The 56,167-nt window shown below is 66.6% G+C and carries 52 protein-coding genes and 1 pseudogene (2 of these 53 cut by a window edge); 20 read left to right on the top strand and 33 right to left on the bottom strand.

Annotated elements, in window-relative coordinates; all coding sequences use genetic code 11:
- From IE191_RS01195 to IE191_RS01165, 7 genes are all read left to right on the top strand, one after another.
- A protein-coding gene (locus IE191_RS01195; protein WP_191322509.1) for an efflux RND transporter periplasmic adaptor subunit crosses the window boundary here: on the top strand, positions 1 to 996 show its 3' portion. The gene continues 186 nt to the left of window position 1, outside the view; only the last 996 of its 1,182 coding nucleotides appear in the window; its start codon lies off the left edge, out of view; it ends in the stop codon at positions 994 to 996.
- Positions 989 to 2,428, top strand: a complete 1,440-nt coding sequence (locus tag IE191_RS01190; RefSeq protein WP_191322508.1) for an efflux transporter outer membrane subunit — start codon at positions 989 to 991, stop codon at positions 2,426 to 2,428. The genes IE191_RS01195 and IE191_RS01190 overlap by 8 nt, the downstream gene beginning before the upstream one ends.
- Positions 2,429 to 2,485: 57 nt before the next feature.
- On the top strand, positions 2,486 to 3,772 hold the full coding sequence (locus IE191_RS01185) for a sensor histidine kinase (protein ID WP_191322507.1): 1,287 nt from the start codon (positions 2,486 to 2,488) through the stop codon (positions 3,770 to 3,772).
- The gene (locus IE191_RS01180) at positions 3,769 to 4,464 is read left to right on the top strand and encodes a response regulator transcription factor (RefSeq protein WP_229815014.1); all 696 of its coding nucleotides are present in this window, start codon (positions 3,769 to 3,771) and stop codon (positions 4,462 to 4,464) included. The genes IE191_RS01185 and IE191_RS01180 overlap by 4 nt, the downstream gene beginning before the upstream one ends.
- A gap of 71 nt (positions 4,465 to 4,535) precedes the next feature.
- Positions 4,536 to 6,983, top strand: a complete 2,448-nt coding sequence (locus IE191_RS01175; protein ID WP_229815013.1) for a TonB-dependent receptor — start codon at positions 4,536 to 4,538, stop codon at positions 6,981 to 6,983.
- A 159-nt stretch (positions 6,984 to 7,142) separates the two neighbouring features.
- Positions 7,143 to 8,963 (top strand): GGDEF domain-containing protein, encoded by a 1,821-nt coding sequence (locus IE191_RS01170; protein WP_229815012.1) that lies wholly within the window; start codon positions 7,143 to 7,145, stop codon positions 8,961 to 8,963.
- Between the two features lie 100 nt (positions 8,964 to 9,063).
- Positions 9,064 to 9,651, top strand: coding sequence for a TetR/AcrR family transcriptional regulator (locus IE191_RS01165; RefSeq protein ID WP_191322504.1), 588 nt, complete (start codon positions 9,064 to 9,066; stop codon positions 9,649 to 9,651).
- A gap of 82 nt (positions 9,652 to 9,733) precedes the next feature.
- On the opposite strand, the gene IE191_RS01160 is transcribed toward IE191_RS01165, so the two are convergent.
- The gene (locus IE191_RS01160) at positions 9,734 to 10,261 is read right to left on the bottom strand and encodes a DUF2141 domain-containing protein (protein ID WP_191322503.1); all 528 of its coding nucleotides are present in this window, start codon (positions 10,259 to 10,261) and stop codon (positions 9,734 to 9,736) included.
- Between the two features lie 92 nt (positions 10,262 to 10,353).
- Between IE191_RS01160 and IE191_RS01155 the strand changes: the two genes are divergently transcribed.
- Positions 10,354 to 11,550: a CDP-glycerol glycerophosphotransferase family protein gene (locus IE191_RS01155; RefSeq protein WP_191322502.1), complete on the top strand. Its 1,197-nt coding sequence runs from the start codon at positions 10,354 to 10,356 to the stop codon at positions 11,548 to 11,550.
- The gene (locus IE191_RS01150; RefSeq protein WP_191322501.1) at positions 11,547 to 12,866 is read left to right on the top strand and encodes a lipopolysaccharide biosynthesis protein; all 1,320 of its coding nucleotides are present in this window, start codon (positions 11,547 to 11,549) and stop codon (positions 12,864 to 12,866) included. Before IE191_RS01155 ends, IE191_RS01150 begins: the two co-directional genes overlap by 4 nt.
- Positions 12,867 to 12,873: 7 nt before the next feature.
- On the opposite strand, the gene IE191_RS01145 is transcribed toward IE191_RS01150, so the two are convergent.
- From IE191_RS01145 to IE191_RS01130, 4 genes are all read right to left on the bottom strand, one after another.
- A complete protein-coding gene (locus tag IE191_RS01145; RefSeq protein WP_191322500.1) occupies positions 12,874 to 13,635 on the bottom strand; it encodes a nucleotidyltransferase family protein in 762 nt (253 codons plus the stop codon).
- On the bottom strand, positions 13,632 to 14,525 hold the full coding sequence (locus IE191_RS01140; RefSeq protein ID WP_191322499.1) for a hypothetical protein: 894 nt from the start codon (positions 14,523 to 14,525) through the stop codon (positions 13,632 to 13,634). Before IE191_RS01140 ends, IE191_RS01145 begins: the two co-directional genes overlap by 4 nt.
- Positions 14,522 to 15,523 (bottom strand): diacylglycerol/lipid kinase family protein, encoded by a 1,002-nt coding sequence (locus IE191_RS01135; RefSeq protein WP_191322498.1) that lies wholly within the window; start codon positions 15,521 to 15,523, stop codon positions 14,522 to 14,524. The genes IE191_RS01140 and IE191_RS01135 overlap by 4 nt, the downstream gene beginning before the upstream one ends.
- Positions 15,524 to 15,695: 172 nt before the next feature.
- Positions 15,696 to 16,250, bottom strand: a complete 555-nt coding sequence (locus IE191_RS01130; RefSeq protein WP_191322497.1) for an SOS response-associated peptidase family protein — start codon at positions 16,248 to 16,250, stop codon at positions 15,696 to 15,698.
- A gap of 249 nt (positions 16,251 to 16,499) precedes the next feature.
- Between IE191_RS01130 and IE191_RS01125 the strand changes: the two genes are divergently transcribed.
- Positions 16,500 to 16,958 carry a GreA/GreB family elongation factor gene (locus IE191_RS01125; RefSeq protein ID WP_191322496.1) on the top strand — a complete coding sequence of 153 codons (459 nt, stop codon included), beginning with the start codon at positions 16,500 to 16,502 and terminating at the stop codon, positions 16,956 to 16,958.
- A gap of 34 nt (positions 16,959 to 16,992) precedes the next feature.
- On the opposite strand, the gene IE191_RS01120 is transcribed toward IE191_RS01125, so the two are convergent.
- Positions 16,993 to 17,250: a hypothetical protein gene (locus IE191_RS01120; RefSeq protein ID WP_191322495.1), complete on the bottom strand. Its 258-nt coding sequence runs from the start codon at positions 17,248 to 17,250 to the stop codon at positions 16,993 to 16,995.
- A 36-nt stretch (positions 17,251 to 17,286) separates the two neighbouring features.
- A pseudogene (locus IE191_RS01115) lies at positions 17,287 to 17,565 on the bottom strand (HU family DNA-binding protein); the annotation flags it as partial.
- Positions 17,566 to 18,290: 725 nt separating this feature from the next.
- Between IE191_RS01115 and IE191_RS01110 the strand changes: the two are divergent.
- Positions 18,291 to 19,052, top strand: a complete 762-nt coding sequence (locus tag IE191_RS01110) for a GntR family transcriptional regulator (protein ID WP_191322494.1) — start codon at positions 18,291 to 18,293, stop codon at positions 19,050 to 19,052.
- Here the strand turns inward: IE191_RS01110 and IE191_RS01105 are convergent, their stop codons facing one another.
- Together IE191_RS01105 and IE191_RS01100 are read right to left on the bottom strand one after the other, a co-directional pair.
- Positions 19,053 to 20,348, bottom strand: a complete 1,296-nt coding sequence (locus IE191_RS01105) for a sensor histidine kinase (RefSeq protein WP_191322493.1) — start codon at positions 20,346 to 20,348, stop codon at positions 19,053 to 19,055.
- Positions 20,345 to 21,085: a response regulator transcription factor gene (locus IE191_RS01100; protein WP_191322492.1), complete on the bottom strand. Its 741-nt coding sequence runs from the start codon at positions 21,083 to 21,085 to the stop codon at positions 20,345 to 20,347. Before IE191_RS01100 ends, IE191_RS01105 begins: the two co-directional genes overlap by 4 nt.
- 176 nt (positions 21,086 to 21,261) lie before the next feature.
- Between IE191_RS01100 and IE191_RS01095 the strand changes: the two genes are divergently transcribed.
- Positions 21,262 to 22,047 (top strand): EF-hand domain-containing protein, encoded by a 786-nt coding sequence (locus IE191_RS01095; RefSeq protein ID WP_191322491.1) that lies wholly within the window; start codon positions 21,262 to 21,264, stop codon positions 22,045 to 22,047.
- A gap of 36 nt (positions 22,048 to 22,083) precedes the next feature.
- Here the strand turns inward: IE191_RS01095 and IE191_RS01090 are convergent, their stop codons facing one another.
- From IE191_RS01090 to IE191_RS01025, 14 genes are all read right to left on the bottom strand, one after another.
- Positions 22,084 to 23,226 carry a GGDEF domain-containing protein gene (locus tag IE191_RS01090; protein ID WP_229815011.1) on the bottom strand — a complete coding sequence of 381 codons (1,143 nt, stop codon included), beginning with the start codon at positions 23,224 to 23,226 and terminating at the stop codon, positions 22,084 to 22,086.
- A gap of 113 nt (positions 23,227 to 23,339) precedes the next feature.
- Positions 23,340 to 23,762, bottom strand: a complete 423-nt coding sequence (locus IE191_RS01085; RefSeq protein ID WP_191322490.1) for a BLUF domain-containing protein — start codon at positions 23,760 to 23,762, stop codon at positions 23,340 to 23,342.
- Positions 23,752 to 24,591, bottom strand: a complete 840-nt coding sequence (locus IE191_RS01080; RefSeq protein WP_191322489.1) for a response regulator transcription factor — start codon at positions 24,589 to 24,591, stop codon at positions 23,752 to 23,754. Before IE191_RS01080 ends, IE191_RS01085 begins: the two co-directional genes overlap by 11 nt.
- Before the next feature lie 310 nt (positions 24,592 to 24,901).
- Positions 24,902 to 25,534, bottom strand: coding sequence for a TetR/AcrR family transcriptional regulator (locus IE191_RS01075; protein WP_191322488.1), 633 nt, complete (start codon positions 25,532 to 25,534; stop codon positions 24,902 to 24,904).
- 67 nt (positions 25,535 to 25,601) lie between these two features.
- Entirely contained in the window at positions 25,602 to 27,407 is a 1,806-nt protein-coding gene (locus IE191_RS01070) for a hypothetical protein (protein ID WP_191322487.1), read from the bottom strand.
- Between the two features lie 12 nt (positions 27,408 to 27,419).
- The gene (locus IE191_RS01065; RefSeq protein WP_191322486.1) at positions 27,420 to 28,529 is read right to left on the bottom strand and encodes a protein-glutamate methylesterase/protein-glutamine glutaminase; all 1,110 of its coding nucleotides are present in this window, start codon (positions 28,527 to 28,529) and stop codon (positions 27,420 to 27,422) included.
- A gap of 4 nt (positions 28,530 to 28,533) precedes the next feature.
- Positions 28,534 to 29,367: a CheR family methyltransferase gene (locus tag IE191_RS01060; protein ID WP_191322679.1), complete on the bottom strand. Its 834-nt coding sequence runs from the start codon at positions 29,365 to 29,367 to the stop codon at positions 28,534 to 28,536.
- 40 nt (positions 29,368 to 29,407) lie between these two features.
- The gene (locus IE191_RS01055) at positions 29,408 to 29,908 is read right to left on the bottom strand and encodes a chemotaxis protein CheW (RefSeq protein ID WP_191322485.1); all 501 of its coding nucleotides are present in this window, start codon (positions 29,906 to 29,908) and stop codon (positions 29,408 to 29,410) included.
- Positions 29,905 to 31,860 (bottom strand): methyl-accepting chemotaxis protein, encoded by a 1,956-nt coding sequence (locus tag IE191_RS01050; protein WP_191322484.1) that lies wholly within the window; start codon positions 31,858 to 31,860, stop codon positions 29,905 to 29,907. Before IE191_RS01050 ends, IE191_RS01055 begins: the two co-directional genes overlap by 4 nt.
- Before the next feature lie 94 nt (positions 31,861 to 31,954).
- On the bottom strand, positions 31,955 to 32,467 hold the full coding sequence (locus IE191_RS01045) for a chemotaxis protein CheW (RefSeq protein ID WP_191322483.1): 513 nt from the start codon (positions 32,465 to 32,467) through the stop codon (positions 31,955 to 31,957).
- 4 nt (positions 32,468 to 32,471) lie between these two features.
- Positions 32,472 to 34,487 carry a chemotaxis protein CheA gene (locus IE191_RS01040; RefSeq protein ID WP_191322482.1) on the bottom strand — a complete coding sequence of 672 codons (2,016 nt, stop codon included), beginning with the start codon at positions 34,485 to 34,487 and terminating at the stop codon, positions 32,472 to 32,474.
- Positions 34,484 to 34,852: a response regulator gene (locus IE191_RS01035; RefSeq protein ID WP_191322481.1), complete on the bottom strand. Its 369-nt coding sequence runs from the start codon at positions 34,850 to 34,852 to the stop codon at positions 34,484 to 34,486. The genes IE191_RS01040 and IE191_RS01035 overlap by 4 nt, the downstream gene beginning before the upstream one ends.
- Positions 34,849 to 35,160 carry an STAS domain-containing protein gene (locus IE191_RS01030; protein ID WP_191322480.1) on the bottom strand — a complete coding sequence of 104 codons (312 nt, stop codon included), beginning with the start codon at positions 35,158 to 35,160 and terminating at the stop codon, positions 34,849 to 34,851. Before IE191_RS01030 ends, IE191_RS01035 begins: the two co-directional genes overlap by 4 nt.
- A gap of 138 nt (positions 35,161 to 35,298) precedes the next feature.
- A complete protein-coding gene (locus IE191_RS01025; RefSeq protein WP_191322479.1) occupies positions 35,299 to 35,751 on the bottom strand; it encodes a hypothetical protein in 453 nt (150 codons plus the stop codon).
- A gap of 122 nt (positions 35,752 to 35,873) precedes the next feature.
- Here IE191_RS01025 and IE191_RS01020 point away from each other — a divergent pair, with 122 nt between their 5' ends.
- On the top strand, positions 35,874 to 36,803 hold the full coding sequence (locus tag IE191_RS01020; RefSeq protein ID WP_191322478.1) for a DMT family transporter: 930 nt from the start codon (positions 35,874 to 35,876) through the stop codon (positions 36,801 to 36,803).
- Here IE191_RS01020 and IE191_RS01015 read toward each other — a convergent pair.
- From IE191_RS01015 to IE191_RS01000, 4 genes are all read right to left on the bottom strand, one after another.
- Positions 36,800 to 37,201: a MerR family transcriptional regulator gene (locus tag IE191_RS01015; protein ID WP_191322678.1), complete on the bottom strand. Its 402-nt coding sequence runs from the start codon at positions 37,199 to 37,201 to the stop codon at positions 36,800 to 36,802. The two genes, IE191_RS01020 and IE191_RS01015, sit on opposite strands and share 4 nt — an antisense overlap.
- 127 nt (positions 37,202 to 37,328) lie before the next feature.
- The gene (locus IE191_RS01010; RefSeq protein WP_191322677.1) at positions 37,329 to 38,936 is read right to left on the bottom strand and encodes a long-chain-fatty-acid--CoA ligase; all 1,608 of its coding nucleotides are present in this window, start codon (positions 38,934 to 38,936) and stop codon (positions 37,329 to 37,331) included.
- Between the two features lie 158 nt (positions 38,937 to 39,094).
- Positions 39,095 to 40,396 (bottom strand): OmpP1/FadL family transporter, encoded by a 1,302-nt coding sequence (locus IE191_RS01005; protein ID WP_191322477.1) that lies wholly within the window; start codon positions 40,394 to 40,396, stop codon positions 39,095 to 39,097.
- 51 nt (positions 40,397 to 40,447) lie between these two features.
- Positions 40,448 to 40,864, bottom strand: a complete 417-nt coding sequence (locus IE191_RS01000; RefSeq protein WP_229815042.1) for a DUF2147 domain-containing protein — start codon at positions 40,862 to 40,864, stop codon at positions 40,448 to 40,450.
- Positions 40,865 to 41,143: 279 nt separating this feature from the next.
- Between IE191_RS01000 and IE191_RS00995 the strand changes: the two genes are divergently transcribed.
- From IE191_RS00995 to IE191_RS00985, 3 genes are read left to right on the top strand one after another with little or no spacing between them, the layout of a single operon-like run.
- Positions 41,144 to 42,277, top strand: a complete 1,134-nt coding sequence (locus IE191_RS00995) for a thiolase family protein (protein ID WP_191322475.1) — start codon at positions 41,144 to 41,146, stop codon at positions 42,275 to 42,277.
- Positions 42,277 to 44,595, top strand: coding sequence for a 3-hydroxyacyl-CoA dehydrogenase/enoyl-CoA hydratase family protein (locus IE191_RS00990; RefSeq protein ID WP_191322474.1), 2,319 nt, complete (start codon positions 42,277 to 42,279; stop codon positions 44,593 to 44,595). The genes IE191_RS00995 and IE191_RS00990 overlap by 1 nt, the downstream gene beginning before the upstream one ends.
- A gap of 15 nt (positions 44,596 to 44,610) precedes the next feature.
- The gene (locus IE191_RS00985; protein ID WP_191322473.1) at positions 44,611 to 46,401 is read left to right on the top strand and encodes an acyl-CoA dehydrogenase C-terminal domain-containing protein; all 1,791 of its coding nucleotides are present in this window, start codon (positions 44,611 to 44,613) and stop codon (positions 46,399 to 46,401) included.
- Positions 46,402 to 46,456: 55 nt separating this feature from the next.
- On the opposite strand, the gene IE191_RS00980 is transcribed toward IE191_RS00985, so the two are convergent.
- The gene (locus tag IE191_RS00980) at positions 46,457 to 46,906 is read right to left on the bottom strand and encodes a type II toxin-antitoxin system RatA family toxin (protein WP_191322472.1); all 450 of its coding nucleotides are present in this window, start codon (positions 46,904 to 46,906) and stop codon (positions 46,457 to 46,459) included.
- A 1-nt stretch (position 46,907) separates the two neighbouring features.
- On the bottom strand, positions 46,908 to 47,870 hold the full coding sequence (gene lipA / locus IE191_RS00975) for a lipoyl synthase (protein WP_191322471.1): 963 nt from the start codon (positions 47,868 to 47,870) through the stop codon (positions 46,908 to 46,910).
- A gap of 67 nt (positions 47,871 to 47,937) precedes the next feature.
- On the opposite strand from lipA, the gene IE191_RS00970 reads away from it, so the two are divergent.
- Entirely contained in the window at positions 47,938 to 48,591 is a 654-nt protein-coding gene (locus IE191_RS00970; protein ID WP_191322470.1) for a carbonic anhydrase, read from the top strand.
- A gap of 81 nt (positions 48,592 to 48,672) precedes the next feature.
- Here IE191_RS00970 and IE191_RS00965 read toward each other — a convergent pair whose 3' ends face one another.
- On the bottom strand, positions 48,673 to 50,013 hold the full coding sequence (locus IE191_RS00965) for a hypothetical protein (protein ID WP_191322469.1): 1,341 nt from the start codon (positions 50,011 to 50,013) through the stop codon (positions 48,673 to 48,675).
- 304 nt (positions 50,014 to 50,317) lie between these two features.
- On the opposite strand from IE191_RS00965, the gene gyrA reads away from it, so the two are divergent.
- The 3 genes from gyrA to trmFO are packed head-to-tail and all read left to right on the top strand — an operon-like array spanning position 50,318 to position 54,774.
- Positions 50,318 to 53,083: a DNA gyrase subunit A gene (gene gyrA / locus IE191_RS00960; protein WP_191322468.1), complete on the top strand. Its 2,766-nt coding sequence runs from the start codon at positions 50,318 to 50,320 to the stop codon at positions 53,081 to 53,083.
- On the top strand, positions 53,080 to 53,430 hold the full coding sequence (locus IE191_RS00955; RefSeq protein ID WP_191322467.1) for a DUF952 domain-containing protein: 351 nt from the start codon (positions 53,080 to 53,082) through the stop codon (positions 53,428 to 53,430). The genes gyrA and IE191_RS00955 overlap by 4 nt, the downstream gene beginning before the upstream one ends.
- Before the next feature lie 6 nt (positions 53,431 to 53,436).
- Positions 53,437 to 54,774, top strand: coding sequence for a methylenetetrahydrofolate--tRNA-(uracil(54)-C(5))-methyltransferase (FADH(2)-oxidizing) TrmFO (gene trmFO / locus IE191_RS00950; protein WP_191322466.1), 1,338 nt, complete (start codon positions 53,437 to 53,439; stop codon positions 54,772 to 54,774).
- 51 nt (positions 54,775 to 54,825) lie between these two features.
- Here the strand turns inward: trmFO and IE191_RS00945 are convergent, their stop codons facing one another.
- The 3 genes in view from IE191_RS00945 to IE191_RS00935 are tightly spaced (at most 18 nt apart) and all read right to left on the bottom strand, a layout consistent with a single transcriptional unit that may run on beyond the window.
- Positions 54,826 to 55,350 carry a CinA family protein gene (locus IE191_RS00945; RefSeq protein ID WP_191322465.1) on the bottom strand — a complete coding sequence of 175 codons (525 nt, stop codon included), beginning with the start codon at positions 55,348 to 55,350 and terminating at the stop codon, positions 54,826 to 54,828.
- An 18-nt stretch (positions 55,351 to 55,368) separates the two neighbouring features.
- Positions 55,369 to 55,926 carry a hypothetical protein gene (locus IE191_RS00940; protein ID WP_191322464.1) on the bottom strand — a complete coding sequence of 186 codons (558 nt, stop codon included), beginning with the start codon at positions 55,924 to 55,926 and terminating at the stop codon, positions 55,369 to 55,371.
- On the bottom strand, positions 55,923 to 56,167 hold the end of the coding sequence (locus IE191_RS00935; RefSeq protein ID WP_191322463.1) for a bifunctional 2-C-methyl-D-erythritol 4-phosphate cytidylyltransferase/2-C-methyl-D-erythritol 2,4-cyclodiphosphate synthase. The gene runs 946 nt beyond the window's last position; the window shows 245 of its 1,191 coding nt (coding positions 947-1,191); its start codon lies beyond the right edge, outside the window — the gene reads right to left on this strand; its stop codon occupies positions 55,923 to 55,925. The genes IE191_RS00940 and IE191_RS00935 overlap by 4 nt, the downstream gene beginning before the upstream one ends.

Genomic DNA, 56,167 nt, shown 5'->3' with positions numbered 1-56,167 from the left:
GTCCACCTGGTGGACGTGGCCCCGGCGGCGGCCAGCGGCGCACTCACCCTGCCGGGCACGATGGCGGCGTGGAACACCGCGCACATCTTTGCCCGCGTTCCCGGCTACATGCAGGCCTGGACCCGCGACATCGGTGCCACGGTCGGACAGGGCACGCCGCTCGCCACGATCGAGACGCCCGAACTGGACCAGCAGATCGTCGCCGCCCGCGCCGCGCTGGCCAAGGCGCGCGCCAGTGCCTCGCTGGCGCGCAGCACCGCCGCGCGCTGGAACGACCTGCTGACCGACCATTCGGTCTCGCAGCAGGAGGCGGATGAGCGCAACGGCAACCTGGCCGTGCAGGTTGCCACCGTGCGCGGGGCGGAAGCCGATCTCGCGCGGCTGCTGGCGATGAAGGGCTATGCTACCGTGCGCGCGCCCTTTGCCGGGGTGGTGACACAGCGCACTGCCGATATCGGCGATCTGGTGGGGCCGGGCGCCACCAACCAGCAGCCGATGTTCACCGTTGCCGATGTCGGCCGCATCCGCATCTACGTGGGCGTGCCACAGGCCTATGCCGCCGCGATGAAACCGGGGGTGGAAGCCACGCTGACCGTGCCGGACGAGCCGGGGCAGACGTTTGCCGCCAAGGTTGTCGGCACGTCTGACGCGATCAATCCGCAGAACGGCGCCTTGCAGGTGCAGTTGCTGGCCGACAATTCGGCCCATGCGCTGCGCGCGGGCGGCTATGCCCAGGTGTCGTTCAAGGTGCCCAGCAGCGGCGGGGCGGTGACGATCCCGTCGAGCGCGCTGCTGTTCCGTTCGGCCGGCACGCAAGTGGCCACGGTGGGCAGCGATGGTCGCGTGCGCCTGGTGCCGATCACGCTGGGCCGCGATCTGGGCAAGAGCGTGGAAGTGGTCTCCGGCCTGTCCGCCGGGGCCAAGGTGATCGACAATCCGCCCGATTCCATCGCCAATGGCGATGCCGTCCATGTCGATGGGGGGCACCATGGCTGAGCGCCGCGCCGCATGGCGCAAGGGGTTGGGCCTGGCTAGCGCCCTGGCTTTGGCCGGGTGTTCCAGCGCGCCCGCCTATCGTCCCCCACAGGTCAGCCTGCCGGCCAGCTTTGCCGGAAATGGCCCCTGGGTCCAGGTTGCCGACGCTACGGCCATGCCCCCGGTCGACTGGTGGACGGTGTTTGGCGATCCGGTGCTGAATGGGCTGGAGCAGCAGCTCAACGCCGGCAATCCCTCGCTGGCCGCCGCCGTGGCGCGGCATGACCGGGCCATGGCCCTGCTGCACCAGGCACGGGCCGATCTCTATCCCCAGCTTGGCGTGGGCGCCAGCGTGACGCAGAACCGCCAGTCGGCCGATCGCCCGCTGCGCGGCGCCAGTCAGCCCGATTACTATGGCGCGCAGACCGTGGGCGTGACGGGCGGCTATGAGGCAGACCTGTGGGGCCGGGTGAGGGCCAATGTCGCAGCGGGCCGTGCCGACGCGCAGGCCGCCGCCGATGACCTCGCCGATACCCGCCTTCAGCTTCAGGCGGAACTGGCGCAGGGCTATGCCGTGCTGCGTGGGCAGGACCGGATCATCGCCCTGCTCGATGCCACGGTGCAGACTTATGCCCAGGCCGACCACATGACGCGTCGCCGCTTTGAAGGCGGCATCGCCAACGCCATGGAAACCGGCCAATCGGCGACCCAGTTGGCCGAAGCGCAGGCGGCCCTGGCCGATGCGCGCAACGCCCGCGCGCTGGCCGAACATGCCCTTGCCACGCTGGTGGGCGTACCGGCTACCGGCTTTGCCGTGGCGCCATCGGACCAGGCCCTGACGCTGCCATCGGTGCCGGTGGGCGTGCCGTCCACGCTGTTGCAGCGCCGGCCCGATATCGCGGCGGCGGAACGGCGGATGTATGCCGCCAACCGTCGCATCGGCGTGGCGCGGGCGGCGTTCTTCCCTTCGCTGCTGCTGGGCGGGCAGGTCGGTTTGCAGGACACGGCGCTGGCCGACATCATTGCCGCGCCCAACACGTTCTGGTCGATCGGCCCCTCGGCCTTGCTCACCCTGTTCGATGGTGGACGCCGCCACGCCAAGGTGATGCAGGCCCGCGCCGATTGGGACGCCGCCACGGCAGACTATCGCGGCCGCGTGCTTTCCGCCGTTCAGGATGTGGAAGACGGTCTCTCGCGCCTGCATCACCTGGGCGACGAGGCGCAGTCGGAAACCCACGCGGCCGAGCAGGCCGGCAATGTCGAAGCGCTGGCCATGCGCCGCTACGAACGCGGGGCTGTCAGCTATCTCGACGTTGTCAACGCCCAGACCACGGCGTTGCGCACGCGGCAGAAGGCGATCGAGGTGGATACCCAGCGCCTGACCGCGGCCGTGCGATTGCTGCGCGCGGTCGGTGGCGGCTGGCAGGATGCGCCGACCACCAAGCGCGGCTGAGGCGTACCCAACTGGCGGGGGCTTGGCTTTTTGGCCTGCCCCCGCAATGATGGCACCATGGTTCATGATCCTGCCGCTGCTGTGGCCGATGGGCGGCTGGCCTGGGGCACGCGCCTGGCCGCCGTGCTCTTTGCAGTGCTCGTCGCGGCGCTGGCCGGGCTGGTGGTGGCCTTTGCGATCAGCGCGCGCGGCGCCAATCGCCAGTTCGTGCTGGCCAGCCTGTCGGAACGGCAAGCCGCGGCCGTATCCCGTATCGTTGCCCTGGCGGCGACGGGGCAGGGGCCGGCACTCGATGCCGCCCTCACAGATTACGAAGGCCTGGTCAGGCAGGAGGCAGGGCTCGCCCCGGCCGAAACGCAGCCTCATCGCGATCGCGAAGTAGCCCGCGCCGCTGCCTTGGCCAAGCTGGCGCGCACGCCCGGCGCGCAGGCCCGGCTGGAAGAGCTGGCCCGCGCCATCGATGGCCAGGAAAGTGGCGAGTTGCAGGCCGGACGCCTGGCGCTCGCCCGCGCCGGGCAGCGCAGCATGGTGTTGGCTGGCCTGCTGGCTGCCGTGGCGCTGGCCTGTGCCGGTTGCGGCGCCTGGCTGCTGTGGCGCAGCAACCGGGCGCTCGCTGCGATGGTGCAGGCCCGCACTGCGCGGATCGAGGCGGTCGATGCCTCGCGCCGCCTGTTCTTCGCCAAGGCCAGCCACGAATTGCGCACGCCCGTGACCGCCTTGCGCAGCGCGGCCGAAGTCGCGCTGGACCAGCCCGATCCCGACCCGCGCATCTTGCGTGAAACGCTGGGACACGTCGTGGCGCAGGCCGGCTTCCTGACCCACCGCATCGAGGAACTGCTGGGCCTGGCGAGCGCGGACGACGGCCGCCTGGTGCTGGCCGACGCGCCGTTCGATCTGGCGCAGGTGGTGGCAGAAGCCGTGGCGGCGGCGCAGGTCTATGCCGCCAGCGTGGACGTGGCGATCGCACTGGCCGTGCCCGATGGGCCGCTGCCCATGCAGGGGGACGCGCGCTGGCTGCGCCAGGCTCTGCTGGCCGTGATCGAGAATGGCCTGAAATTCGCGCCGATGGAGACTGTGCTTGCGGTTAGCGTGACAGTGGCCGACGGGTGCGCGGAGGTGGCCGTGCGCGATCAGGGGCCAGGGGTGATGGAGAGCGATCTGCCACGGATTTTCGATGCCTATTACCAGGCGCAGGAGGGCCGCCAGCGGGGCGGCAGCGGGCTGGGCCTGGCGCTGGCGCGCTGGGTGGTGGAACAGCATGGCGGCGCCGTGGCCGCTGCCAACCAGCCACAGGGCGGCTGCGTGATCCGCTTCTCCCTGCCTCTGCAAGGCGCCGTGGCATGAGCATGGTCCTGCTGGTTGAGGACGACGCCGGGATCGGCCGCTCGGTGGTGCAGGGGCTGGGCGGACGCGGCCTTGCCGTGCGTTGGCTGCGCCAGGGCGCCGGCGTGCTGGACCTGCTGGCGCAGGAGCAGGTGGCGACGGTGGTGCTCGATATCGGGCTCCCCGATGCCGACGGACTGGCCCTGTGCCGCGCCATTCGCGCCGCCGGCCATGGCATGCCGATCCTGATGCTCACGGCCCGCACCGCGCTCGACGATCGCCTCGAAGGCTTCCAAGCCGGCGCGGACGACTATCTGCCCAAGCCCTTTGCCTTTGCCGAACTGGCCGCGCGCGTGGGCGTGCTGGTGCGCCGCGCCGGGCAACTGGCGCCTCCACCGATCGCGTGGGGGGGGCTGGTGATCGATCGCGCCCAGGGAATGGCGGCCTGGCAAGGCGAGCCGCTGGCTCTGGAGCCGCGCAGCCTGGCGCTACTGGCCGAATTGGCCCTGGCGCGCGGGGCCGTGGTCGAACGCGCTGTTCTGGTCGACCGGGTATGGGGCGCCGACGCGGTGATCACCGACAACGCCGTGGACGTGGCCGTCAGCGCGCTGAGAAAGCGGCTATACCCATGCGCCTTGACGATCGCAGCGGTGCGCGGGCGCGGTTTCCGGCTCGTGCCGCCGGAATTACCCTCATACTTTGGGTCAGCCTGAGCCTCTGCTCAGGTTCTTTCTGTCTCCGCCTGTTACGGCTTCGTTCAGAACAGAACGGAGGGCGGGCAGTGGTGAGGAAACGGTTTTTGCTGGGTGCCGGGGCTTCAGTCCTTGGCCTTGTCGGCGCCGCTCACGCGCAGGAAGCGAGCGGTCCCGACATCATCGTGCGTGCCACTCCGCTTGCCGGAGAGGCGCCCGAGATCGGCAATGCCAAGGCCTTGCAAGTAACCCAGGCGGTGAGCGTGGCCGAACAGCTTGCTCGCACCGCCCCGGGCGTGACGATCAACGAGGTGCAGGGCAATCCGCTGCAACCCGATGTCAACTATCGCGGGATGACGGCCTCGCCCTTGCTGGGCACAGCACAGGGGCTGTCGGTCTATCTTGACGGCGTGCGCGTCAACCAGCCGTTCGGCGATGTTGTCAGTTGGGATCTGATCCCCACCGGCGCGATTGCCGATATCGATCTGGTCTCTGGCGCGGCACCGCAGTTTGGGCGCAATGCGCTGGGTGGCGCGCTGGTGTTGCGCACCAAGAGCGGCAAGACCGACCCCGGCGTTGGTCTGGAGGCCTCGGGCGGTTCGTTCGGCCGGGTGACCGGCAGTGTCGAGGCCGGTGGCGTACTGAATGGCGGGCTCGATTGGTTCGTGGCGGCGGACCATTTCCGCGAGGATGGCTGGCGCGAGATGTCTCCCTCGCGCGCCACGCGGGCGATGGCCAAGCTGGGATGGAGCGATGCGACGTCGTCGGCCTCGCTCACCGGCCATTTTGCCGATACGAATCTCAACGGCAATGGCCTTCAGGAAATGCGCCTGCTCGCCGCCGATCGTCGCAGTGTCTATACCGCGCCCGACAACACCCGCAACCGCATGGGCATGCTGGTGTTCAACGGCGAAACCAAATTCGATAGCGGTCTGGGCCTACGCGCCAATGCGTTCTGGCGCCACTTGCGCACCCAGACCTACAATGGCGACATCAACGATGATGCCTTGGGGGAAAACCTCTACCAGCCCAATGCAGAAGAACGCGCCGCATTGGCCGCTGCCGGATACACCGGATTTCCGGTGTCCGGCGAAACCCAGGCCAACACCCCGTTTCCCAAATGGCGTTGCATCGCGAACGTATTGCTCAACAGCGAGCCCAACGAGAAGTGCGACGGCCTGGTCAACCGGTCGCAGACCCGGCAGAGTGAATGGGGCGCCACGCTCGAAGCCTCAGCCAGCCTGGCCACCGGGGCGCTGCGGCATGACGTGACCCTGGGCGCGTCTTACATCGGAAGCAGCGCGCATTTCACACAGAGCACGCAGTTCGGCTATCTCCTGCCCGATCGCACTGTCGTGGCGGTGTCGGGGCCGGGCGCCTTTGCCGATGGCACGCAGGATTCCGAAAATGCGTTCGACGCGCGGGTAGACCTGCGCAGCCGTACCACGGCGCTTTCGGCCTATGCGCTCGATCATGTGGCCATGGGCCGGGGCATCAGCCTGGACCTTGCCGCGCGATACGATCGCGTTTCGGTGCGCAACCGCGATGGGATCACACCCGGCGGTGGCACCGGGTCGCTCGATTCCAGCCCGGTCTACCATCGACTCAACCCGGCGGTCACGCTGACCGGGGCGGTGGCGAAGGGGGCCAACCTGTCGCTGGCGTGGAGCCAGGCGAGCCGTGCGCCTTCGGCCATCGAGCTTGGCTGCTCCGATCCGGAAAGCCCCTGCCGCCTGCCCAATGCCTTGGCCGGCGATCCGCCGCTGCGCCAGGTGATTGCCCGTACCGTGGAAATGCGGTTCGATGCCGGCAATGCCTGGGGCCATGTGCATGCCGCGCTGTTTCGCACCGACAGCAGCGATGACATCCTGTTCGTGGCCAATGATGCGTCTGGCTATGGCTATTTCCGCAATTTCGGCAAGACGCGGCGCCAGGGCCTGGAACTGTCCGCCAAGGCCCGCGCCGGGCGCTTCACGCTGTCGGCGAGCTATACCCTGCTCGATGCCACCTATCGCTCTGGCGAGACGGTCAACGGATCGGGCAACAGCAGCAACGATGCGCCTGCACCGGGTTTCGAAGGCGCGATCGAAATACGGCCCGGAAATCGCATTCCGCTGCTGCCGCGCCACACCGCGAAGGCGGCCTTGGGCTGGGAAGCGGCGCCGTGGCTCAGCCTCGATCTGGACATGGTCGCGGTGTCCGGCGTCTATGCACGCGGCAACGAAAACAATGCCCATCAGCCTGACGGCACCTATTATCTCGGCCCCGGCAAGACCGATCCCTATGCAGTGTTCAACCTGGGCGGCGAAGTGCGTCCAGGCCCCGGCATCACGCTGTTCGCGATGGTGCGCAACCTGTTCGACAAGGCCTATGCCACGGCCGCGCAACTGGGGGCCACGGCGTTCGACGCGCAGGGCCAGGTAGTCTCGCGGCCCTTTGCCGGGCCAGTGATCGACGGCGAGCGTCCGCTGCTCAATTCCACGTTCTTTGCACCAGGTGCCCCGCGATCGATCCAGGTAGGCGCCCGCTTGCGCTTCTGAAGGCTGGCCCGGCCCACAGAAACAGTCCCCCCGACAACCGGCCATCCCCACTCCCCAGGCCAGTTGTTACCCCACCGGCCCGACGCCCTCCCCCCGGCGTCGGGCCGGATTTTTTCGGCGGTAAGCATTTCCATAAGGATTTGTGGTAAACGCCTGAGCATGAAGGGTTCGACAACAGGGATTGAACAGTTCACGGCGGGGATGGCGATGATCGCGGCGCGCGTACTGCTGGGCCTTTGCGCCTGGCTCGCGTTGGGCCTGGCGGCGCCTGCGTTCGCAGCCGTGCCGGACCACTGGATTACGCTGGAAAACGCCTGCCATGCCGTGGGTGTGACGCCGCCGGCGGGCCAGGACGGGCGCATGCCGGCGCAGTTTTCCTGCACGCCCGATCCGCGCGACTACCAGCACGGCAGCCTGTGGATCAAGGTTAACGCCGGCACCCTGGCGCAGGCCGGGGCCAACCCGGTGCTGATGGTCCACTCCTCGCGGTTCGACGCGCTGCGCGTCGGGTTTTTCTATGCCGATGGCAGCGTCGATTGGCAGGGCGTGGCGCGCGGCGACTATGGTGCGCGCTGGCGCCTGGGTGGCCAGATCGCCTTCATTCCGCCAGACCGCGATGCGCCGCTATCGGGCGTGGTCTTGCGCTTTGATCGTGTGTCGTCGGCGCCGATGTTGCGCATGCGCCTGATCGACGGGGGCCAGGCGCAGTTGCAGGCAACGGCCATGGCCAGCATGATCGGTGCGGCGTTGATGTTGCTGGCGCTGGGTGCGGTCTACAACTTTGGATTGGCGATCGCGGTGCGGCGGCAGTTCCCGGCGTGGCAGGGCGCCTGGGCCACCTGCATGGTCGCCTGGGGGGCAATGTGGTCGCAGTTCCATCTCTTTTTCCTGCCGGGCCTTGCTGGAGCCGTTTCCGCGCAGGCCTGCACCGCGCTTTCGTGCCTGGCGACCTTGCTGGCCACGTTCAGTCTGCTGACCGCGCTCGATCCCGTTCACGTGCCCAAGTGGCTCGGCCGCGTGACGCGGGCCGTGGCGATCACCTGCTGCGCGCTGGGCGTGCCGCTCAGCGTCATGCGCAGCGGGCCGATGGAATTCTGGGCCGGTCTGCTGGGTATTCTCGTGCTGCTGCTGCTGGTGCTGGCGGGCTCGTGCCTGATCGTTGCGTGGCGGCGGGGCAGTGCGCCGGCCAAGGCTTTCGTCGGGGCATGGGCCGTGCCGATGATCGTCATGGGCAGTTCCGGCATCATCGATGTCAGCCATGCGTTCTGGGGTGGCGGCTCGCAGATGATGGTGCTGGCTGCCTCATCATGGCAGACGGTCTGGCTGGCCGTGGCCGCCACTCGCCGCTTCATGGGCATGCGGATCGAGCGCGATCGCGCCCTGATGGCCGAGGCCGCCGCGCAGGAACAGGCGCGCCGCGATCCCTTGACCGGCCTGCGCAACCGTCGCGGCTTTCTGGAAGCCATTGCGCCTCTGCTCGATCGCGTGAACGAGACCGGCGGCCCGACGCTGGACGAGGGTGACACGGTGGCGCTGCTGCTGCTCGATGTCGATCGCTTCAAGATGATCAACGACAGCCATGGCCACGAAGCGGGTGATGCCGTGCTGGTCACCCTGGCCCGGCGCCTGGCGCGGTGGGACGGCGCACTGTGCATTTCCGCCCGCCTCGGGGGCGAGGAGTTTGCGCTGCTGACCAGCGGCATGGGGCGATTTGCCGCCCTGCAACTGGCCGAGAGCGTGCGGGCAGGCCTTGGCGCCTGCGACCACGGCGCGATCATGGGGCCGGGCGAAGTGACGGTGAGCATCGGCGTTGCCCTGGCCCGGCCGGGCGACGATTTCGCCGCGCTCTATCGCACCGCCGATGCCGCGCTCTACGCGGCCAAGCACCAGGGTCGCAACCGTGTGGTGATCGCGCCGGACGTGGTCTATGCCGAAAGCGAGCATGGCCTGGTCATGCCGCGTATCGCGTCGATAGACTGATTTTCTTCCCGCCTCTTGCGTCGGCTGCGGGGCCGCGGCTAATCCCGTGGGCCGAGGCAGCGGAACGACTGCCACCAGGAAGCCAAGGGAGAACACGCGGGTGGCGCGTCTCAAGCGGAGTGAAAGCCAGGCGCGCACCAGGGAGCGCCTGTTGCAGGCGGCCAGCGATCTCTTTCGCCGCGACGGCTATGCCATCACCTCGCTGGAACGGATCGCCGAGGCGGCCGGCTTTACGAAGGGCGCGGTCTATTCCAATTTCGACAGCAAGGAAGCGATCTACCTGGAAGTGCTGAGCGCCGAGGCGATCGGCAATCTGGGCCAGTTGCTGGCCGACCTTGATGGCGCGGCCGATCTGTCGGCCGTGGTCGATATGGTCGCGCAGTGGGCGCAGGAGCGTTCACGCCACGGTGGATGGTCCTTATCGGTGATGGAACTGGCGCGCACGCAGCCGGCCGGCGCGCCCTGTCTGGAGCGCTTGGAAGAGATCGTGCGCCGGGGCTGGCGCGGGCTGGGTGGCTATCTGCGCCAGCGCTTTCCCGGCGGCGCGGCCGAGCCTGAAGTGCTGGGTGCGCTCTTGTTCGAGATCGCCTATGCGCCTGCGCTCACGTTCCTGTCGACGCCCGATGCCGCCGATCTGGTCCGCCTGGTCCTGCCGGCCCAACTCGCGCCCGCGCCTTCATCGCTTTAAAGCATTTTCAAGGCAGGTGGAATCACCTGCCGACTCGGAAAATGCGGCAAATCAAAATGCTAGAGCGCCGGCTTTGACCCAGTCAAAGCCGATCGCGCTCTAGCGGGCCGATCACCAGGCCGCGCCGATACTGCATCACGACGGGCACGGTCACCGGGCGCTGCCCCACAGCCACGGCCGTTGCGGCGAACGCGGGTTTGAGCTTGAACACGGAGAGATGTGGATTGCGGGTGAAGCCACCCCCATCGTTCCAGTCGGACTTGCCGTTGGCATTGGCATCGTGGCGCACCGCCACGGCATAGTCACCCGGCTGCGTGATGGGAAAGCAGAAGCGCATCGGGCCTGGTCCCTGGCGCCGCTGCTCGATCCGCATGGCCCATTGCCCCTTGTCGAGGAAACGGGCGCCACCCGGCCCGTAGAGCTGCGCCCGCACGGTGCCGTTGTCGTTGACGAAACCGGAAACCTCCACCGTGAGCGAAGGCTGGCCGGGCAGGCAGGCTTGGTCCGGCGTGCGGATCTGCGGCTGCGCGGCCGCGCCCATGGGCGCAAGCAGGGTCACCAATAGTGGTGCGAGAGCCCAATGGCGGCGGTTGCGAGGGGGAAGGGGCATTGTCAGGTCTCCTGGGAAGCCGGTGTTCCCGCCGCACCCGGGCGCGGCGGGAAAAGGTTGCAATTTGCAAGGAATTGGGGAACCGCCAAGCCATGGCGGACGACATCCTGTTCTTGTTCAACCACGACGCACCGCATCAGGTGGCGCACATCGCGGGCATCACCCGCGCCCTGGTGGAAATGGGGGCGGATAGCCGCGCTGATGGCCGCACGATCACTTGTGCCACGGCCACGGCGGCCATCCGCGAGCGTGTGGAAAGCATCCTGGGTCCGGCGGCTGCGCATGTCGCGTGGTATGACCTGGCTCTGCCGGCCTGGCTGGAAGCGGCGCTGGCCCTGCCCAACACGGTCGCGCCAGTCCGCCGGGTCATGCGGTTGCGCCATCATGCGGCGCGGATCAACGCTGCGCGCGTGGTAGTCAGCGCCGAGCGCACCTGTCTGTCGATCCGCGAAGGCCATGGCAAGGCGCGCTTTGCCTATGTGCCCCACGGGGCGGGGGACCGCATGGTGTCCTATCACCCGGAAAAGGGCGGCTTCGACCGCATTCTGGTGAGCGGCCATAAGACCGCGCGTGAAATGGTGGCGCGGGGCGTGGCCCCGGCCGAACGCCTGCGCGTGATCGGCTATCCCAAGTTCGACACGATCGATCTTTCCCAGTACAAGAAACTGTTTGAAAACGATAATCCCGTCCTGGTCTACAATCCCCACTTCGATCCGCTGCTGTCGAGCTGGTATGATCACGGGCCGGCGCTGCTGGACTGGTTCGCCAGTGATGCAGGGCATGGCTACAACCTGATTTTTGCCCCGCATATCATGCTCTTCGCAAAGAAACTGCATATCTCGCTGGAATATCGCACGGCGCGGCTGCGGCCCGATATCGCGCCGCGCTGGAAAGCGGCGCCCAATATCCTGATCGACACCGGCAGCACCGCGCTGGTCGACATGACCTATACCCTGGCGGCGCATGCCTATATCGGCGATGTCTCCAGCCAGGTCTATGAATTCCTCGTGCGGCCCCGGCCTCTGCTGTTTCTCGATGCCTTTTCGCACGATCCCCGCTCGCGCGAGGGCGCCTATCCGGCATGGCAGGCCGGCGACGTGGCTCGTGATGCCGCCGGCCTTGCCGCACTGATTCCCGGCGCCTGGCAACGCCACGAAACCCATCGCCCGGTGCAGGAGGCGATCTTTGCCGATACCGTCTCGCATCAGCCGGGCCATCCCGCCGTGCAGCGCGCGGCCGAGGCGCTGCGTGAACTGGCCAGCGCCGATGCGGCGAGCCTGCCGGCGTGAGCACGGGGCGGTCGCGGTTGCGCGCGGTCCTGGCCAACCTGGGGTGGCTGCTGGCCAGCAACGCCCTGATGGCCGTGCTTTCGCTGGTCTATATCGGCATGGCCACGCGCACGCTGGGGCTGGCCGACTTCGGCCGCTTTGCGCTGATTACCGGTACGGCGCAGATGCTGGCCATGCTGGTCAGCTTCGAGACCTGGAAAGTCGTGGTGCAATATGGCCTTGAGCATGAGGCCAAGGGCGACCATCACGCTACCTGGCGCCTGGAACAGGCCGCCGCGCTGATCGAGGTGTGCAGTGCCGGGGCAGGCATCGGGCTGGTCATTGCGCTGTTTGCGCTGTGGCCGGCGCCGTTCGGCATGGATCCCGCGATCCGGCCCTATGCCATCGGTTATGCCGTGGTGCAGTTGATCACCTTGCGCTCCACCCCCACCGGCATCCTGCGCATGCGCGACCGCTTCCGCCTTGCGGCTCTGGCCGATAGCGTGCAACCGATCGGTCGCCTGATCGGTGCCACCCTGGCGCAGTCGCTGTGGCCCGATCTCGCCGGCTTTCTGCTGGCCTGGGCCGTGGCCGAACTGCTGACCCTGCTGGCCACGTGGGCGCTCGCGGCGCAGACCGGCGATGTGCGTGGCTTGATGGGCATGCCGCCCGATTGGCGCCGCGCGTGGGCCGAAAACCCCGGCATCGGCCGCGTGCTGGTCAGCACCAATGGCCAGTCCAGCCTGGGCCTGGCGGCGCGACAGGCGCCGCTGCTGCTCGTGGGTGGCTTTGCGGGGGCAGAGGCTGCCGGCGCGTTTCGCCTGGCCGCGCAACTTGCCAATGCGCTGTCCAAGATTTCCATCCTGTTGACCCGCGCCGCCTTTCCCGAAATCGTGCGGTCGATCCGCAGTGCCTCGCGCGCGCGGTTCCGCGTCGGTGTGCTCAGGGTCGGCCTTGCCTGCCTCTTGGCAGCAGGCGCGGTGATGGCGTTGGTGGCACTGGCGGGCCGCAACCTGCTGGTGCTGGTCGGCGGCCACGATTTCGGCGCCGGCTATGTCTATCTGCTGTGGCTGGCCGGGGCGGGCGCGATCGAACTTGCCGCTTCCGCGTTCGAGCCCATCCTGCTCTCCGTCCACCGCGCCCTGTCCGCCACCTTTGCTCGTGCCGCCGCCGGGGCATTGCAGATGGCGCTGATGCTTGCCCTGCTGCCGCGCGTTGGCGCACTGGGCGCGAGCATCAGCGTCTTCGCCGGCTCGGTTGCGGCGAGCGTGCTGCTGGGGGCGGTCCTGTGGCACTATGCGATGCGTCACGGTCTGGAAGAACCCGTTGCCGGGTGATGGCCCGTCAAGCCGGGCCTTGCTGCTCGACGATCCGCCGCACCAGCGCCAGATCAGCGGGCTTGTCCACGTCAACCGCCGCAAGGCCATGCGGGCTGGGGACAGCCTCTACTGCCAGACCCGCGCGCCGACCCAACTGCGCCATGGCTTCGCGTAGCGAGAGACGGCCGAGGGCATAGCGCAGTAGCAGCCAGGGGCCGAGCCGCCAGACGATGCGCCAGGGCCGTTTGCGATCGCGCTCCACCGCTTGCCACAGGGCAAAGGCCTGCACCGCGCGCGGCGTGGCGAAATAGAACAGGTTGCACCCCGACCACTGCCCATCGGCAAAGCGCAGCCAGGTGCGCTGGGTATCGGGCACAGCGCGCTCCACCACGTCGCGGCGGGCCAGCAGTACCGACACGTCTGCGTCGGGCGCGGTGGCGTTTTGGAAATCGCTGATCCAGCCTGGTTGCAGCAGGGCATGATCGGCTGTGGTCAACAGCATCGGCGCGCCTAGCAGGGCGAAGCCACGCGCGGCGCTCTCGCTTGGTCCGGCCGCCGCCGGCACGATGGCACAGCCCATGTCCCCGGCGAGGGCCGCGACCGCCGGATCGGACGCGGCGACCGCGATGCGCGTGGCACCGGCAGTTCGCAGCGCGTGGATCACGCGGCTCAGCATGGTTTCCCCGTCTACCTCTACCAGCGCCTTGGCGGTGACGCCCTCGCTGGCTGCCACGGGATCATCCGGTCCGCGCGATCCGGCCAGCACCAGGGCGGAAAAGCCGGTCATGCCCGCCGGGCCTGCCACAGGCGCAGCAACACGCCCGGCGCGGCGAGGATGGGGTGGCGTTCCCGCCACGGCGTCAGCGCCAGGCGCAGGCCGGAATGGCGTTCGATCTTCCACAGGGCATAGCGCGCGGCGCCTTCGAAGGTGAAGGCCGCCTTGATCAGGCGCAGGGCGTTGAGAGGCTTGCCCAAGGTGCGGCGCAGGCTCCACGCGCGCTGCCAGCGACGGCGCCACGCTTGCGGAACCTCGGGATGCCAATCCTGCTCGTCACCGGCCAGGAGGATACCCTGGCTGGCCCAGGCGAGGGGAAGCATGCGGGCAAAATGCGCCGGATCGTTTGCCAGGATCGTGTCGCTGCGGGATGGCGGCTCAACGCGCAGCTCGGCGCGATAGGTCTGGCGAAACAGCGCCTGCCACCAATCCTGCGCGGGGCCATGGTCCGGTCCCAGGGCAAGCGCAAAACGCGCGGCGGTCGCGATCGCGTCGGCCACCGCTTCTGTCACGGCGCGCGCCATGGCCGGATCGGCGCTGAACAGCAGGCGGGCGGGCTGGCAGAACCGTGCCCAGACGGTCGTGTCGATCCCTTCGCCCCGCGCGGCGCGACGGAATTGCGCGAGGGACAGCGACGCCACCTTGGCGCGCACCACGGTTTGTCCGAGAGGGACTTCGTGATAACCCACATCAGGCCAGATCACGGCGCCCATTCCCCGCACCGGCGCGCGGTGGATTACGTAGAAATCGACCAGGCCTTCCAGATCGTTGCGCCGCAGGTTGGAGCCGTAGAACAGCACGGCATCGCCACCCAGGCGCGCGCAGACCTGGCGCGCAGCGGCCACGATTTCGGGCTTGACCGGCGCGGCCAGCATGGCCGCAACCGCCTGGTTCAGGCTCATGCCGGCACCACGAACTGGATCGGGCGCCCCCGGCTGACGATCAGGTTGCCGCCTGGGAATTGCTCGCCATCGAGAATGAACCCGCGATCGAGCGAGAGATAGACCTTGTCCACATCGCGGCGGATATAGCCGTCGGCTTCCAGTTGCGGCGATTCCTGGCCCTTGAGCACGGGCAATACGTTGCGGAACAGCGCGCGGGGCGGGGCCTTGATCGTCAGGAACTTGAGGCCATCGCGAATGCGCCCGAACGGACGCAGGCCCACCGGCATGTTGCGCAGGGTGGACGCCAGCATCAGGTAGACGCGCTCGGCAAAGATTTCCACGCCATTGCGCGAGACGCGGGCCATGTCGCCGCGCCGCCAGGAGTTGCGCGGGCCACCCACCAGGCTCTTGAGCAGGGCCATCGCCACGGTCAGAGCCACGGCGATGTTGTTGAACATGCCCTTGCGATGCACGCGCTGCGCCAGCAGCGTGGCCCGGCTGAACACGCCGAGGCCGAAAATGAAGCCGAGCTGGTCGGGCAAGGCGTTGTTGTTCCAATGCACATGCACGGGCTCGCGATCCGCAATGCGGTTTTCCACGTGGGCGCGGATGGCATCGCCCAGGCTCCAGTGTGCAGGCAGCCCGAGATCGAGCGCCAGCGCATTGGTCTTGCCCGACGGGATAACCGCCACGCGCGGCAGATGGCCACGATAGACCATGTGCGCCACGCTCAGCACGTCGCGCACGGTGCCATCGCCGCCGTCGATCACGATCAAATCCACGCCCTCGTTCACGAACTGGGTCAGGACGCTGACCAATTCGTTGCGCGAGGCCGGTTCGCGCTTGAACACGATCGCTTCGGGCAATTCCGTGGGGCGCGATCCGCCGCTGTTGCGATGGCTGCGCGGGTTGGCGACAACGCCGACGCGGGGCACCGCGCGGGTGCTCTCCTGCGGGGCGAAATCCTTCGCGCGGATGATGGCGACCCCGCCATGATGATTGAAATCCTGTCTCATTTCCGCTCGTTAAGATAGGCGCTGCACCAGTAGGTGAAACGCTGCGACATGACGGTCCCTATGTGTCCCAATGGTGCCGCGAACGCGCGAATCCAAGATAGGTTTCCAAAAAAAACTCATAATGAGACGAAATTGTCCGTGGCCGTCTCATTTTCGAAACGGCTCGGCGTATTCAGGCGACAAGGCGGAGCCGATCGGGGTGCAGGGGGCGCACCAATGTTTCCGCCTCTTTCCAGCCTTGCGTGAGCCAGCGCGTCTGCTCTGCCGGTGTGAGCAGCAGCGGCACGGCGGCCGGCGGATTGGCCGGGCCTGACAGCGCATCTACCGCTACGGTCACAATCGCGAAGCTGGGCACCTCTGAGTCGCGCCAAATGCCGGCAAACGCCATGATCGGCTGGTCTGGCGCACGCCACCAGCGCCGGGCACCACCGGCGCGAACATGCGTGGCGGGCACCAGGCAGCGCATTTCCGGATGGCGCAGCGTGCCGATCCAGAACGGGCTTTCCACATTGCGCACCGTGGTGACCACGTGGCTGCCCCGTGGGGGCGGCGGCACACCCCACTGCCGGGGCACCAGCCGTCGGCGCCCATCGCGCCCGCGCACGACCACCGGCGCATAGCCGCCGGGCTGTACCGTACCGCCTGCCCAGACATCGCCATTCGTGTCCGCTGCCAGCGCCAAGGCCACGGCATCGGCGGTTGCATCGAGAGTGTAGGCAAGGGTCATCAGGCTGCTCCTACTGCGCCAACGCGGTGGCCGTGCCAAGCGTTTCACCCGGAGAAATGGCGATGCAAGGGCGCTGGCCTTGCCCTGCGCCATGGAGCAGGATAGACGCGCAACTCTCTTTCACCCTGCTGCCGGTGGGCGCGGCGTCCAGCCATGCGTCCACCGGCCTTTTCCGTTCTGCGGCCAGTCTGGCAGAACCGCGACATGGAAAAGAGCGTTGGGTTTCACCACACCAGGCAAGGATCCGGCATGAGCGTTGCATTTCGTCGCGAGAGTGACGACGAGCATCTTGAACCCAAGTTCGAGCGGCCGATTCCGCCAGGGCCGAACCTGGTGACCGCGCGGGGCCTGGCGCAGCTTTCTGCCAAGGTCGCGGAAATCGAGAGTCTCGTGGCGAGCCTGTCCGAGGAAGAGGCGCTGAAAGCAGCGCGGCGCGACTTGCGCTATTGGAGCACGCGCCTGGCGACGGCGCAACTGATGCCGGAGCCTGGCGGCGATGTCGTGGAATTCGGCGCGACGGTCACGCTGGCCCACAATGGCCGGGAACGCACAATCACGCTGGTGGGGGATGACGAGGCCGATCCGGCCGCAGGGCTGCTGTCGTTTTCCGCGCCCCTGGCCCGTGCCATCATGGGTGCGGAAGCGGGCGAACGAGTCGATTTTGCCGGCAAGGCCGAGGCCGTGGAGATCCTCGCGATCCGCGCCTGACGGAAAGCCTGGTCTTCAGGGGGGGGCTTCGCGCTCAGGAGGGCAACTGGTCGAGCATATCCATGAAGTTGCGTGCCGCGTCGCGTTCTGCCGCGTCGGGAAAGGCAACCTCCAGGTCGGGCGCATTGCCCAGGATGTGCATCAGCGCCCACATCGCAAAACGCCGGCCGGGATCACGCTCCAGGCCGAAATCAACGGAAAGGCGTTCCATGCCGGCGGCCAGAACCGCTGGTGTTGCCGATGTCGGGTCGGCAACACCGAAATAGCGGCGCATCTGGTCGTCGAAATCCACGAAACGCCTTTCCGAAGAAAAAGCCAGCGACGGCGATCAGCCGTTCAGCTTGTCCTTGAGCGCCTTGGCCGGAGCGAAGCTGAGCTTGCGCGAAGCCGCGATCTGGATCGGTTCGCCGGTCGAGGGGTTGCGGCCTTCGCGGGCCGGAACGTCCTTGACCTTGAACTTGCCGAACGCGTTCAGCGAGATTTCCTCACCCTTGGCAGCGGCTTCGGCGATGGCGGCGAAAACGGCGTCGACCGTCTTGCGGACCTCGGCCTTGGCAATGCCCTGGCTGGCGGCAACGGCATCGACAAGTTCAGTAGTGTTCATGGTAGCGTTTCTCCAAAATGCTGGACGGGGGCCTAACGCCTGATTTGCGCGCTGTAAATCGGCGGCAAGACGAAGGACCGTGGGTTTGCGTCCATTTGCCGGGGCGTTTTCCACTGCCGCGCACGCTGCCAGGGCGCCCGGACGGCCACTTTGACTATCGCTTGACGCATTGCAGCAAGCGTCGGCGCGAGGCCGGCTGCGCAATCAAGCCGGCGCATTGGCGAGGCTATCGGGCATGGCCGGCACCGCCGCCGATCGCCAAGGGACGGCACCGTCTGCCTGGTACGGGGCGGGCCGAAAATCCTGTCCTTTCGGGGAAATCACTGCAAAACAAGGATGTGCAAAACTCTCGCTGATGCTGTGCAGAGCGCCAATCGCCGTGCGCATCGATCCGCTTCACAGACATCGGCATGATCACGCAATGCAGTCGGGCAAAAGGCCGATTATCGCGTGATATTGCGCAGTTGCGATATGGAGGGGGCGAAGCGGCGCAGCGTGGCCGCACTGCCTTGCTGCACTTTGACGAATTTTCCGAAATGGAGCGAAATCTCGGGGGGATTGTCGCGGCGACGCGCTAGAGACACAGCCACGCGGCAGGGTTCGCGGGGCTGTGATTCTCGACCTGGTCAGCGTGGACAGAAGCTCAATCCATGACCATTGCGATACGGATAAAATCCCTGTTGTTCAAAGTTCCCGACCGTCGTAGTGCTTGGGCGTAAAGGAGAGCCATGGCCTTCGTCGATCAGATTGGTGCGCTTCGGGAAAACGAAGCCGGTCCGCGCTACATGCGGTTGCAAAAGCTCATTCGCCACGCGGTGGACAGCCGCCGGCTTTCCGCTGGTTCGGCACTGCCCAGCGAGCGCGACTTGTGCGAGGAGTATGGGCTCTCCCGCGTTACGATCCGGAAGGCGATCGACGGCCTGGTGGAAGAAGGTCTGCTCGAACGCCGCCAGGGTGCGGGCACGTTCGTTTCCGAAAGCATCAACAAGGCCGGTAGCGGGCGCGTGGAAAAGAGCTTTTCGGCTCTCTCCTCGTTCTCGGAGGACATGATGGCGCGCGGGCGCAAGCCCGGCAACAAGTGGCTCGATCGGTCCGAAGGCCAGGTAACGCCCGAGGAATCGCTTTCGCTGGGGCTCTCGCCGGGGTCCAAGGTCTATCGCTTCCAGCGCATCCGCTATGCCGACGGCGAGACGATGGCGCTGGAAGGGGCCACCGTGCCGGGCTGGGGCTTGCCATCGGTGGCCACCGTGGAAAACTCGCTCTACACCGCGCTCCAACAGGCGGGGCATCGCCCGGTGCGCGCCTTGCAGCGGGTTCGTGCGATCGGCTTCCCGGCAGACATTGCCGATCTGCTGGGCATCACGGCGGGCGATCCTTGCCTGTTCATCGAGCGGCGGGGGTTCCTGCCCGATGGCCGGGTGATCGAAATCACCCACAGCTATTATCGCGGCGATGCCTACGATCTGGTCGCGGAGCTGAGCGAGGTGTGATCAGCCCGCTGCGGGCAGGCTGATTGTCACTTCAAGACCATGCGGCGGATGGTTGCGGGCCGCGATTGTGCCGCCGTGCGACGCCACGGCCCGATGGGCAATGGCCAGGCCCAGACCAGGCCCGGCGTGCGCCGGGCCGCCACTGTGGCTATCGGCCGCTTCGCCGCGCACGAACGGCTCGAACATCATGGCCAGCATCGCCTCTGCCACGCCACTACCATCGTCGCGCACGGCCAGAACGTATTCGCCGCCGGTCAGGCTGAGGCTGGCCAGCACGGTGCCGCCACGGGGCGTGAAACGCAGCGCGTTGCGCACCACGTTGTCGATCGCGCGGTGGATCAGCGCGGCTTGCCCGCGCACAGCCGGCCGCTCCTCGTCCGGCGGCAAGCTGGCCTCATACGCCAGGATGACACCGGCGACGTCCGCCTCGATCCGTGCTTCCGCCAGCACGCCGGCGGTCAGATCGGCCAGGTCGAAATAGTCTTCGCCCGCAGCTTGCTGGTGCTCCAGCCGGGCCAATTGCAACAACTCGCCCACCAGCACGTCCAGTCGGCTTGCTTCGTGCTCGATACGGTCGAGTGCGGTGTCGGTGCTGGCGGGCGATAGCCGGGCCAGGCCGATCGCCAGCGTCAGGCGCGCGAGCGGCGAGCGCAATTCGTGGCTCACATCGTGGAGCAGTCGGTCGCGCATCAGGACAAGTTCTTGCAGGCGCTGCGCCATGCGATCGAAATCCTGCGCCAGATCGGCAATCTCGTCGCGCCGACGGCCCATGCGCGGACCGACCCGCGCGGCTAAATCGCCGCTCGCCAGCGCGCCGAAGCCCTCGCGCAGGCTGCGGATCGGGCTGGTAAGATACCATGCAAGCGCCGCGCTGAACGCCAGGCCACCCACGATGCCCAGCACGAGCATTTCCGGCGGCACGTGGAGCCCGCGCATCGGCAGAAGGCCGCGGGGCGCCAAGCGATAGGTCAACCACAGCCGCCGGCCATCCGGCGCCACGGTGGGCATGATCAGTTGCCCCTGGTCTGCCACCGGTCGCTGGTCAAGCCGTTGCATGCGATCCCGTTCCGGCGGGGGCAGCGTGGCCACGAAGCGATCATAGGCGGCGGTGCCACGGGTTTGGACCAGCGTGGCACCGGCGGACAGGAACACCTGGCCCGCTTGCCGCATCACCGCCACCTCCGGCCCGGCATGGCGCAGGCGATTGGCCTCGAACAGCAGCCACACGCCCTGGGTGATCGCCAGGAACGTGATCCAGAACGCGAAGAGGATCTTCCAGAACAGCCGGACCTTCATCGGCCGGTCACACGGTTGGCCGATGCCTTGTTGACGGGCGCCAGGCGATACCCCACGCCGCGCACCGTCTCGATGCCCAGCCCCGCGCCGCTGGCCGCCTCCAGCTTGAGCCGCAGGTTGCTGACGTGCACGTCGACGCTGCGGTCATAGATTTGCCGGGGGCGGCCCAGACCTTCGAGCGAGAGCGCATCCTTGGTTGCCACGTCGTCTCCGGCGCGGAGCAGGGCGGCGAGAATGTTGAATTCCGAGGGCGTGAGGTCGAGCGCAGTGCCCTGCCACGTCGCGCGCCGCGCCGCCACCTGCACCTCCAACGGGCCGCGCGCGAGGTGGCGTGGGCCGGCCGGCGCGGCCGCCGCGGGATCGGGCATGCGGCGGCGCAGGATGGCCCGCAGCCGTGCGACCAGCTCGCGCGGGTAATAGGGCTTGGCGACATAGTCGTCGGCCCCCAGTTCCAGGCCGACGACGCGGTCCACCTGGTCTCCCTTGGCCGTCAGCATCAGCACCGGAACGAGGCTGGCGGCACGGATCTGGCGCAAGGCCTCGATGCCATTGAGCCGGGGCAGCATGATGTCGAGGATCACCGCGTCATGCCCACCCTCCAGTGCGCGGGTAACGCCATCGACCCCGTTGAACACGGCTTCCACGGCAAAGCCCTCGCGCTCCAGGTACTCGCGCAGCAGGGCGCTCAACTCGGCGTCGTCATCGACCAGCAGGATACGGGGCGGGTGGTTGGTCATCGGCTGCCTTGGCGCATCGGCGATGTGTTGCGCGATGTCACCCTGCCTTTTCGAAAACTTTACGCAAGAGTGGGGAAGTCTTGACCCACAGGCGGCCCCGCCTGGGCCATAGCCGCCTTGTCCGCGCGGCCCGCCCTTTTTCCCTCGAATGGCCGCGCGCATCGAAAGGTTGGCGGATGCGCAGATCGCTGGTTGGTCTTGTGGCCCTGTTGCTGGCCACACCCGCGCTGGCCCAAATGGGCGGTGGCATGGGTGGTGGCGGCATGGGTGGTGGCGGCATGGGAGGTGGCGGCATGGGCGGTGGCCCCGAAGGTGTTGGTCGCGGTGGTCCGCCGCCGGGGGATTCCCGCCCCAAGCCGATGCCACCGATCCCGCGCGCCGCGCTCGACGAGCCGGTCAAGGCCATGTTTCGCGCCGCCGATGGCAACCACGATGGCATCGTGACGCTGGCCGAATTGGAGGCGGTGATTGCCGCGCGGCGCGAAGCGATCATCCGCGCCCGGTTCGAGCGGATCGATGCGGACCACGATGGTCGCATCACGATGGACGAATTCATGGCCTGGCAAAAGAGCCTGGGTTCGGTCGCCGCCGGCCAGGACCGTGCGCTTGCCGATCGGGGCGGGCCAGTGCCGGAAACCGTCGGCCCTGACCTGGGCGTCAAGATGCAGGACCGCGTGCTGGCTGCCATCATCGAGCCGTTGAGCGCGATGACGATCGTTGCAGCCAACACCAATTACGACGCGGGTGTCTCGCTCGACGAACTGCTGGCGTTTGAACGCAAGCGCTTCGATGCGGCCGATTTCGATCGCGACGGGCAGCTATCGGTCGATGAAGTGCAGGAAATGATGCGCAAGCTGGGCAAGGAACGCGGCGGCCCCGGCGGACCGCGCGGAGATGGCCCACCTGTGGGTGGTCCTCCGCCGGGTGATCACGATGGGCCTGCGCCGCACGACGGCGAATAGGCGAGGCGGTGCCGGTGTCGGGCCACTGGTCAGGGCCTAGGCGACGCGGCGCGTACCGGCATTGCGCGTGCGCTTGGCCTGGTAGAGCCGTGCATCGGCGGCATGGAGCAGGCTGTCCAGCGGATCGGCGCGGTTGTCGCTGACGACGGTGCCGACGCAGGTGGAAATGCGGATGAAGTGGCCGTCCACTTCAAACGGTTGGGCAATCGTGGTGCGCAGGCGCTCGGCGAGCAGGACCGCTTCTTCCGCACGGGACAGCCCAAACTGCACGACGGCGAACTCATCCCCGCCAAGCCGGGCCACGATGTCGCCGTTGCGGATCGCGCCGCGCAGGCGATTGGCCACTTGCTCCAGCAAGCGGTCGCCGGTGCCGTGGCCATAGGCATCGTTGACCGGCTTGAAGCCGTCGAGATCGAGATAATGCACGGCGACCAGCCCGTGCGCGGAGATGACCTCGGCGTTGGCCTCGAAATGTTCGCGCAACGCCAAGCGGTTGGGCAGGGCGGTCAGGTTGTCGCGGCGGGCCAGCGAGAGCGAGACCAGGCGGTGCCCGATCTCGGCCTTGACCATGTCATGGCGCATCCGCAGCGATTGGCGCCCCCCCACGACGTAGGCCATGGCGATGAAGGCCAGGCCGATGGTCAGCGGCCGCGCCTCGGCAAGGGCGAAGACAAGCGTTGGTGCCATGGTCAAGGCCATGAACAGCGTGGCGAGGCGCGGCCGGCTGCCCACCCCGGTGGCGATCCCGGCGCAGAACCCCACCAGCACGCAGATGGTGAGCACGCGTGCGTCTCCATTGTCGAGGTGAAACACACGCGCGCCGATCATGCCGAGCAGAGCGGCAAAGCTTCCATAAGGCACGGCGAAAAGCATCTCGAGCCGCTTGGCCGCCTGCCGATCGAGTTGGGCGGTGAGCGCCTTGCGCTGTAGCCGGACCGTCGTGAGGATGCGGGTGGCCCAGGCGGCCAGCGCCAGCAGGCCCAGTATCAGGATCGCCGCGTCGGGCGCGGCATGGAGCACCAGGGCGAGATAGCCCGTGAAGATGAAAGCCATGTAGACGGCTTGCAGCGGCGAAGCATAAAGCCCGCGCACCAGTTCAGCATAGACACGGTCGGCCAGCGCGATCGTGCCGGCTGCCGCATCCGCGTCCGTGGGCGAAGCAGAGATCGTTCTGGCCACGGCGGTTCCATCTCCGCAAGGCGTCGGCAAAGGCCGGCGCAGTGTGTTGTTATGGGTAGTTTCCGTAAATCGCGTTAACATTTGCTAAGGGAATGGGCAGGAACCCCGGGCGTTCAGGCCTGGAGTCCAGCAGACCCGACGAAGGTCTCAAGCAAATGCATCAGCGCGGGCGCTCCGCCGTCCATGGCCCCGCGCACCTTGTTTGCGAGGTAGATCGATCCGCCGGCATAGGCCAGAGACCATCCCGCGAACCGGCGCTCCGGAATGCTTCCCTCATCAAGCGTGACCAGCGCGGTATGCCGTCGGTCTTCGCCGATCGCTGCACGCATGAGCGCCAGCGCGGTGGGTGGGCCTTCCAGTGCCTGGAGAAAATGCGTTCCGGTGAATAGCAGCGCGCCGGTCAGGCCGATACTGGCATTACGCCCCTTTGCATGGGCCACCAAGGTGTCCATCATGGCAGCGGTCCAGGCTGGCTCCACCACGCAACGGCTGATGTAGAGCCAATGATGCAGGCGAAGATCCTCGTCAGGCCGCATCAAGCCCGTGATCCAGTATTCCGGTGAGGATGGCAAATCGGATCAAGGCAGCCAGGTTGTCCATCTGAAGCTTCTGCATGATGTTGCCGCGGTGCATTTCCACCGTCCGCACACCGATGCGCAGCCGCTCGGCAATGGCGCGGTTGGTCAGGCCGGCGACCACCCCGCGGAGCACTTCCTGCTCGCGCGGGGTTAGCTGGGTGGTGAGTGCGGAGGCCTGGCCGATCCGCTGCTGCCGGGCCACGCGCGCGGGCAGCACGGCAAAGCCATGGTCCAGCACCGGCCGAAGCATCTCTGTCTGCACCGGAATCTCTAGGAAATCGATCGCCCCGGCGCGTAACGCCTGAACCACGTCGGCGATGGTGGGGGAGGCCGCCATGATGACGACGGCCATCTCCGGCCGCTGTAACAGCACGGATCTCACCACAGCGCCAAGTGCGGCAGCTTCGTTCGCGGCGCGATCCCGCCACGCCAGCAGAATGCATCCGGCCGGAAGATAGCCCATCGCCTCCATGAGATCGGAAAAGGCAGCAAAAGGATGACAATCCAGGCCCAATTGGCGCACCATCTGTGCCAGATCCCGGCGATGCGCGGGATCGCTATCCACGATGTGAACGGTGCTTTGCCCCACGTTGATTTCGCCCATCCTGGTTCGGCCGACCGAACCTGTTCCGTTATAACTGAAATCAGCTTTAGATCGCAGCATGCCTGACAAATACCGTAGCGGTACGGTGTCAAACGGCCCGTTCCGATATTTGCGATAACCTGTGATGGATGCGGCGATAGTACCCTGATCCGTGGGCCGCATCCACGCGCTTTTGCTGTACATGCGGAGGAAGGCAGGGAACCGGTCCCGTCAATGCGCATGAGCGGGCACGCCCGCGCATCGACGAAACCGGCGCCAGGATCGACCAGGGCGCTTCAAGCAGAAGCGCGCGCCTGGCCGTCCTTTGCCGACGCGCAGGGGACGCGCCGTGGGTTGAAAGCCTGCAACAGGCCTTGGGGAGGGGGGAGCCGACCATAGGGGGGGAGTGGTCGGCAGGCCCGGCGCTTTCAATACCAATTGGTATAGAAAGTCGACCTGCCGCCGTCAACCTTTTTATATACCCAGCGGTATCGGAAATTCAGGGGAACGGGCTTCAGCGTCCCGGCCATAGCGACAGTGCCGTCTTGGCGATCGCATGGAGGCGGGTGGCGTCTGCCCCCGCGCTGGCCTGGACGCTCATGCCGCTCAGGATGCACAGGCAATGCGCGCACAGCGCCTCGGCCGTATGACCGGGAAAATCGCCTTCGGCCTCGGCCCTGACGAAGCGCTGGAGCAGGGCCTGTTCGTGGGCTGTCCGCCGGGCGATCACTTCGCGACGCATCGACTCGTCATACGTGGTGGAAGCGACCGTGTTCATCACGCCGAAGCAGGCACGACCGGAATCGCGGCCGGCCAGCATTTCGAGCGCGTCACCGAGCAGGGCCGCGACGACGCCGCGCGCGGTGGGGGCTTCCAGCGCCTGCACCACGAACGCCAGCTTGTCGCGTTCGTAGAGGTCAAGCGCCTTGCGAAACAGCGCTTCCTTGTTGCCGAAGCAGGCATAGAGGCTGGGGCGGGTAATGCCCATCGCTTCGGTCAGGTCAGACAGCGAGGCTCCGTCATAGCCGCGCGTCCAGAACACCCGCAGGGCAGCCAGGAGTGCGGTTTCGGGATCGAACTGGCGGGGGCGGCCACGTGCCGGGCCGCAAGTATCGGTGGTTGGTAGCGACGTCTCGAACTGGCTCATGGTGCCGGACTATAAGCCAGCGCGGTCTCAGGTCCAGCCAGCGCGCGAAATCCGGGAATGGACGCGCTCAGAACAAGGCGTCATCGAACAACGCATCGTCATCGTCGTCATGGCCATCGCCGCTCGGGCCAAAGCCAGAGGCAGGCTGGCTGTTGGCGATCGGTGCCATACCTTCCAGCAGGAAGCGATCGTGGACCACACGCTCGCTGGCCATCGTGTAGATCTGGCCAAGCGTGGTCATGAGCGCGGCAATGGCATCGTGGGCGGCCGGTTCCTGGCCCTGGCCACTGCCGGCCAGATCGGCGGTGCGCACCGCGATCGCCTCGATCGTCTTGGCCAGGTCGAGGCTCACTTCCAGCTCGTCGCGGGTCTTGCGCAGCATCGTGGCGATCGTGTCGCTCTGCTGACCAGCGACGGCGATGGCCTGTTCCGTGCGCTGGGCGCCTTGGCGGATCATTGCCAGCGATTGGGCGAGTTCATCGCCTGTGCCGATTTCGCCCGCGCGGTTGCCGCCGCGCATGGCGGCAGAGCATTGTTCCAGATCGCTCGCTGCGGCGGTGATATGCGTGACGGCCCCGTCCAGCGTTTCGGCGTGGCTGCGAATTTCATTGGCGATCACGGTCATCGGCTTGCCGATCGCTTCCACCCGGCGGCACGAGAGACCGATGTTGATCGCCATGAGCTGCACGTCCACGCGCAAGTGGCGGATCGCGGCCGCGCGCGTGGTGAGATCGTCCACCGTGGCGATGATCAGGCCCAGGGTTTGATCGGCCTGTGCGTCTGCTTCCTGCAACTGGGCGATCATGGCGGTGGCCTCGGCAATCCCGCTTTCCAGTTCGCGCAGGAACGAGGGTTCACCGGCGGCCGCCATATTTTCGGCAGGCCCGGCTTGGGGCGCCTGCAACGCCAGCAGGCGGTTGGCCTCGGGCTCAAGGTCGCGCAGGGAGTCGACCAGCACCAGCGTCTCCCGGCGGAAATCGACAGCGGTTTCCTCCAGTTGCGCATGCAGCAGGGCCAGCAGGTGGTGGCAGGCTGCTTCCTCGGCTGCTGTCGTCGGCGCGCGGCCCTCCAGATGGGCGTCGAGCATCTCGCAGCCCGCCAGCACATGTTCCAGCCGTTGCCGGGCGATGTCCCCGATCTGGATCGCGCCCAGCACGGTCGCCACCTTGGCCTGGATCGATGCGGCAATTTCCCCGGTCGTGCGCGCCATGGCGGCCAGCCCATCCTGGTGCGTGGCCAGTGCGCCAGCATCGCGGATCAGCCGGTCCGGCACTTGCGGCACCACGCGGGCGCATTCGCTAACCAGCCGCGAATCCGATTGCAGCATGCTGGCAAGGCCGCGCTCCAGTTCGGCAAGGCGGCCATCGAACCCGGCCGCGTCGGCTTTGCCCATGTCCAGCTTTTGCGCCATGAGATCGGCAAAATCGACAAAGTCGCGCGCGCCGCCCGCCGCGATCTTCACGTTCATGCCATAGATCTTGAGCGCTTCGAGCGTGCGTTGCAGATCGTGGACCTGGGCGGTCAGGCGGACGGACACTGCCCGGATATGCGCAACCTGGTCCGCCCGCTGTGTTGCCTGATCGGCCACGCGATAGAGCCGCTTGGCCGCTCGCGTCAGGTTGCCGACTGCGCCTGAACCGTCGCCCGCGCCCAAAGCAGCGCTGATCTGCCCGAGCGTGCCGACAACGGCGGAAATGGCCTCGACCGTGCGCTCTAGCGTGGTGCCGATGCGCGTGAAGTGATCGTCCAGCCCATGCAGGATATCGGCGAGGCGCAGGCGCAGTGGCGCCGTCAGGGCGGTGTCGACCGGCGCAGGCGCCGTTTCGCTGATCGGCGCCTCGGGCAGTTCCGGCATCACGGGGTGGGCCTGCATCGCGCCTCTCCTCTATCGCGCCGCGGCGTGCAGCAGTTCCTGGGCGATGGCGCCCAGCGGAACGATCCTGTCGGCCGCACCGCGCGCGATCGCTTCCTTGGGCATGCCGAAGACGATCGAGCTGGCCTCATCCTGGGCCATTGTCCGCGCCCCGGCCTGCTTCATTTCCAGCAGGCCGCGTGCCCCATCGTCGCCCATGCCGGTCATGATGATGCCCACGGCATTGGCCCCGGCACAGCGCGCGGCAGAGCGGAACAGCACATCCACCGAAGGGCGATGCCGGCTGACCAGCGGGCCATCGCGCACCGATACCAGATAGCGCGCGCCCTGGCGTTCCAGCAGCATGTGCTTGCCGCCCGGCGCGATCAGCACGTGGCCGCGCATCACCGTGTCGCCGTCTTCCGCTTCTTTCACCGAGACTTCGCACAACCCGTCGAGACGGCGGGCAAAGGCGCGGGTGAAATGTTCCGGCATGTGCTGGACGATGACGATGCCCGGCGAGTTGGCGGGCAGGGCTTCGAGCACTTCGCGCAGCGCTTCGGTGCCGCCGGTCGATGCCCCGATGCACACGACCATCTCGGTGGTGCGGCTCATCGCCTTGCTGCCAGCCGGGCGGGTGGGCGGCGGCGGCAGCACGGCATCGGCGGTGAGCTTGGGCTGGGGATTGAGCGTGGCGGGCGCGCTGCCGGGGGCGGGACGACGGCCACCCCGCACTTTGGCGCGCGCTGCGGCCTTGACCGTGTCGCGGATCATCAGGCGGCTTTCCGACAGGTGATCGGCCACCCCCACGCGCGGCTTGAGGATCACGTCCACCGCGCCCGCATGCATGGCTTCCAGCAGCGTTTCCGAGCCTTCCTCGGTCAGCGAGGAACACATCACCACCGGCACCGGGCATTGCTGCATCAGCTTGCGCAGGAACGTGATGCCATCCATGCGCGGCATTTCCACGTCCAGCGTGATGACGTCTGGCACCTGCTCCTGGAGATGGCGCGCGGCCGCAAACGGGTCGGCCGCAGTTGCCACGACTTCCATCTCCGGGTCTTCTTCCAGGATGGCCTTCATCGTCTGGCGCACGCTGGCGCTGTCGTCGATGACCATGACTCGAATCTTGCGGGGGGCCATCGGTCTAGCTCCTCTGGAATATGGTGTTGCCGACGGACGTGAGCGGGAGATCGAAGCCCGCGATCGATTCCGAGTGCCCCACAAACAGGTAGCCCCCCGGCACCAGGCAATCGACGAGGCGCGAAACCACCTGCTTCTGCGTGGGCTTGTCGAAATAGATCAGCACGTTGCGGCAAAAGATGAGGTCTGCCTGCTGGCCGATGGCATAGGCCTGCTCCATCAGGTTGAGCTGCGCGAAGCCCACTTTGGCGCGCAAGGCGGGATCGATCCGCGCTTCGCCGGCGCGGGCCCCCTGGCCCATGCGGACATAGCGCTGGCGCAGCCGGGGCGGCACCGGATCGATCATCTCGCGCGGGTAGATGCCCTTGTGCGCGGTGGCGAGGACATTGGTATCCAGGTCCGTTGCCAGGATCGCGTAGTCCGGCCCGCCATGGGCCTGGGCGAAATCGTCCAGGACCATGGCGATGGTATAAGGCTCCGCGCCGGTCGAGCAGGCCGCGCTCCACGCCCGTATGATGCGCCGCTGCCGCGCGGCCAGGGCCGGCAGAATGGTTTGCGCCAGGTAGTCGAAATGGCGCGGCTCGCGAAAGAAGTCGGTCTTGTTGGTGGTCACCGCATTGATCAGATGGACCACTTCGTCGCCACCGGCACCTTCGCCCAGCACGAAGCGGCAGTAATCCTCCAGCTTGTCGAACTGGAGCGCGCGGGCACGGCGGCGCAACCGGCCTTCCACCATGGTCTGCTTTGCCGCCGGCATGCGAATGCCGCACTGGTCATAGATGAACGAAGAAAGGTGCTTGAACGTCCGCGAAGAGATGCTGTCGCCGGAGACCGGCATCACCAGTGGATTCTGGGCAGGAGCGGATGATGCCACGAGGTCAGAGCTCCATCTCGGCCAGGACGCGGTCTTCGCTGCCGAAAATGCGCGACACATCGAGGATGACCACGAAGCCGTCGGCATCGCGCACCACTCCGTCGACGAATTCGCCGCGCCAGGGTGTGCCGATGTCCGGCGCCGGTTCGATGCGCGCGCCGGGCAGCGTGCTGACGGCGAGGACGCGATCGATCACTACCCCCAGCGCCAGGGTCCGGTCTGCCAGCGGTACATCAAGGATGATGATGCGCGTGGCAAGCGTGGGCTCGACGGGCGGCAGCCCCAGCCGGCGGCGGAAGTCCACCGTGGGTACGCCCAGCCCCCGCACGTCGGTCAGGCCCAAAAAATGGACCGGGCCGCCGGGCACCTGGCTCGGCACCTGGTAATCCAGGATCTCGCGCACCAGCACCACCGGCACGGCAAAGACTTCACGGCCGAGGCCGAACGTCACGACCTGGAGATCGTCGCGGACAGGGGAGTCCGCCGCGGAGCGGGGGGCGGTCATGCGGCGGCCTGATCGAAATCGGCGTCGTCGTCATCGGCGCCGCCGGCCGAGAGATCGAGCGCAAAGCCCTTGAGCCGCGCCTGCTGGTCGCCGATCGAACCCGGGCGTGCCGGCTTGCGTGCCGGTTTGGCCGGCTTGACCGCGCTCTTGCCCGGCTTGGCCGGCTTGGCGGCCACAGGCTTGGGCCGCGCGGCTGGCGCTACGGCGCGGCTTGTCGGGCGCGCGTTGGCATCCACCTTGAAATACGAGATGCTGGCCTGAAGCTCTTCCGCCTGCGCGGCCAGCTCTTCCGACGTGGCGGAAATCTCTTCGGAGGCGCCGGCGTTCTGCTGCGTGACCTGATCAAGCTGCTGGATCGCCTCGTTGATCTGCGACGCGCCGATGTCCTGTTCGCGGCAGGCGGCGCTGATCTCGCTGATCAGCTCGGCAGTGCGGCGAATGTCCGGCACCAGGCGGGTGAGCATTTCGCCGGCTTCGGCCGCAGCCTTCACCGTGTCGGACGAGACAGCACCGATTTCCGAGGCGGCCGTCTGGCTGCGCTCGGCCAGCTTACGCACTTCGCTCGCGACCACGGCAAAGCCCTTGCCGTGCTCGCCCGCGCGGGCGGCTTCCACTGCCGTGTTCAGCGCAAGCAGGTCGGTCTGGCGGGCGATTTCCTGGACGATGCCGATCTTTTCCGCGATGGTGCGCATGGCATCCACCGCGCGGTTGACCACCTCGCCCGAGCTTTCCGCATCCTTGGCCGACTGGCGCGCGATCTTTTCGGTCTGGGCCGCATTGTCGGCGTTCTGCTTGATGTTGGCGGCCATCTGTTCCATCGACGAGGAGGCCTGTTCGGCCGCAGCGGCTTGTTCGGTTGCCCCTTGTGAAAGCTGTTCCGAACTGGCGGCGAGTTGCTGGCTACCGGCCGAAACGTTTTCTGCCGCGGCGGTCGATTCCGACACGACCTCGCGCAGGCGCTTGATCATCGACACCAGCGCCTGGCCCAGGCGGTCGCGATCCGACGAGGCGGTGTGGTTGACCGTCAGGTCGCCGTCCGCCAGGCGATCGGCCACGCTGGCCGCTGCGCGCAGGTTGCTCATCATCGCGGTCAATGCCTTGCCCAGGCGATCGCGATCCGACAGGAGCTGGACCTGGCTGCCAAGGTCGCCCGAAGCGATCTCGTCGGCGAGTTCTGCGGTCTTGCGCAGGTTCTCGATCATGGCGTTGACCCCGCGCATGACCTCGGCAATCTCGTCGTTGCCCTTGATCTCGACCAGATGGTCGAGATCGCCTTCCGAAACGGTGCGGACGGCGGTGTTGATCTGGGTGAGGCCGCGCGACACCATCCGCCCGATCCACACAGCGCCGGCCACAGCCATCAGCAGCGCCAGCCCGGTCACGACCACCACCGTGGTGCGCACCGACGCATAGAGCGTGTTGGTGCTGGCGTCGGCTTCCTTCATGGCCTTGGTCTGGCTGTCGACGATCTCGTTCAGCGTTTTTTCCATCTCGACAGCGGCGGCACGGCCATCGGTGATCGAAATCTTCGCAGCGGCGTCGTTCAGGTTCTGCATGGCCAGTGCGCGCATCCGCTGGTTGGCATCCTTCAGCTTCGTCCACTGCTCTTGCGCGCGGGACCACAGCGGGCGTGCATCTTCGGTGGCGGTCTGCATGCCCTTGTCGAGTTGTTCGCTGACGGTCCGCGTTATGGTGTCGGACTTGGTGTTCCACTCACGAGTGAGGCCGAGGTCTTCGGTCAGCGCCATGTTCTTTTCATAGCGCACGAGCTGGCTCATCGAGATCGATGTCTGCTGCGCCAGGGCGAGCCGCGCCGAAGGCCCGGCGATGACGTCGGTGATGGCACTGTTGAGCGTGCCCAGCGCGTTGATCGAAAGGCCGGCGATCACGGCCATCATCACGATCAGCGCCAGGAAAGTCGCGCCAAGCTTCAGGTTTATCGTCGCACGCATTCTTACGGTCCTCGGTTCTGGTGCTCGGGTCCCTGCGGCGAATGCGCCCGTCCCGATGCTGACGTCAGCCCGACAAACCCCGGGCAAGGGGTGTTCATGCGGCCAATGGGCCGCTGCCAAGTTGACGGGGGGCGGTTTCGAAAATGGCGGCCAGGCACGGCAGCACGATCACGCCGTCGGCCTGGCGCACGAATTCGCGCACGAATTCCCGGCGCCAGCGCAGGCCGACCTGCGGCGGATCGGAACTGTCCTGGCGAGACAGCACGGCCACTTCGTGGACTTTGTCGGTGCGCAGGCCGATATGGGTTGCCTCGCCGTCGATCGGGGTTTCGATCACCACGATCCGGCTGTCGGGCGTGGCAGCGGCGATCGGCATGCCAAAGGCGATGCGCAAGTCGGCGATCGGAATGATCTTGCCGCGATAGTTGACGATGCTGGCCACCAGCGGCGGGGCGCCCGGCACGCGCGTTTCGGGCAGCAGATCGACGATCTCGCGAATGTCGGTCGCCTCGATCGCCAGGCGCTCGCTGCCCACGTCGAAGGTCAGGACTTCCAGGTTGCCGTGGTCGTCCCAAGGGGTCTTGCTGGTGGTGGTCGTATCGGTCATGGCTTCAACCCACGGCGCGCAGCCGTGCCTCCCGCTGCTGGCCGGTGGCGACCAGTTGCATGATGTCGAGAATGAGCGCGACGCTGCCATCGCCCAGGATGGTGGCGCCCGAGAAGCTGTGGACGTCGCGGTGGACGCCGGACATCGACTTGATCACCGTCTGGTGGCTGCCGATGATCTGGTCGACGACCAGGCCGACGCGCTCGCCGGCGGCGGAGATCACCACGATCTTCTGGTGCTCGTCCGGCTCGGCGCCGGTGTCGAACAGGTCGTGCAGGCGCAGGAACGGCACCAGTGCATCGCGCAACTGGATCATGCTGCGCCCGCGCGTGCGCCGATCTTCCTCGGCCGTCAGCTCGATGCACTCTTCAACCGCGGCCAGCGGGATGACGTAGCAGCCATTGGCCACGCGCACGAGCAGCCCCTCGATGATCGCCAGCGTCAGCGGAATGCGCAGGGTGAACGTCGAACCCTTGCCTTCCTGGCTGGCAATGTCGATCGTGCCGCGCAGCCCTTCGATCGTGCGCTTGACCACGTCCATGCCCACGCCGCGCCCTGACAGGTTGGTGACCTGCGCAGCGGTGGAAAAGCCGGGGTGGAAGATCATCTGCAACAGCTCGTGATCCGACAGCGCCTGGCCGGGCTGGATCAGGCCGTTGCTTTCGGCCTTGGCGCGAACCCGCTCGCGGTTGATCCCGCGCCCATCGTCGGTGATGGTGATCAGCACTTCGCCACCGGCGTGCGCGGCCGTCAGCATCACGCGCCCGGTGGCGGGCTTGCCGGCCGCCAGGCGTTCCTCCGGCGTTTCCAGCCCGTGGTCGCAGGCATTGCGGATCAGGTGGACGATCGGATCGGCCAGTTGCTCGGTCACAGTCTTGTCCACCTCGGTGGCCTCGCCTTCGGTCAGCAGTTCGATGGCCTTGCCGGTATCGCGCGCCAGATCATGGATCAGTCGGCGGAACCGGCCGAACAAGTTGGCCACCGGCACCATGCGCAGCACCATCATCGTGTCGCGCATCTCGCTCACCAGTCGCTCGATCTCTTCCGAGATGGAACGCAGCGCCACTTCGCCCGAGGCGCCGATCAACCCGCTGTTGGCCAATTGCGACAACCGGCTCTGGACAATCACCAGCTCGCCCACGCGGTCCATCAGCACGTCGAGCCGCTCGGCCGGAACACGCACGCTTTCCCCGGCGCGCGGCGCCTGGCGCGCGGCTGCGTCGGTAGCGGGCGTCGCCACGACGGGCGCTGCGGGCAGGCTGCTGCCTGGCTCGGGCTGCGGCGCTGGGCCGGCGGCGCTCTCGATCGCCACGCTGGCCAAAGGCGTGAGTTCCATGTCCATGTCGTCCATCACGAAGATGAACACGTCCTCGATCGCCTCACGGGCGATGGCCCCGGTCAAGGTCACGTCCCACCCGATCAGGCATTCGGTGGGAATGAGGTCGGGCAGGGGCGGCAGCGCATCGCACAAGGCGACGACGCGGCATTCGCCCAGCTCGCGCAGTTCATCGAGCAGGCTGAGCGGGTTGGTGCCATTGGCGAGTGCGCTCGGCGGCAGGCGGAAGCGCAAGTGCCATCCCCCTGCGCCTTCAGATGCGGCTTCAGGCGCAGCATCTTCGGTTTCCGGAGCAGCGGTCACGGTCCCGCTTTCGGGCAAAGCAGCCTGCAACCGGCCCAGGATCGCTGCGCCCGTTGCTTCCAGCCCGCTGCCGTCGCCATCGACCAGCGCGCGCATGTGGTCCATCGCCGAGAGGATCACGTGGACCAGTTCGGCGGTGGCCGGAAAAAATCCCTTGCGCACGCGGTCGAACGCGGTTTCGCAATGGTGGGTGAACGTGGCCAGCGCATCGAACCCGAACATCGCGCCCGAGCCCTTGAGCGTGTGCAGGCCACGGAACACGGCATCGATCAGGCCGCGATCGTCGAGCCGGTTGGAGAGATCGAGCAGCGCCTGTTCGATCTGGTCGAGCAGGTCGCCTGCTTCCACGCGAAACGCGGCAATGGGGTCTTGGTCGCTCACCGGCCCAGCACCTTCTTGGCAATGCGCAGGAGTTGGTCGGGCTGGAACGGCTTGACCAGCCAGCCCGTGGCGCCGGCGGCGCGCGCTTCCTGCTTGAGGGCATCGTCCGACTCAGTGGTCAGGAAGATGATCGGGGTGCCCATCTGCACGGGCAGCTTGCGGATCTCGCGGATCATGCTCAGCCCATCCATGTTGGGCATGTTGAGATCGGTGATGATCATGTCGAACTTCTGGCCCTGCGCCTTGCCCAGGCCCTCCAGGCCGTCGCAGGCTTCGGTCACGGTGTAGCCGGCGCCGGTCAGCGCAATCCGCGTGGCCAGGCGCAGGCTGCTCGAATCGTCTACGGTCAGGATCGAGGCGGTCATTGCGGACGTTCTCCGTGGAACCAGAAATCAAGGGTTTCGGGGCTGGGGTCGGTCAGGAAGCCGGCGCGGCGCAGCAAGGCGGTGACCGCCGGGTTGGCCGGGGCAGACAGGCGCAAGGCGCGGCTGTCGCGCACCGCATGCTGCCGTGCGGTTTCCACCAGTTGCACCATCGTCAGGTCGACATCGGCAAGGTCGGACAGGTCCAGCACCAGCGCGGCATGCGCCTCCATCGCCTCGGTCAGCGTGGACCAGGCGGCGGTGATGGTTTGCATGTTGGCCACTGGGCCAAGGCTGAGGGTAAAACTCATGGCGCACTCCGCAGAACACGTCATGGGTTAGGGCTACCTCGCTGAAATCGCGGTAAGGGTGCCCTGCGTCATTTCCCTTAGCTCTAGGCTCTGTGCTGTCTTGCGTTGTTCGCTGTTCGAGAAGGTTTGGGTATCAGCTCAGCACTGCGCTCGCCGCCTGACCAGCCAACTGGCTATTATGCTGGCCAACCCGGCGATACTGCCAGTCAGTACGGCTCGGAACCAGTCAGGCGTGCTAGTTGGCAGCATGCTGTAGGCACCCAATGTGGCGCAGAACATTATGGTCGCCATCGACGCGTAGAACTGCAACCTTCTGCGTTGTCTCCACGGCCCTACCAACAGCATGGCCGCAAATGCAATCCAGGTTGCCCAAGCCAAGAGGCTTAGTGCGACCCAGCTTGCATGACCGGTCATCGCCCCGTGCAGATTGAGCAGCCGTCCGTCTGACAGAACCGTGAAAAACACGATCACTGCAAACCACAGGGAGAAAATCACTTCTGCCGCTGCGCGCACTGTACGCCTTTCTGGGATCATGCCCATGGCATCCTTAATTCCCAGGGTTTTGCAAATCCGTTCCTGATCGGCAACCATGAAGTCACCACTTGCAAAATCAGGCAGATTGGCGCCGCAACACGGCGATTGCCGCTGACAGTGGTATGCGGCTAAAGGCAGCCGGACCCTCGCTTCCCTTCTCTGCCAGGCGGATTTTTCACGTGACCGACCGCAAGCCCATTGACGCTGCCGCCGTTGCCATCATGGTCGTGCTCTGCGCGATCTGGGGATCGCAACAGGTGGCGATCAAGCTGGTCGCCGATGCGATGAGCCCGCTGTTGCAGATGGGGCTGCGCTCAGGGCTCGCGGGCCTCGCCACGCTGGCCGTAGTGCTGTGGCGCGGGGAAGGGCGGGTGATCAACCGGCAGACCCTGGCGCCGGGCCTGGCCATCGGCCTGCTGTTCGGCACCGAGTTCCTGCTGGCCGGCGAAGCGCTGCGCTTCACCAGCGCCTCCCACGTCACGATCTATCTCTACACCGCGCCGATCGGGGCGGCCCTGGCGCTTGGCCTGCTGCGCCCGGACGAGCGCCTGCGCGCCGGCCAGTGGCTGGGCATTGCGCTGTCGTTTGCCGGGGTGGTGCTGGCGTTCAGTGGCGGCGCGGAAGGGGCGGGCTATCCCGACGGACGGCTGGGCGATGCCCTGGCTCTGGGCGGTGCCTGCGGCTGGGCCTGCACCACGCTCGTGCTGCGCAATTCCTCGCTCGCCAATGCCCCCGCTTCGGTGACCTTGTTCTACCAGTTGATGGGCGCTTTCGTGCTCTGCACGCTGGCCGCACCGGTGCTGGGGGAGACCACCATCCACCTCACGCCGGGGCTGCTTGCCAGCCTGGCGTTCCAGGTGGTGATCGTGGCGTTTCTCAGTTATCTTACTTGGTATGCGCTGCTGCGCCATTACAGCGCGGCGCGGCTCGGCGTGCTCAGCTTCATGACGCCGATGTTCGGCGTGGCTGCCGGGGTCGCGGTGCTGGGGGACAAGCTCGACGCCGCCTTCATCGGTGGTTCGCTGCTGATCCTGGCCGGGATCGTGATCGTCAGCACGGCCGACACGCTGCCGGCCTGGCTGCTGCGCTGGCGCCTGCGCGAAGCCTAGCTCTTGGGCGTCAATTCGCCGATCTTGTCGAGTGCCTCGGCTTCCATCGCCTGAAGCTCGGTCATGGTCTTGAGCAGCGCGCTGTGCTGGCTTTCCAGCTTGCGCAGCCGGCTGCGGATATGCGCCACCAGGTGCTGCAATTGCTCCAGTCTGGTGGGATCGACATCATAGAGATCGAGGAATTCCTTGATCTCGCGGATGGTGAAGCCCAGGCGCTTGCCGCGCAGGATCAACTGCATCCGCGCCACTTCGCGATGCGAATAGATCCGCGTGTTGCCCACCCGCGCCGGCTCGATCAGGCCCTTGTCCTCATAGAATCGCAAAGTGCGATGAGTCACGCCGAGGCGCTTGGCCACGTCCTGGATGCCCTGGAGGCCGTCTTGCGGCACGGGCGGCATGGGTTCCACCGGCGCATCGGGTGGATCGGGCAGAGCGTCGATCATGGTGGCCAAAAGTTCCCCCCAAAATGGCATTACCTATTGCGCCGCAAAACGCGGATTGCAACTGCCCGAAACGGCGTTGGCGTCACGCCTGCGTCTTGGCCCGTTCCTCGGCCACCAGTTCCTTCTTCGACAGCTTGCCGACCATGGTCTTGGGCAGGCTCTGCCGGATTTCCACCGCGCGCGGCACTTCGATCTTGTTGAGTTGCTGCGCCAGGAACGCGAGAATTTCCTCGGGGCTGGCGGTCTGGCCGTCGTGCAGCTTGACGAAAAGCTTGGCGCTCTGGCCGCGATATTTGTCGGGAATGCCGATGGCGATGGCTTCCTCGATCGCCGGATGCAGATAGGCCGCTTCCTCGATCACGCGGGGATAGACGTTGTAGCCGCCGCTCAGGATCACGTCCTTGAGCCGGTCGACGAGGTAGAGATAGCCATCCTCATCCAGATGGCCCACGTCGCCCGTGCGCAGCGCACCATCGACGAAGACATTGGCGGTATCGTCCGGGCGCTGCCAATACCCGGCCATGACCTGCGGCCCCCGTACGCAGACTTCGCCGTTGGCGCCGATCGGCAGGATCGTTTCGGGATTTTCCGGGTCGCGGATCTCGATGTGCGTTCCCGGAAAGGCCTGGCCGCAACTGTTCGCACGGATATCGCCATCCACCGGATTGCAGGTTACGATCGGCGAAGCTTCGGTCAGGCCATAGCCTTCGCAGATCCCTGCGCCGGTGCGCTGTTCAAACGTCTGCCGCACTTCCAGCGGCAGCGGTGCGCCCCCGGAAATGCAGGCGCGCAGGCCGGAAAGGTTGGGAATTTTGGCATCGTCCAGCGCGTTCATGGCAATGAACAGCGTAGGCACGCCGAAGAACAGCGTCGGCGGCTTGCGCTTGATCGTGGCCAGCATCGCGTCCATTTCAAAGCGCGGCATCAGCACCAGTTCCGATCCCACCAGGATCGAGAAATCGAGCACGGCGGTCAGCGCAAAGACGTGGAAGAACGGCAGGACCGCCAGCGTGCGTTGTGGTGCAGGCAGATCGCCGTGGATGTGCGCCTGCTGTTGCAGGGCATTGGCTGTCAGGTTGCGATGAGTCAGCATCGCACCCTTGGGCGTGCCGGTGGTGCCGCCGGTATATTGCAGCACGGCCAGATCATCGGGCACCAGCGCCACCGGGCGTGGCGGATCGCCGCGCGCGATCAGGTCGCAAAAGCGCATGTGCAGAGCATCGTGGGCATAGCGGGCATGGTCGCGCCGCTTGAACAGCCGCCAGCCCCAGGCCTTCACGCGCGGCAGGATGCCGGCCATCGGGCAGACCAGGATCGTCGCCAACTGGCACTCTTCGGCAATAGCGCGCACTTTGCCATGGATTTCGCGCAAGTCCGGCACTGCCACCACGCGCGCGCCACTGTCGGTCAACAAGTGCCGCATCTCGCTTTGCGTGTAGAGCGGGTTGAGGTTGACCACCACCGCGCCGATCTTGAGCGCCGCGAAATAGAGCACGATGTAATAGGGCGTGTTGGGCAGGCACAGCGCCACGCGGTCACCCCTGCCCAGGCCCATGTCCTGAAACCCGCGTGCCGCCCGCTCGACCAGGCGCCACAGCGCGCGATAGGTCCAGGTGCGCCCCATGAAATCCACAGCCGGGCGGTCGCCATGATCGCGCACGGCGTTATCCATGAAATCGCCCAGCAGCATCGCCGGCGGTGACCAATCCGGCGGCAGGGTATCGCGGTGGGTAGGGGCCTCGATCTGGGAAGCAGCGACCATGTCAGGTTCCGGCAAGAGGGAAGGGAAGGCATTGGCAGCAGGGAGGCGTGGCGCCGGAGCCGACCTGGCCCCGGCGCCACTGGCGATCAGAACGCGAGCCGCCCGCCCAGCGAGAGCACCACGACATGCGCCTTTTGCAGCATGCCATTGACCAGGATCGGCGTCTGCGCGGCGGTCCCGGCATAGGCTGCGGTCACGCGGTTGACCGGCGCGTCGTCCAGCGTCAGGTAGTTCGCCGCCACGTCCACCTTGAACGCCTTGCTCAGCGAATGCGTGGCGCCCAGGGCAAAGTTCCAGCGATTGCTGTCGGGCACGCGGGCATCGCGCTCGGTGGGGCGCACCGGAGACACGTCACGCTGCACGCCGCCGCGCACCGTCCACTTCGGGCTCAGGTCCGCGTCGAAACCGACCGAGACCGCCCAGGTGTTGCGATAGTCTTCCGGAATCGCGGTGTTGAGCGGGCTGCCGAGCTTGATCGAGTCGAACTTGGCCCAGCCAAAGCGGGTGGCCTGCGCGTTGAGCGTGAACACCGGGCTCACCTTCCAGCGGCCGCCAAAGGTGAGCTGCCACGGCGTGGTGAAGTCGGCTTCGGTCGAGATGTTCATGTTGTTGGCCGCGAGCGGACCGAGCAGGCCGGCCACGGTGACGTCACCCTTGAGCTTGTGAGTGATGGCCGACTTGTAGCTCAGGCCCACGGTAACGGCCTTGCCACGGAACTGCACGCCGGCCGACCAGCCCACGTCCCAACCCTTGCCCTTGAGCGTCTGGCTGCCGTCGGGCAGCGTGGCGAGCAGGTTGGGCAGGGCGTTGCCGAGCGTGGCATCGGCATGCTCCACGTTCACCGCGCCACCGATCGAGATCACCGGGGTAAGCTGCACCGCCAGCGAAGGCTGGATGTCGATCGTGCGCAGGCGGGTGGTGAGCGCGGTGTAGCGCGCCCAGCTCGTGTTCGAATACTCGGTGGTGAAGTTGTAGGGGGCGGTCACGGCCAGGCCCACGGCAAAGCGATCACCCAGTGCATGCGCGATCGCGCCCGAGGGCACCACGCCCTTGTGGATCGGATTGTGGGCCACGCTGTCACCACCGACGGCGGTTGCCGGCTGGCCAGGGCGCTTGATCAGCGTACCGTTATCCACCACGTCGCCCGAAGGCAGGATGGCGGTGGCGCTGAGCATGGCTTCGCCGCCGGTCATGCCGCCGATGCTGGCCGGGTTCCACCACAGGCTTTCCGCGCCGGTATCGGCCACTTCACCCGAATAGGCGCGCCCGGTTGCCTTGGTCGACTGGTCCTGAAGATAGAAGCCGCCCGCCAGGGCGGGGCTGGCAAGCCCGGCGGTTCCCGCCAGAAGTGCGGCGCAGGCCAGGGTGCGGCGGTGGTTCAGGGTCATCTCTCTCTCACTCCCATTTGAATTCTTGTGATGCTTGTGGTTTCGCGCTGATCAGCGCAGCCGCTTCCAGGTCTGGGTCTTGCACAAGGGCCAGACGATGCAGCCCTTGAGCTTGAGCGTGTCGGCGTCAGCGATGGTGATCGTCGCCTTGTAGGTGCCGCCGTCTTCAGGGTTGTAGATCGAACCACCTTCCCAGCCGTCGTTGCTGCGCGTGAAACCTTGCAGAATGGTCAGTCCCTTGAGCGGACGATTGCGCAGGGCGGGGTTCTTGTTGTTGCTGTCGGCAAAGGCCGGGTTTGCGCGAATGTGGTCGGATTCCAACAACCGGCCACAGATCGATGCGCCGCAGGGCGCGATTTCCACCACGCCGTGCTTGGAAGGGGTGGCCCAGCGGCCGATCGCCTGGTCTGCCGGCGTGGCGAGCGTGGGGGTGGCATAGGTGGCCGCCGCTGCCCCGATCAGGGATATTACGGTCACGGCCAATAACGGCTTACCTTTCATCGTTCTTCATCCTCGACCCAACGACCGAACGGGCAGAACCAGAAGCCTGGTCGTGCGTTTCGGTATCCGGTTACCACCCGGCCTTTCTTGCCTTTGCCGGTGTGCGACTCACTCTATGCCCCAAATTTTGGTTGACGTATAGGGAAAGTTGAGCACCATTACGGACGAAAGCAGCGCCAAGGGTGATTCCGGATGAATCGGACTCGCATCGCGGAAGCTGCCCCACCTGACGAGGATGCCAGACACATGCCCAACGCGGTTATCGCCGGATACGCCCGGTCGCCGTTCCACCTTGCCGGCAAGGGCGCGCTCGCCCGCACCCGGCCCGACGATCTCGCCGCCGCAGTGATCAAGGGCCTGGTCCAGCGCACCGGCGTTTCGCCCGAGGCGATCGAGGACCTGATCGTCGGCTGCGCCTTTCCCGAAGGCGAACAGGGCTTCAACGTTGCCCGCCTGATCGGCATGATTGCCGGCCTGCCGCGCTCGGTCGGAGGGATGACGGTCAACCGCTTCTGCGGCTCGTCGATGAGCGCGATCCACTATGCCGTGGGCCAGATTGCCGCCGGTTCGGGCGACGTCTTCATCGCTGCGGGCGTCGAATCGATGAGCCGCGTGCCGATGATGGGCTTCAACCCGCTGCCCAACCCGGCCTTGGCCAAGGTCAGCCAGGCCTATATCGGCATGGGCGATACCGCCGAAAACCTCGCCAGCCAGTATGGTCTTTCGCGTGAAACGCAGGAAGCCTTTGCCGTGGCCAGCCAGGACAAGGCCGCTGCGGCCATCGCCGCCGGCAAGCTGGCGGACGAGATCGTGCCGATCGAGACCAAGGCCGGCCTGGTCGACACCGATGGCTGCCCGCGCCCCGGCACCACGGCTGAAACCCTGGCAGGGCTCAAGCCCGCGTTCAGCGCCACCGGAACGGTGACCGCCGGCACCTCCTCGCCGCTGACCGATGGCGCCAGCGCGGTGATCGTGGCCAGCGAAGACTATGCCCGCGCCCATGGCCTGCCGATCCTGGCCCGCATCAAGGCCATGGCCATTTCCGGCTGCGCGCCGGAAATCATGGGCATCGGCCCGGTCGAATCGAGCCGCAAGGCGCTGGCCCGCGCCGGCATTTCGGTGTCTGATCTGGACGTGATCGAACTGAACGAAGCCTTTGCCAGCCAGGCGCTGGCCTGCATCGCCGATCTTGGCCTCGACACCGCCAAGATCAACCTCGATGGCGGCGCGATTGCCCTTGGCCACCCGCTCGGCGCCACCGGCGCGCGCATCGTCGGCAAGGCCGCCAGCCTGTTGCAGCGCACCGGCGGCAAGTATGCGCTCGCCACCCAGTGCATCGGCGGCGGGCAGGGCATCGCCACGGTACTGGAGGCAATCTGATGAGCCAAGCCATCCGCAAGGTCTGCGTGATCGGCGCAGGCACGATGGGCGCGGGCATCGCCGCCCAGGTGGCCAACGCCGGCGTTCCCGTCCTGCTGCTCGACATCGTGCGCGATCCGGCCAACCGCAACGCCGTGGCGCAAGGCGCGCTCGATCGCCTGGCCAAGGCCGAACCCGCCGCGTTCATGAGCAAGCGCGCGGCCAAGCTGGTCGAAGTCGGCAATATCGAAGACGATCTGCCCCGCGTCGCTGAATGCGACTGGGTGATCGAAGCCATCGTCGAGCGCCTCGACCTCAAGCATGCGCTCTATGAAAAGCTGGAAGGCGTGCGCCGCCCCGGCACGGCGGTCTCGTCCAACACCTCGACCATCCCGCTCGAACAGTTGATCGCCGGGCGCAGCGAAGGCTTTGCCCGCGATTTCCTGATCACCCACTTCTTCAACCCTCCGCGCTACATGCGCCTGCTCGAAGTGGTCGCCGGCCCCGCCAGCGATCCTGCGCTGGTGGCGAACGTCAGTGATTTTGCCGACCGCGCCCTGGGCAAGACCGTGGTGCGCGCCAAGGACACGCCGGGCTTCCTGGCCAACCGCGTCGGCACGTTCTGGATCCAGCAGGCGATCAACGCCGCAATCGATCTGGGGCTGACGGTGGAAGAAGCCGACGCCGTGGTGGGCAAGCCGATGGGTGTGCCCAAGACCGGCGTGTTCGGCCTGGTCGATCTGGTCGGGATCGACCTGATGCCGCACCTCAAAGCCAGCCTGACGGCCACGCTGCCGGCCGACGATGCCTATCGCGCCATTGCCGTCGATCATCCGCTGATCATGAAAATGATCGCCGATGGCTATACCGGCCGCAAGGGCAAGGGCGGGTTCTATCGCCTCAACCGCGAAGCCGGCAAGCGCAAGGAAGCGATCGACCTCGCCACCGGCGAATACCGCGCTGCCGCCAAGCCGCCGTCGCTGCCCGGCGCCGTGTTCAAGGACTTGAAAGCGCTGGTCGGCCTGTCCGGCAAGCTGGGCGCCTATGCCTGGGCCGTGCTGGGGCCGACGCTGTCCTACGCCGCTTCGCTGGTGCCGCAGGCGTCCGACGATATCGTCGCCATCGATGTGGCGATGAAGCTGGGCTACAACTGGAAGTTCGGTCCGTTCGAACTGATCGACAAGCTTGGCACCGCCGCCTTCGCACAGCGGCTCCAGGCCGAAGGCAAGCCGGTTCCGGCGATTGTCGAACTGGCCGCCGGCCGGCCGTTCTACCGCGTGGAAGGCGGCAAGCGCCAGGCGCTGGGCATTGATGGCGAATACCACGATGTGGCCCGCCCCGACGGCGTCGTGCTGCTGGAAGACATCAAGCTTTCGGCCAAGCCGCTGCTCAAGACCGCTTCGGCGGCGCTGTGGGACGTGGGCGATGGCGTGGCCGCGATCGAGTTCACCGGCAAGATGAACGCGCTCGATGCCGAAGTCATGAAGCTGATCGGCCAGGCGATCCCGCTCGTCGCCGAAAAGTTCAAGGGCCTGGTGATCTACAACGAGGGCAGCCATTTCTCGGCCGGCGCCAACCTGGGCCTGGCGATCTTCGCCATGAACATCGCCGCCTGGGGAGAGATCGAGAAGCTGGTTTCGGGCGGGCAGCAGGCGCTGAAGGCGCTCAAGTATGCGCCGTTCCCGGTGGTCGGCGCACCGGCCGGCATGGCGCTGGGCGGCGGCTGCGAAGTGTTGCTCCACTGCGATGCGATCCAGGCCCATGCCGAAAGCTATATCGGTCTGGTCGAATGCGGTGTCGGCCTGGTGCCGGGCTGGGGCGGCAATGGCGAGATGCTCGACCGCTGGCGTCACAATCCGGCCCTGCCCAAGGGGCCGATGCCGGCCGTGGCCAAGGTCTTTGAAACCGTCTCCACCGCCACCGTGTCCAAGTCTGCCGCGCAGGCGATCGAGCTGGGCTTCCTGCGCCCGACCGACCAGGTGACGATGAATCGCGATCGCCTGCTCGCCGATGCCAAGGCGCGCGTGCTGGCCCTGGCCGAAGGCTATCAGCCGCCCGAACCGCCGGTGTTCCGCCTGCCCGGTGCCGGTGGCAAGACCGCGCTCGACATGGCCGTCCAGGGCTTTCGCGCGCGGGGCATGGCCACGCCGCACGATGAGGTGGTATCGGGTGCCCTTGCGCGCATCTTGACCGGCGGCGATGCCGACGTGATCGATACCGTGACGGAAGAGGATCTGCTGGCGGCCGAGCGCCACGAATTCACCAGCCTGGTGCGCAATCCCGCGACACAGGCCCGGATCGAGCATATGCTCAAGACCGGCAAGCCGCTTCGCAACTGATTGAGGAGATTTGCCATGCAGATCTATACCGCTCCCCTGCGCGACATGCGCTTCGTGCTCAACGAATTGCACACCGATGATGGCTTTGGCGACATTCCCGCCCTCGCCGATTTCACCCCCGACCTGACCGAGGCGGTGCTGACCGAAGCGGCCAAGCTCTGCCAGGATGTGCTGCTGCCGCTCAACCGCAGCGGTGACGAGGAAGGATGCACGCTGGAAAACGGCGTGGTGCGTACCCCCAAGGGCTTCATCGAGGCCTACAAGGCCTTCACCGAAGGCGGGTGGAACGCGCTGGTCCTGCCGCCCGAATGGGGCGGGCAGGGCGCGCCCGAAGCGGTGGGCAAGCTGGTCGAGGAAATGATCTGCGCGACGAACGTGTCGTTCAGCCTCTATCCCGGCCTCACCAACGGGGCGATCGCCGCGCTGACGGTCTATGCCAACGACACGCTGAAGCAGGAATACCTGCCCAAGATGGTCAGCGGCGAATGGTCGGGCACGATGTGCCTTACCGAGCCACACTGCGGCACCGACCTTGGCCTGCTGCGCACCCGCGCCGAACCCGATGGCGAGGGCGGCTACAAGCTGTCGGGCGCCAAGATCTTCATCTCGGCCGGCGAGCATGACCTGACCAGCAACATCGTCCATCTCGTGCTGGCGCGCCTGCCCGATGCGCCAAAGGGCGTGAAGGGGATCAGCCTGTTCCTGGTGCCCAAGTACCTGCCCGATGCCGAGGGCAACCCTTCGGTCCGCAACGGCGCCAAGTGCACCGCGATCGAACACAAGATGGGCCTCAAGGCTTCGGCCACGTGCCAGATGCTGTTCGAGGATGCCAAGGGCTGGCTGGTGGGTGAACCCCATCGCGGCCTGGAAGCCATGTTCACGATGATGAATGCCGAGCGCGTGGGCGTGGGCATCCAGGGCCTGGGCATTGGCGAGGCGGCCTATCAGTCTGCCGTGTGGTATGCCAAGGACCGCCTGCAAGGCCGCTCGCTGTCGGGCGCCAAGCACCCGGACAAGCCGGCCGATCCGATCATCGTCCACCCCGACGTGCGCCGCATGCTGCTGACCATGCGCGCGTGGAACGAAGGCTGCCGTGGCGTGTCGGCCTGGGTGGCCCGCGCGCTCGATGCGGAAAAGCATGGGGCGGAGCCGGAACAGCGCCAGCGTGCCGCCGATTTCGTTGCGTTGATGACCCCGGTGGTCAAGGCGATGTTCACCGATCTCGGCCTCGAAAGCGCCAGCCTTGCCGTGCAGTGCTATGGCGGCCACGGCTTCATCCGCGAAAGCGGGGTGGAGCAGTACATGCGCGATGCCCGCATCGCCATGCTCTATGAAGGCACCAACGGCATCCAGGCGCTCGACCTCGTCGGCCGCAAGATGCCCGCCGAAATGGGCCGCTACCTGCGCAGCTTCTTCCACCCGGTCAGCGATTTCATCGAGGCCAACCTGGAAGACCCGGCCATCGGCAAGATGGTTGCCGGCCTCAAGCGCGCGTTCGAAGCCTTGCAGGGCGCAACCGCAATCATCGCCGAGCGCGGCATGAAAGATCCGGAAGAAGGCGGCGCCGCAGCCACCGACTACCTGCGCCTGATGGGCCTCGTCGCGATGGCCTATTGCTTTGCCAAGGCCTCGAAGATCGCCAGCCGCGCGCTCATGTCGGGCAGCGGCGAAGCAGGCTTCTACAAAGCCAAGATCGATACGGCGCGCTTCTTCTATGAAAAGCTGCTGCCGCAAAGCGCGTCGCTCTATCTGGCGATCAAGGCCGGCAAGGGCTCGGTGATGGATTTCGCCGAGGAAGCGTTCTGACGATCGCCTGAGGACTCAAACCATCTGGATCGCCTTCCTTTGCAGGGAAGGCGGTTCAGATGGTCTGGTCCGTGCCATAGAGTTTGGCTGCGCGGGTTTCGAAGGCGGCCACCATCTTGCGGAAGGCGCGATCGAGATACTGGCCGGCAAGCTTTTCGAACAAGGCGTTGCGAAAGCTGAAATCGACGCAGAAATCGATCACGCAGCCTTCGCCGTCCTCGGCCGGGCGGAACGCCCAGACGTTGGACAGGCTTTTCATCGGCCCGTCGAGATATTCCACTTCGATCCGGTCGGGTCGCACCTTGCGCACGCGAGAGGTGAACTTTTCGCGCAGCGCGTTGAAGCCGACCAGCATGTCGGCGACCATTTCGCTCTCGCTGTCCGACTTGATCCGCGTGGCCACCACCCAGGGCAGGAACTCCGGGTAGCGGCGCACGTCGGCGACCAGGTCAAACATCTGTTCCGGCGACCATTGCAGCCGCCGCTGTTCGGCAATGCGCGGCATTTCAGGCCCCGGTGCGGGCCGCCGCCCCACCCGCCCTGACTTTGGCCAACTGGGCCTCACGCGCGGCGCGCATCTGGGCAAAGTCCTCACCGGCGTGATAGCTCGACCGGGTCAGCGGGCTCGATGCCACCTGAAGGAAGCCCTTGGCGCGGGCGATCGCGCCATAGGCGTCGAAAGCCTTGGGCGTGACGAATTCCATCACCTTGGTGTGCTTGGGCGTGGGCTGGAGATACTGGCCCATGGTGAGGAAATCGATCTGTGCCGAGCGCATGTCGTCCATCACCTGGTGCACTTCCAGGCGCTCTTCACCCAGGCCCAGCATGATGCCCGACTTGGTGAAGATCATCGGGTTCAGCCGCTTGACCTGCTCCAGCAGGCGCAGCGAAGCGTAATAGCGCGCGCCGGGGCGGATCGTGGGATAGAGCCGGGGCACGGTTTCCAGGTTGTGGTTGTAGACGTCCGGCCCGGCCTCGACGATCGCGGCCACCGCGCTTTCCATCTTGTTGCGGAAATCAGGGGTGAGAATCTCGATCGTGGTCTGCGGCGTCTGCTCGCGCAGCGCCTTGATCACTTTCACGAACTGGCTGGCGCCACCATCGGGCAGGTCGTCGCGATCGACCGAGGTGATCACGATATGCTCCAGACCCATGCGCGCGGCCGCTTCGGCCACGTGGCCCGGTTCGGAAGCATCGACCTTGCGCGGCATGCCGGTCTTCACGTTGCAGAACGCGCAGGCGCGGGTGCACACGTCGCCCAGAATCATCACGGTGGCGTGCTTCTTGGTCCAGCATTCGCCGATGTTCGGGCACGCGGCCTCTTCGCACACCGTGTTGAGCTTCAAGTCGCGCATCAATTGGCGCGTCTCGCCATAGCCCTTGCTGGTGGGCGCCTTCACGCGAATCCAGTCAGGCTTGCGTTGGCGCTGGGGCTGGACGGGCTCAAGGTTCGTGGCAGTGTCGGTCATGCCTGCGCAGATAGGCGCATCTTGGGGCACTTGAAAGTGGCAATCGAACACGGCATGCCCTTTGGCCATGGCACAAGCGACATCCCCCGAGCTGGAACAGCTCATCGCCGGCTACCGCCGTTTCCGTGACAGCGGGTGGACCCCGCATCGTGAGCGTTGGGAACGCCTGCGCGAAGGGCAGGAACCCAAGGTGATGATCATCGCCTGCTCCGACAGCCGCGTGGACCCGGCCCAGGTGTTCGACACCGATCCGGGCGAAATGTTCGTGGTCCGCAACGTCGCGGCGATGGTCCCCCCGTTCGAGACCACGCCTGGCCACCACGGCGTCTCCGCCGCGCTGGAATTCGCCATTCAGGTGCTCAAGGTGAAGGAAGTGGTGGTGATGGGCCATGGCATGTGCGGCGGCTGCCGTGCGGCCCTGACCCAGGAAATGGCCGGCGCGGCGCGCGGGTCGGGCGGCTTCGTCGCCGACTGGATCTCGCTGCTCGATGAAGCGCGCAAGCCGGTGGTGGAAGAACACGGCACCAGCGGCCGCGCTGCCGAGCGCGCGATGGAACTGGCCGGCGTGAAGGCCAGCATCGCCAATCTGCGCACGTTCCCCTGGGTTCAGGAAAAGGAACAGGCTGGCGAATTGACCCTGCGCGGCGCGTTCTTCGCCATTTCGGATGGCGTGCTGCACCTGCTGGACGAGGAAACCGGCACGTTCGCCCCTGCCGTCTGATTTTCTTTCACACAGTCACGACAAAGAGAAAGGGCGGCCCCGCAAGGAGCCGCCCTTCTTCGTTACCGGTGTTCCAGGCGCTTACTTGGCGCCCTTGGTCACCACGTACTGGGTCCAGAGCTGTGCGAGCGGGGCGCGCACCCCGCTGGTGATCGTGGCGAACGCCGCCTTGGCTTCATCGTACTTGCCCTGGTCGGCCAGCGCGATGCCCAGGCGGGTTTCGATGCGATCCTTGTCCGCCTGCGCGGGAATGCCCTTGCTCAGCGCGGCCTTGTAGAGCGTTTCGGCCTTGGCCGCTTCGCCATACGAGAGATAGGCGTCGGCGGTGATCGCCGAGAGCTTGCCGTCGGCAGCCTTGGCCGCGTCGCGTTCCAGCGCGCCGAGCGAGGCCTTGTCGCCAGCGGCGATACGGGCCTTGGCCTGGCTCAGGGCGTCGGACACGAACGGATCGGACGGGCTGAGTGCACCCGAAGCGATGCCCTGTTCGGTGATCTTCTGCACTTCGCCGGGCAGGCGACGCGGGTCGGCCGCCTGGATATATTCCACGAATTCGCGGCCGGTGTACTGCTTGTCCACGCCCAGCGCGCCGGTGCGTTCGAACAGGCGGCCAAGGTCGACCGACTCTTCCTTGCCGAACTGGCTGAATTCGCGGGTAAGCTGGCCAGCGCCCAGCCAGTTGATCGGCGTGGGATCGGCTGCAACCGAGAGCAGGCCCCATTCGATCGCCTGCGGGCCGAGCTTGGCGTTGTAGGCAATGACCTGGCCACGCTTGTACCAGCTCACCGGCACGGTGCCATTGGCAGCCTTGCGCGCGGCCACGGCCGCCTTCAGCGCGTCGAGCGCCTGGGCGGGCTGGCTCTGCTGGACATAGGAGTCGGCCAGCAGTTCGGCGGCATTGTCTTCGCTGTAGTTGGCATCGACAGCTGCGCGGAGCGCCTTGGTGGCGGTGGCATAGTCCTTGTTCTGGTACGCGGTGGCGCCCAGGAAGTACTGCACCATCGGCATCTTGTCGGCGCCGAGCTGGCCGCTGTCGGCCATGTTCTGCAAGCCCTTCTGCTGAAGCGCGCCATCGCCCATCGCGCCGCCCAGGATCTGCTGCCATTGGCCCAGGATCAGGCGATCAAGCGGAGTCTTGGCCGCGGTTTCCACCGGCCCGATCTCGCCAGCCAGCTTCTGCGCGCCGGCCTTGTAATCGGCATCGGCGGCCTTGCCCTTGGTGGCCTGCCAGTCGTTGAACGACTTCTGGAACGGTGCGGCGGCCGCCGCGAATTCCTTGGAGTTGCCGCCGCCTTCTTCCTTCTTGGCTTCCTTGGCGATCGCGGGGGCGACCATGGCACCGAAACCAAGCCCGGAAGCCAGCGCAACGGCCATTGCCGCGCGCGCCATCGTGCCCTTACCCGAATTCCACAAAGAACCGCGCATCTTGTATCTCCTGTTCGACCCCGACGGTGCCGGTGTGTTTGTTGGATTCACCTGGCCCCGCCGCTTACCCTGGTCGGCCCTGCGCTAGTGGCGCGGATTGGCGCCCTTGGCAACTCTGCGCTTGCTAGGTGGCGCGGCGTGAACGCGGATTGAATGGCATTTCGTCTTGCCATTCAGGCAACCCGTCGCATGTGTGGAAAAGTGTCCTTTCGATAGCTCGGAAACGGCATGGTTTGCTGGCCTTTTGCGCGCAAGGCGCCTAGGGCAATCTCTTTCCAGACAACGAAACGACAAAGCCACCATCGTGAGCGACGACACCCCGAACCTCGATCCCACCCCCGGCGCGCCGGAACACGAATTCCAGCGGATCGACATCGTCGACGAAATGAAGACCAGCTACCTCGATTACGCGATGAGCGTGATCGTGGCGCGCGCGCTTCCCGACGTGCGCGACGGGTTGAAGCCGGTCCACCGTCGCATCCTGTGGACCAGCCACGAAAACGGCTTCACCTCGGGCAAGGCCTATCGCAAGTCGGCCCGTATCGTCGGCGACACCATGGGCAAGTATCACCCCCATGGTGACGCGGCGATCTATGATGCGCTGGCGCGCATGACCCAGGACTGGTCGATGCGACTGCCGCTGATCGACGGGCAGGGCAACTTCGGCTCGATGGACCCCGATCCGCCGGCCTCGATGCGCTATACCGAAGCGCGCCTGGCCAAGGTTGCGGATTCTCTGCTGGCCGATATCGACAAGGATACGGTCGACTTCCAGCCGAACTATGACGGTGCGGAGCACGAGCCGCAGGTTCTGCCCGCGCGCTTCCCCAACCTGCTGGTCAATGGCGCGGGCGGCATCGCCGTGGGCATGGCCACCAACATTCCGCCGCACAACCTGGGCGAAGTGATCGACGGCTGCCTGGCCTATATGGACAACCCGCTGATCACGATCGACGAGCTGATCCAGATCATTCCCGGCCCGGATTTCCCCACCGCGCCGCTGATCCTGGGCGCGGCCGGCGCGCGCAAGGCCTATACCGAAGGGCGCGGCTCGATCATGATGCGCTGCCGCCACGAAGTGGAGGAAGGGCGCGGTCGCGACGCCAACCGGCGCTCGATCGTGCTGACCTCGATCCCCTATCAGGTGGGCAAGTCCAACCTGGTCGAAAAGATCGCCGAGGCGGCCAAGGACAAGCGGATCGAGGGCATTTCCGACATCCGCGACGAATCCAACCGTGAAGGCGTGCGCGTGGTCGTGGACCTCAAGCGCGATGCCTCGCCGGAAGTCGTGCTCAACCAGTTGTGGCGCAACACCCCGGCGCAGTCGAATTTCCCGGCCAACATGCTCGCCATCCGTGGCGGCCGCCCGGAAATCCTCACGCTCAAGGACATCATCGAAAGCTTCGTGCGCTTCCGCGAGGAAGTGATCACGCGGCGCACCAAGTTCGAGCTAAACAAGGCGCGCGATCGCGCCCATGTCCTGCTCGGCCTGGTCGTGGCCGTCACCAATCTCGATGAAGTGGTGAAGATCATCCGTGGCTCGGCCAATCCGGCCCTGGCGCGCGAGGCGCTGCTGGCGCGCGAATGGCCGATGGGCGAGATCGCGCCCTATATCCGCCTGGTCGAAGCAATCGAGGACGATGCGCTGGCCGGCGAAGGCACCTATCGCCTTTCGGAAATCCAGGTGCGCGCGATCCTCGACCTGCGCCTCCACCGCCTGACCGCGCTGGGCCGGGACGAGATCGGCGAGGAGCTGGAAAAGCTCGCCACCGCGATCAAGGAATACCTCGCGATCCTGGCCGACCGCCAGAAGCTCTTCGCCGTGATGCGGCAGGAGCTGGAAGAGGTGAAGGCCGCCTATGCCACGCCGCGCCTGTCGCAGATCATGCCGGCGGCCGATGGCATCGACGATGAAGACCTGATCGAGCGCGAGGACATGGTCGTCACCGTCACGCTCGACGGCTATATCAAGCGCACCCCGCTTTCCACTTTCCGCGCCCAGGCGCGGGGCGGCAAGGGCCGCTCCGGCATGGCGACCAAGGAAGAGGATGCCGTCGCCACGATGTTCGTGGCCAGCACCCACACACCAGTGCTATTCTTCTCCACCGCCGGCAAGGTCTATCGCCTGAAAGTGTGGCGCCTGCCCGAAGGGGGCGCCGCCACGCGCGGCCGTCCGGTCGTCAACCTGCTGCCCGCGCTCGACCAGGGCGAGACCATCGCCGCCGTGCTGCCCTTGCCGGAAGACGAGGCGGAGTGGGGCAAGCTCAACGTCATGTTCGCCACGGCCAAGGGCAATGTGCGCCGCAACGCCATGGATTCGTTCGCCAACATCCCGTCGAACGGGAAATACGCGATGAAGTTCGACGAAGACGCCAGCGATCGCCTGATCGGCGTGGCGCTCTTGTCCGAAGGCGACGACGTGCTGCTCGCCAGCCGCGCCGGCAAGGCGATCCGCTTCCCGGCCGACGATGTGCGCGAATTCCAGAGCCGCACCTCCACCGGTGTGCGCGGCATGGCGCTCAAGGACGGGGACGAGGTGATCTCGCTTTCGATCCTGCATCGCGCCGGGGTGAAGGACCAGGACGAGCGCGAGGATTACCTGCGCTTTGCCCCGTGGAAGGCGGAGAAGGAAGGCGAGCCGCAGATGACCGCCGAACGCTACCAGGAACTGGTGGCCAGGGAGCAGTTCATCCTCACGGTCTGCGCCAATGGCTATGGCAAGCTGTCGTCGGCCTATGAATACCGCCGCACCGGGCGCGGGGGCCAGGGCATCACCAATATCGACAACATCGGCCGCAACGGGCCGGTGGTGGCGAGCTTCCCGGCGACCCAGGCCGACCAGCTCATGCTGGTGACCGACCAGGCCAAGCTGATCCGCCTGCCGCTCTCGTCGCTGCGGGTGATCGGTCGCGGTTCGGCGGGTGTGCGCCTGTTCAACGTGTCGGGCGACGAGCACGTGGTCGGCGCGGTGCGCCTGGCCGAACAGGACGCCGAAGACGGCGATCCGGAAACCGGCGCTTTCGAAGCAGGTGACGTTGCCGATGCGGCAGAAGGCGCGAGCGAGGAATGAGCGCGCATCCGACCATCGCCTACAAGGTCTTGACTGCCGGGCAACGCGCCGAGCTGGAAACCGGCACGTTCGCCGGGGCGCCGATCGACCTGGCCGACGGCTACATCCACATGTCCACTGCCGACCAGGTGACGGAGACGGTGAACAAGCACTTTGCCGGGCAGGATGACCTGCACGTCGCGGCTATCGACCTGACCCGGTTCACCGACACCTTGAAGTGGGAAGAGTCGCGGGGCGGCGCGCTGTTCCCCCATCTCTACGCGCCGCTGCCCCTGTCGGCCGTGGTGGCGATGGAGCCATTGCGCCGTCTTGCCGATGGCAGCGTGGCGCTTCCCCCGACGCGGTAAGCCGGCATGACTCATCAGATCCACATCATCGGCGGCGGCATGGCCGGCAGCGAGGCGGCCTGGCAGCTGGCCCGGCGCGGCTTTCGCGTGCGCTTGTCGGAAATGCGCGGCAGCGGCGAAACCACCGCCGCGCACCAGGGCGATGGCCTGGCCGAGCTGGTCTGCTCCAACTCGTTCCGCTCCGATGACGACGAGAAAAACGCGGTCGGCCTGCTCCACCACGAGATGCGCCGCTGCGACAGCCTGATCATGGCCGCCGCCGACAAGGCGCGCGTTCCGGCAGGCTCTGCCCTGGCGGTGGACCGCGACGTGTTTTCCGCCGCTGTGGAAGCGGCGCTGCGCGAACTGCCCAACCTGGAACTGGTGCGCGAGCGGGTAGACACGCTGCCCGCCGAGGGCATGGTGATTGTCGCCACCGGGCCGCTCACCGCCGCCTCGCTGGCCAGCAGCATCGGCACGGCCACCGGCGCGGAAAGCCTGGCGTTCTTCGATGCCATTGCCCCGATCGTCTATCGCGATTCGATCGACATGGACGTGTGCTGGATGGCCAGCCGGTGGGACAAGGCCGCCGGCCCGGAAAGCACCGGCAAGGATTACATCAACTGCCCGATGAACAAGGAGCAGTACCAGGCGTTCCGCCAGGGGCTGCTCGACGGTGAAAAGACCGTGTTCAAGGAATGGGAGGCCAACACCCCCTATTTCGATGGCTGCATGCCGATCGAGGTGATGGCCGAGCGTGGCGAAGACACCTTGCGCTTTGGCCCGATGAAGCCGGTTGGGCTGGACGACCCGCGCACCGGGCGCTGGCCCTATGCCGTGGTGCAACTGCGCCAGGACAACAAGCTGGGCACCTTGTGGAACATGGTCGGCTTCCAGACCAAGCTCAAGCATGCCGAGCAGGTGCGGCTGTTCCGCACCATTCCCGGCCTGGAAAATGCCGAGTTCGCGCGCCTTGGCGGGCTGCACCGCAACACCTTCATCCATTCGCCCACGCTGCTGGACCGGCAGTTGCGCCTGAAATCGGCGCCGCACATCCGCTTTGCCGGGCAGATCACCGGCTGCGAAGGCTATGTCGAAAGCGCCTCTGTCGGCATGCTCGCGGGCCTGATGGCCGCCACCGAACTGGCTGGGCGGGCATGGACGCCGCCGCCCACCACCACCGCGCTGGGCGCCTTGCTGGGCCACATCACCGGCGATGCCGAGGCCGATACCTATCAGCCGATGAACGTGAACTTCGGCCTGTTTCCGCCGGTCGATCCCGCGATCAAGAAGAAGGTGCGCAAGGAAGCCTATACCACACGCGCCAAGGCGGACATTGCCCCCTGGGTGGCCAGCCTGGCCTGACGATTGCGCCGGGGGGTGGCGGGCCGGTGCCCACGCCCCGGCGCGATCGGCTTACTCGCTGACCGGCAGCAGCAGTTCCAGCGCGCAGAGCGTTGCCTGGTGGCGCACCGCGCTGCGCGTGCGGCATTGGTCGAACAGGCGCGTTTCGGCCATGATGTCTTCCGGGTTCTGGCCGCGATGGGCGCGGGCGAACACCACGGTGCCGACCGGCTTCTGCTCCGATCCGCCGTCCGGCCCGGCAATGCCGGTGATCGCCACGGCCACGTCGGCGCGCGAATGGGCCAGCGCGCCTTGCGCCATCGACCAGGCCGTGGCCACCGAAACCGCGCCCACCGCGTCGATCACATCCATCGAAACACCCAGCAACTCGTGCTTGGCCTCGTTGGAATAAGTCACGAAACCGCGATCGAGCACGCTCGAACTGCCCGCGATCTCGGTCAGGGCGGCCGCGACCATGCCGCCGGTGCAGCTTTCCGCCAGGGCGACCGTGCGGCCGAGCTTGCGGTTCTCATCGATCACGCGCTGGGCCAGCGCCACGATGTCACGCGGGAGAATGGAATCGGTTTCGGGGGGCATGATGGACGTGCTTTCGGTTTACAGAGTGTCCGGGCAGAGCGGCAGCCCGGATTTGCGAGGCTGCGCGCCCGGCTTGCGCGATAGCGTTTCCACCATGCGGATGATCAGGGTGAACAGGCCGGCGGTGTTTTCCGGCGGCAGCGGCGCCAGCAGGCGCGTCATCTGCTCCAGCGGTCCACAGGTTTCGGGCTTGAGCCCTTCGGTCACGATCTGGCCCAGCATGCCGTCGGCAAAGGGCTGTAGCGCCTTGTCGGGCAGGCGGGCCATCTGCGCGATGGTCGGATCCTTGTCGGTCTGCGCCAGCTTGAGCAGCGCGGCCTTGGCACGGGGCCAGGCAGCCGGCTTGGCCTGCGCATAGCGCTGCACCAGGCCCTGGCCCTCGCGCGCGAAAAAGCCCTGCGGCGCCAGATGCGGCGCGCAAAAGGTCATGGCGCTGTCCATCACCGCCGGCAGGGCATAAGTCACCATCGCGTTGACCTCGGCGCTTTCCAGGCACGCGGGCGGCGTGGCGGCCTGCGCCGCCTGAGCGGAAAGCAAGGCGCCGAGCGCGAGCGTGGCAGCAGTGGCGCGGATCATTGCGGCACCACCGTGGCCACGGCCTGGGCGGCAATGCCTTCGCCGCGCCCGGTCGTGCCGAGGCGCTCGGTCGTTGTTGCTTTCACGCTCACACACTCCAGGGGCAGGTGCAGGATTTCGGCCAGGCGCGCGCGCATCGCGGCCTTGTGCGGCCCGATCTTGGGCGCTTCGCAGATGATCGTCACGTCGACATGGGCAATCGCGTGGCCGCTCTGCGTCACCAGCTTGGCGGCATGGGCCA

The sequence above is a fragment of the Novosphingobium pokkalii genome, from assembly GCF_014652855.1.
GTDB classification, from domain to species: Bacteria; Pseudomonadota; Alphaproteobacteria; order Sphingomonadales; family Sphingomonadaceae; genus Novosphingobium; species Novosphingobium pokkalii.
The sequence above is the reverse complement of the archived record's forward strand: the minus strand, read 5'-3'. Positions and strand labels throughout refer to the sequence as shown.

Bases quoted from the DNA above. Each gene is read 5' to 3' on its own strand.
- IE191_RS01190 (WP_191322508.1), top strand. From the start codon at position 989: ATGGCTGAGCGCCGCGCCGCATGGCGCAAGGGGTTGGGCCTGGCTAGC.
- IE191_RS01185 (WP_191322507.1), top strand. From the start codon at position 2,486: ATGGTTCATGATCCTGCCGCTGCTGTGGCCGATGGGCGGCTGGCCTGG.
- IE191_RS01180 (WP_229815014.1), top strand. From the start codon at position 3,769: ATGAGCATGGTCCTGCTGGTTGAGGACGACGCCGGGATCGGCCGCTCG.
- IE191_RS01170 (WP_229815012.1), top strand. From the start codon at position 7,143: ATGAAGGGTTCGACAACAGGGATTGAACAGTTCACGGCGGGGATGGCG.
- IE191_RS01160 (WP_191322503.1), bottom strand. From the start codon at position 10,261: ATGCCCCTTCCCCCTCGCAACCGCCGCCATTGGGCTCTCGCACCACTA.
- IE191_RS01155 (WP_191322502.1), top strand. From the start codon at position 10,354: ATGGCGGACGACATCCTGTTCTTGTTCAACCACGACGCACCGCATCAG.
- IE191_RS01145 (WP_191322500.1), bottom strand. From the start codon at position 13,635: ATGACCGGCTTTTCCGCCCTGGTGCTGGCCGGATCGCGCGGACCGGAT.
- IE191_RS01140 (WP_191322499.1), bottom strand. From the start codon at position 14,525: ATGAGCCTGAACCAGGCGGTTGCGGCCATGCTGGCCGCGCCGGTCAAG.
- IE191_RS01135 (WP_191322498.1), bottom strand. From the start codon at position 15,523: ATGAGACAGGATTTCAATCATCATGGCGGGGTCGCCATCATCCGCGCG.
- IE191_RS01130 (WP_191322497.1), bottom strand. From the start codon at position 16,250: ATGACCCTTGCCTACACTCTCGATGCAACCGCCGATGCCGTGGCCTTG.
- IE191_RS01125 (WP_191322496.1), top strand. From the start codon at position 16,500: ATGAGCGTTGCATTTCGTCGCGAGAGTGACGACGAGCATCTTGAACCC.
- IE191_RS01110 (WP_191322494.1), top strand. From the start codon at position 18,291: ATGGCCTTCGTCGATCAGATTGGTGCGCTTCGGGAAAACGAAGCCGGT.
- IE191_RS01105 (WP_191322493.1), bottom strand. From the start codon at position 20,348: ATGAAGGTCCGGCTGTTCTGGAAGATCCTCTTCGCGTTCTGGATCACG.
- IE191_RS01100 (WP_191322492.1), bottom strand. From the start codon at position 21,085: ATGACCAACCACCCGCCCCGTATCCTGCTGGTCGATGACGACGCCGAG.
- IE191_RS01095 (WP_191322491.1), top strand. From the start codon at position 21,262: ATGCGCAGATCGCTGGTTGGTCTTGTGGCCCTGTTGCTGGCCACACCC.
- IE191_RS01085 (WP_191322490.1), bottom strand. From the start codon at position 23,762: ATGCGGCCTGACGAGGATCTTCGCCTGCATCATTGGCTCTACATCAGC.
- IE191_RS01080 (WP_191322489.1), bottom strand. From the start codon at position 24,591: ATGTACAGCAAAAGCGCGTGGATGCGGCCCACGGATCAGGGTACTATC.
- IE191_RS01075 (WP_191322488.1), bottom strand. From the start codon at position 25,534: ATGAGCCAGTTCGAGACGTCGCTACCAACCACCGATACTTGCGGCCCG.
- IE191_RS01070 (WP_191322487.1), bottom strand. From the start codon at position 27,407: ATGCAGGCCCACCCCGTGATGCCGGAACTGCCCGAGGCGCCGATCAGC.
- IE191_RS01065 (WP_191322486.1), bottom strand. From the start codon at position 28,529: ATGGCCCCCCGCAAGATTCGAGTCATGGTCATCGACGACAGCGCCAGC.
- IE191_RS01060 (WP_191322679.1), bottom strand. From the start codon at position 29,367: ATGCCGGTCTCCGGCGACAGCATCTCTTCGCGGACGTTCAAGCACCTT.
- IE191_RS01055 (WP_191322485.1), bottom strand. From the start codon at position 29,908: ATGACCGCCCCCCGCTCCGCGGCGGACTCCCCTGTCCGCGACGATCTC.
- IE191_RS01050 (WP_191322484.1), bottom strand. From the start codon at position 31,860: ATGCGTGCGACGATAAACCTGAAGCTTGGCGCGACTTTCCTGGCGCTG.
- IE191_RS01045 (WP_191322483.1), bottom strand. From the start codon at position 32,467: ATGACCGATACGACCACCACCAGCAAGACCCCTTGGGACGACCACGGC.
- IE191_RS01035 (WP_191322481.1), bottom strand. From the start codon at position 34,852: ATGACCGCCTCGATCCTGACCGTAGACGATTCGAGCAGCCTGCGCCTG.
- IE191_RS01030 (WP_191322480.1), bottom strand. From the start codon at position 35,160: ATGAGTTTTACCCTCAGCCTTGGCCCAGTGGCCAACATGCAAACCATC.
- IE191_RS01025 (WP_191322479.1), bottom strand. From the start codon at position 35,751: ATGGTTGCCGATCAGGAACGGATTTGCAAAACCCTGGGAATTAAGGAT.
- IE191_RS01015 (WP_191322678.1), bottom strand. From the start codon at position 37,201: ATGCCGCCCGTGCCGCAAGACGGCCTCCAGGGCATCCAGGACGTGGCC.
- IE191_RS01010 (WP_191322677.1), bottom strand. From the start codon at position 38,936: ATGCTGCTGGGCGATTTCATGGATAACGCCGTGCGCGATCATGGCGAC.
- IE191_RS01005 (WP_191322477.1), bottom strand. From the start codon at position 40,396: ATGACCCTGAACCACCGCCGCACCCTGGCCTGCGCCGCACTTCTGGCG.
- IE191_RS00995 (WP_191322475.1), top strand. From the start codon at position 41,144: ATGCCCAACGCGGTTATCGCCGGATACGCCCGGTCGCCGTTCCACCTT.
- IE191_RS00990 (WP_191322474.1), top strand. From the start codon at position 42,277: ATGAGCCAAGCCATCCGCAAGGTCTGCGTGATCGGCGCAGGCACGATG.
- IE191_RS00985 (WP_191322473.1), top strand. From the start codon at position 44,611: ATGCAGATCTATACCGCTCCCCTGCGCGACATGCGCTTCGTGCTCAAC.
- IE191_RS00980 (WP_191322472.1), bottom strand. From the start codon at position 46,906: ATGCCGCGCATTGCCGAACAGCGGCGGCTGCAATGGTCGCCGGAACAG.
- lipA (WP_191322471.1), bottom strand. From the start codon at position 47,870: ATGACCGACACTGCCACGAACCTTGAGCCCGTCCAGCCCCAGCGCCAA.
- IE191_RS00970 (WP_191322470.1), top strand. From the start codon at position 47,938: ATGGCACAAGCGACATCCCCCGAGCTGGAACAGCTCATCGCCGGCTAC.
- IE191_RS00965 (WP_191322469.1), bottom strand. From the start codon at position 50,013: ATGCGCGGTTCTTTGTGGAATTCGGGTAAGGGCACGATGGCGCGCGCG.
- IE191_RS00955 (WP_191322467.1), top strand. From the start codon at position 53,080: ATGAGCGCGCATCCGACCATCGCCTACAAGGTCTTGACTGCCGGGCAA.
- trmFO (WP_191322466.1), top strand. From the start codon at position 53,437: ATGACTCATCAGATCCACATCATCGGCGGCGGCATGGCCGGCAGCGAG.
- IE191_RS00945 (WP_191322465.1), bottom strand. From the start codon at position 55,350: ATGCCCCCCGAAACCGATTCCATTCTCCCGCGTGACATCGTGGCGCTG.
- IE191_RS00940 (WP_191322464.1), bottom strand. From the start codon at position 55,926: ATGATCCGCGCCACTGCTGCCACGCTCGCGCTCGGCGCCTTGCTTTCC.